Origin of the sequence: Microbacterium sp. NPDC055988 (genome assembly GCF_042269505.1) — a bacterium.
In the GTDB taxonomy this organism is placed as follows: domain Bacteria; phylum Actinomycetota; class Actinomycetes; order Actinomycetales; family Microbacteriaceae; genus Microbacterium.
Window position 1 is genome coordinate 3,227,579 of the sequence record NZ_JBHJXY010000001.1, and the last position, 55,155, is coordinate 3,282,733.

The 55,155-nt window shown below is 68.4% G+C and carries 58 protein-coding genes and 1 tRNA gene (2 of these 59 only partly in view); 32 read left to right on the forward strand and 27 right to left on the reverse strand.

The window, feature by feature from the left end:
• The 4 genes from ACFC14_RS15455 to ACFC14_RS15470 form a co-directional block, all read left to right on the forward strand.
• On the forward strand, window positions 1–37 hold the end of the coding sequence (locus ACFC14_RS15455) for an ACP S-malonyltransferase (protein ID WP_376106291.1). It extends 884 nt beyond the left edge of the window; the window shows 37 of its 921 coding nt (coding positions 885–921); the start codon falls outside the window, past its left edge; its stop codon occupies window positions 35–37.
• Window positions 34–1,035, forward strand: coding sequence for a beta-ketoacyl-ACP synthase III (locus ACFC14_RS15460; RefSeq protein ID WP_376106294.1), 1,002 nt, complete (start codon window positions 34–36; stop codon window positions 1,033–1,035). Before ACFC14_RS15455 ends, ACFC14_RS15460 begins: the two co-directional genes overlap by 4 nt.
• 68 nt (window positions 1,036–1,103) lie before the next feature.
• On the forward strand, window positions 1,104–1,352 hold the full coding sequence (locus ACFC14_RS15465) for an acyl carrier protein (RefSeq protein WP_017202249.1): 249 nt from the start codon (window positions 1,104–1,106) through the stop codon (window positions 1,350–1,352).
• Between the two features lie 93 nt (window positions 1,353–1,445).
• On the forward strand, window positions 1,446–2,684 hold the full coding sequence (locus ACFC14_RS15470; RefSeq protein WP_091036792.1) for a beta-ketoacyl synthase: 1,239 nt from the start codon (window positions 1,446–1,448) through the stop codon (window positions 2,682–2,684).
• 92 nt (window positions 2,685–2,776) lie between these two features.
• Here the strand turns inward: ACFC14_RS15470 and ACFC14_RS15475 are convergent, their stop codons facing one another.
• Window positions 2,777–3,439: a YitT family protein gene (locus ACFC14_RS15475; protein ID WP_376106300.1), complete on the reverse strand. Its 663-nt coding sequence runs from the start codon at window positions 3,437–3,439 to the stop codon at window positions 2,777–2,779.
• Window positions 3,440–3,534: 95 nt separating this feature from the next.
• Here ACFC14_RS15475 and ACFC14_RS15480 point away from each other — a divergent pair, with 95 nt between their 5' ends.
• Window positions 3,535–4,938 carry a PLP-dependent aminotransferase family protein gene (locus tag ACFC14_RS15480; protein WP_376106303.1) on the forward strand — a complete coding sequence of 468 codons (1,404 nt, stop codon included), beginning with the start codon at window positions 3,535–3,537 and terminating at the stop codon, window positions 4,936–4,938.
• A 151-nt stretch (window positions 4,939–5,089) separates the two neighbouring features.
• Here ACFC14_RS15480 and ACFC14_RS15485 read toward each other — a convergent pair whose 3' ends face one another.
• On the reverse strand, window positions 5,090–5,593 hold the full coding sequence (locus tag ACFC14_RS15485) for a DUF3145 domain-containing protein (RefSeq protein ID WP_136042062.1): 504 nt from the start codon (window positions 5,591–5,593) through the stop codon (window positions 5,090–5,092).
• 172 nt (window positions 5,594–5,765) lie between these two features.
• The gene (locus ACFC14_RS15490; RefSeq protein ID WP_376106306.1) at window positions 5,766–6,539 is read right to left on the reverse strand and encodes a hypothetical protein; all 774 of its coding nucleotides are present in this window, start codon (window positions 6,537–6,539) and stop codon (window positions 5,766–5,768) included.
• Between the two features lie 176 nt (window positions 6,540–6,715).
• On the opposite strand from ACFC14_RS15490, the gene ACFC14_RS15495 reads away from it, so the two are divergent.
• Genes ACFC14_RS15495 through ACFC14_RS15505 form a run of 3 tightly spaced genes read left to right on the forward strand, consistent with a single transcriptional unit; the run spans window position 6,716 to window position 10,310 of the window.
• Window positions 6,716–8,719 carry a DUF262 domain-containing protein gene (locus ACFC14_RS15495; RefSeq protein WP_376106309.1) on the forward strand — a complete coding sequence of 668 codons (2,004 nt, stop codon included), beginning with the start codon at window positions 6,716–6,718 and terminating at the stop codon, window positions 8,717–8,719.
• The gene (locus ACFC14_RS15500) at window positions 8,716–9,969 is read left to right on the forward strand and encodes an alpha/beta fold hydrolase (protein WP_376106312.1); all 1,254 of its coding nucleotides are present in this window, start codon (window positions 8,716–8,718) and stop codon (window positions 9,967–9,969) included. Before ACFC14_RS15495 ends, ACFC14_RS15500 begins: the two co-directional genes overlap by 4 nt.
• 56 nt (window positions 9,970–10,025) lie before the next feature.
• The gene (locus ACFC14_RS15505; RefSeq protein WP_376106314.1) at window positions 10,026–10,310 is read left to right on the forward strand and encodes a hypothetical protein; all 285 of its coding nucleotides are present in this window, start codon (window positions 10,026–10,028) and stop codon (window positions 10,308–10,310) included.
• Window positions 10,311–10,387: 77 nt separating this feature from the next.
• Here ACFC14_RS15505 and ACFC14_RS15510 read toward each other — a convergent pair whose 3' ends face one another.
• The 3 genes from ACFC14_RS15510 to glgA form a co-directional block, all read right to left on the reverse strand.
• Window positions 10,388–10,645: a type B 50S ribosomal protein L31 gene (locus ACFC14_RS15510; RefSeq protein WP_028501712.1), complete on the reverse strand. Its 258-nt coding sequence runs from the start codon at window positions 10,643–10,645 to the stop codon at window positions 10,388–10,390.
• A 90-nt stretch (window positions 10,646–10,735) separates the two neighbouring features.
• Window positions 10,736–11,521 (reverse strand): ABC transporter ATP-binding protein, encoded by a 786-nt coding sequence (locus ACFC14_RS15515; RefSeq protein ID WP_029261777.1) that lies wholly within the window; start codon window positions 11,519–11,521, stop codon window positions 10,736–10,738.
• Window positions 11,522–11,538: 17 nt separating this feature from the next.
• On the reverse strand, window positions 11,539–12,723 hold the full coding sequence (gene glgA / locus ACFC14_RS15520; RefSeq protein ID WP_376106319.1) for a glycogen synthase: 1,185 nt from the start codon (window positions 12,721–12,723) through the stop codon (window positions 11,539–11,541).
• A gap of 46 nt (window positions 12,724–12,769) precedes the next feature.
• On the opposite strand from glgA, the gene glgC reads away from it, so the two are divergent.
• From glgC to ACFC14_RS15535, 3 genes are read left to right on the forward strand one after another with little or no spacing between them, the layout of a single operon-like run.
• Window positions 12,770–14,011, forward strand: a complete 1,242-nt coding sequence (gene glgC / locus ACFC14_RS15525) for a glucose-1-phosphate adenylyltransferase (protein ID WP_029261775.1) — start codon at window positions 12,770–12,772, stop codon at window positions 14,009–14,011.
• A gap of 49 nt (window positions 14,012–14,060) precedes the next feature.
• Window positions 14,061–14,696 (forward strand): phosphoserine phosphatase SerB, encoded by a 636-nt coding sequence (gene serB, locus ACFC14_RS15530; protein ID WP_376106322.1) that lies wholly within the window; start codon window positions 14,061–14,063, stop codon window positions 14,694–14,696.
• A gap of 45 nt (window positions 14,697–14,741) precedes the next feature.
• Window positions 14,742–15,437 carry an alpha/beta fold hydrolase gene (locus tag ACFC14_RS15535; protein ID WP_376106325.1) on the forward strand — a complete coding sequence of 232 codons (696 nt, stop codon included), beginning with the start codon at window positions 14,742–14,744 and terminating at the stop codon, window positions 15,435–15,437.
• 15 nt (window positions 15,438–15,452) lie between these two features.
• Here ACFC14_RS15535 and ACFC14_RS15540 read toward each other — a convergent pair whose 3' ends face one another.
• Window positions 15,453–16,163: a beta-ketoacyl-ACP reductase gene (locus tag ACFC14_RS15540; RefSeq protein ID WP_029261772.1), complete on the reverse strand. Its 711-nt coding sequence runs from the start codon at window positions 16,161–16,163 to the stop codon at window positions 15,453–15,455.
• Window positions 16,164–16,327: 164 nt separating this feature from the next.
• Between ACFC14_RS15540 and ACFC14_RS15545 the strand changes: the two genes are divergently transcribed.
• Genes ACFC14_RS15545 through ACFC14_RS15560 form a run of 4 tightly spaced genes read left to right on the forward strand, consistent with a single transcriptional unit; the run spans window position 16,328 to window position 18,377 of the window.
• The gene (locus tag ACFC14_RS15545; protein ID WP_376106328.1) at window positions 16,328–16,978 is read left to right on the forward strand and encodes a DUF4190 domain-containing protein; all 651 of its coding nucleotides are present in this window, start codon (window positions 16,328–16,330) and stop codon (window positions 16,976–16,978) included.
• Window positions 16,979–17,029: 51 nt separating this feature from the next.
• A complete protein-coding gene (locus ACFC14_RS15550) occupies window positions 17,030–17,377 on the forward strand; it encodes a DUF3099 domain-containing protein (RefSeq protein WP_376106330.1) in 348 nt (115 codons plus the stop codon).
• Complete coding sequence (locus tag ACFC14_RS15555) at window positions 17,374–17,568, forward strand: hypothetical protein (RefSeq protein WP_029261770.1); 195 nt, start codon at window positions 17,374–17,376, stop codon at window positions 17,566–17,568. The genes ACFC14_RS15550 and ACFC14_RS15555 overlap by 4 nt, the downstream gene beginning before the upstream one ends.
• On the forward strand, window positions 17,565–18,377 hold the full coding sequence (locus ACFC14_RS15560) for an SURF1 family protein (protein WP_376106333.1): 813 nt from the start codon (window positions 17,565–17,567) through the stop codon (window positions 18,375–18,377). The genes ACFC14_RS15555 and ACFC14_RS15560 overlap by 4 nt, the downstream gene beginning before the upstream one ends.
• 15 nt (window positions 18,378–18,392) lie before the next feature.
• Here the strand turns inward: ACFC14_RS15560 and ACFC14_RS15565 are convergent, their stop codons facing one another.
• The 4 genes from ACFC14_RS15565 to abc-f are packed head-to-tail and all read right to left on the reverse strand — an operon-like array spanning window position 18,393 to window position 21,798.
• Window positions 18,393–18,827 carry a cupin domain-containing protein gene (locus ACFC14_RS15565; protein WP_376106336.1) on the reverse strand — a complete coding sequence of 145 codons (435 nt, stop codon included), beginning with the start codon at window positions 18,825–18,827 and terminating at the stop codon, window positions 18,393–18,395.
• Window positions 18,824–19,441, reverse strand: coding sequence for a pyridoxamine 5'-phosphate oxidase family protein (locus ACFC14_RS15570; RefSeq protein WP_376106340.1), 618 nt, complete (start codon window positions 19,439–19,441; stop codon window positions 18,824–18,826). The genes ACFC14_RS15565 and ACFC14_RS15570 overlap by 4 nt, the downstream gene beginning before the upstream one ends.
• A gap of 44 nt (window positions 19,442–19,485) precedes the next feature.
• Window positions 19,486–20,154 (reverse strand): HAD family hydrolase, encoded by a 669-nt coding sequence (locus ACFC14_RS15575; RefSeq protein ID WP_376106343.1) that lies wholly within the window; start codon window positions 20,152–20,154, stop codon window positions 19,486–19,488.
• A 45-nt stretch (window positions 20,155–20,199) separates the two neighbouring features.
• Window positions 20,200–21,798: a ribosomal protection-like ABC-F family protein gene (gene abc-f / locus ACFC14_RS15580; protein ID WP_376106346.1), complete on the reverse strand. Its 1,599-nt coding sequence runs from the start codon at window positions 21,796–21,798 to the stop codon at window positions 20,200–20,202.
• A 163-nt stretch (window positions 21,799–21,961) separates the two neighbouring features.
• Between abc-f and ACFC14_RS15585 the strand changes: the two genes are divergently transcribed.
• The 4 genes from ACFC14_RS15585 to ACFC14_RS15600 all read left to right on the forward strand — a co-directional run bounded on the left by ACFC14_RS15585 (window position 21,962) and on the right by ACFC14_RS15600 (window position 25,927).
• Window positions 21,962–22,579, forward strand: coding sequence for a DedA family protein (locus tag ACFC14_RS15585; RefSeq protein WP_376106349.1), 618 nt, complete (start codon window positions 21,962–21,964; stop codon window positions 22,577–22,579).
• 5 nt (window positions 22,580–22,584) lie between these two features.
• Window positions 22,585–23,850, forward strand: a complete 1,266-nt coding sequence (locus tag ACFC14_RS15590) for a sensor histidine kinase (protein WP_376106351.1) — start codon at window positions 22,585–22,587, stop codon at window positions 23,848–23,850.
• The gene (locus ACFC14_RS15595) at window positions 23,847–24,518 is read left to right on the forward strand and encodes a response regulator transcription factor (RefSeq protein ID WP_136042042.1); all 672 of its coding nucleotides are present in this window, start codon (window positions 23,847–23,849) and stop codon (window positions 24,516–24,518) included. Before ACFC14_RS15590 ends, ACFC14_RS15595 begins: the two co-directional genes overlap by 4 nt.
• Window positions 24,519–24,616: 98 nt before the next feature.
• A complete protein-coding gene (locus ACFC14_RS15600) occupies window positions 24,617–25,927 on the forward strand; it encodes an acyltransferase (protein WP_376106354.1) in 1,311 nt (436 codons plus the stop codon).
• Window positions 25,928–25,929: 2 nt separating this feature from the next.
• Here the strand turns inward: ACFC14_RS15600 and ACFC14_RS15605 are convergent, their stop codons facing one another.
• The gene (locus ACFC14_RS15605; protein ID WP_376106357.1) at window positions 25,930–26,523 is read right to left on the reverse strand and encodes an energy-coupling factor transporter transmembrane component T; all 594 of its coding nucleotides are present in this window, start codon (window positions 26,521–26,523) and stop codon (window positions 25,930–25,932) included.
• A complete protein-coding gene (locus ACFC14_RS15610; protein ID WP_376106360.1) occupies window positions 26,520–27,218 on the reverse strand; it encodes an energy-coupling factor ABC transporter ATP-binding protein in 699 nt (232 codons plus the stop codon). Before ACFC14_RS15610 ends, ACFC14_RS15605 begins: the two co-directional genes overlap by 4 nt.
• Window positions 27,219–27,287: 69 nt before the next feature.
• Between ACFC14_RS15610 and ACFC14_RS15615 the strand changes: the two genes are divergently transcribed.
• Complete coding sequence (locus tag ACFC14_RS15615; RefSeq protein ID WP_376106363.1) at window positions 27,288–27,872, forward strand: TetR family transcriptional regulator; 585 nt, start codon at window positions 27,288–27,290, stop codon at window positions 27,870–27,872.
• Here ACFC14_RS15615 and ACFC14_RS15620 read toward each other — a convergent pair.
• The 7 genes from ACFC14_RS15620 to sufB form a co-directional block, all read right to left on the reverse strand.
• Window positions 27,835–29,205: an MFS transporter gene (locus ACFC14_RS15620; RefSeq protein WP_376106366.1), complete on the reverse strand. Its 1,371-nt coding sequence runs from the start codon at window positions 29,203–29,205 to the stop codon at window positions 27,835–27,837. The two genes, ACFC14_RS15615 and ACFC14_RS15620, sit on opposite strands and share 38 nt — an antisense overlap.
• Window positions 29,202–30,356, reverse strand: coding sequence for a MalY/PatB family protein (locus ACFC14_RS15625; RefSeq protein WP_376106368.1), 1,155 nt, complete (start codon window positions 30,354–30,356; stop codon window positions 29,202–29,204). The genes ACFC14_RS15620 and ACFC14_RS15625 overlap by 4 nt, the downstream gene beginning before the upstream one ends.
• Before the next feature lie 94 nt (window positions 30,357–30,450).
• A complete protein-coding gene (locus ACFC14_RS15630) occupies window positions 30,451–30,780 on the reverse strand; it encodes a metal-sulfur cluster assembly factor (protein WP_021200756.1) in 330 nt (109 codons plus the stop codon).
• A 9-nt stretch (window positions 30,781–30,789) separates the two neighbouring features.
• On the reverse strand, window positions 30,790–31,560 hold the full coding sequence (gene sufC, locus ACFC14_RS15635; RefSeq protein ID WP_136042035.1) for a Fe-S cluster assembly ATPase SufC: 771 nt from the start codon (window positions 31,558–31,560) through the stop codon (window positions 30,790–30,792).
• Window positions 31,561–31,563: 3 nt separating this feature from the next.
• Window positions 31,564–31,890, reverse strand: coding sequence for a non-heme iron oxygenase ferredoxin subunit (locus ACFC14_RS15640; protein ID WP_376106372.1), 327 nt, complete (start codon window positions 31,888–31,890; stop codon window positions 31,564–31,566).
• Window positions 31,887–33,092, reverse strand: a complete 1,206-nt coding sequence (gene sufD, locus ACFC14_RS15645; protein ID WP_376106374.1) for a Fe-S cluster assembly protein SufD — start codon at window positions 33,090–33,092, stop codon at window positions 31,887–31,889. The genes ACFC14_RS15640 and sufD overlap by 4 nt, the downstream gene beginning before the upstream one ends.
• On the reverse strand, window positions 33,092–34,510 hold the full coding sequence (sufB, locus tag ACFC14_RS15650; protein WP_136042033.1) for a Fe-S cluster assembly protein SufB: 1,419 nt from the start codon (window positions 34,508–34,510) through the stop codon (window positions 33,092–33,094). Before sufB ends, sufD begins: the two co-directional genes overlap by 1 nt.
• Before the next feature lie 233 nt (window positions 34,511–34,743).
• Between sufB and ACFC14_RS15655 the strand changes: the two genes are divergently transcribed.
• Window positions 34,744–35,850, forward strand: coding sequence for a heme A synthase (locus ACFC14_RS15655; RefSeq protein ID WP_376106377.1), 1,107 nt, complete (start codon window positions 34,744–34,746; stop codon window positions 35,848–35,850).
• A gap of 66 nt (window positions 35,851–35,916) precedes the next feature.
• Window positions 35,917–36,381, forward strand: a complete 465-nt coding sequence (locus tag ACFC14_RS15660; RefSeq protein ID WP_376106380.1) for a hypothetical protein — start codon at window positions 35,917–35,919, stop codon at window positions 36,379–36,381.
• A 71-nt stretch (window positions 36,382–36,452) separates the two neighbouring features.
• Here ACFC14_RS15660 and ACFC14_RS15665 read toward each other — a convergent pair whose 3' ends face one another.
• On the reverse strand, window positions 36,453–37,358 hold the full coding sequence (locus ACFC14_RS15665) for a heme o synthase (RefSeq protein ID WP_376106383.1): 906 nt from the start codon (window positions 37,356–37,358) through the stop codon (window positions 36,453–36,455).
• A 251-nt stretch (window positions 37,359–37,609) separates the two neighbouring features.
• On the opposite strand from ACFC14_RS15665, the gene tkt reads away from it, so the two are divergent.
• From tkt to pgl, 6 genes are read left to right on the forward strand one after another with little or no spacing between them, the layout of a single operon-like run.
• Window positions 37,610–39,721, forward strand: a complete 2,112-nt coding sequence (tkt, locus tag ACFC14_RS15670; RefSeq protein ID WP_376106386.1) for a transketolase — start codon at window positions 37,610–37,612, stop codon at window positions 39,719–39,721.
• The gene (tal, locus tag ACFC14_RS15675; RefSeq protein ID WP_376106388.1) at window positions 39,718–40,830 is read left to right on the forward strand and encodes a transaldolase; all 1,113 of its coding nucleotides are present in this window, start codon (window positions 39,718–39,720) and stop codon (window positions 40,828–40,830) included. Before tkt ends, tal begins: the two co-directional genes overlap by 4 nt.
• Window positions 40,827–42,434 (forward strand): glucose-6-phosphate isomerase, encoded by a 1,608-nt coding sequence (locus ACFC14_RS15680; protein ID WP_376106390.1) that lies wholly within the window; start codon window positions 40,827–40,829, stop codon window positions 42,432–42,434. The genes tal and ACFC14_RS15680 overlap by 4 nt, the downstream gene beginning before the upstream one ends.
• Window positions 42,435–42,455: 21 nt before the next feature.
• Window positions 42,456–44,006, forward strand: coding sequence for a glucose-6-phosphate dehydrogenase (zwf, locus tag ACFC14_RS15685; protein WP_376106392.1), 1,551 nt, complete (start codon window positions 42,456–42,458; stop codon window positions 44,004–44,006).
• The gene (locus ACFC14_RS15690; RefSeq protein WP_376106395.1) at window positions 44,003–44,938 is read left to right on the forward strand and encodes a glucose-6-phosphate dehydrogenase assembly protein OpcA; all 936 of its coding nucleotides are present in this window, start codon (window positions 44,003–44,005) and stop codon (window positions 44,936–44,938) included. Before zwf ends, ACFC14_RS15690 begins: the two co-directional genes overlap by 4 nt.
• 5 nt (window positions 44,939–44,943) lie before the next feature.
• Window positions 44,944–45,723, forward strand: coding sequence for a 6-phosphogluconolactonase (pgl, locus tag ACFC14_RS15695; protein ID WP_376106398.1), 780 nt, complete (start codon window positions 44,944–44,946; stop codon window positions 45,721–45,723).
• Between the two features lie 31 nt (window positions 45,724–45,754).
• Here pgl and ACFC14_RS15700 read toward each other — a convergent pair whose 3' ends face one another.
• Window positions 45,755–46,846 carry a DMT family transporter gene (locus ACFC14_RS15700; RefSeq protein WP_376107225.1) on the reverse strand — a complete coding sequence of 364 codons (1,092 nt, stop codon included), beginning with the start codon at window positions 46,844–46,846 and terminating at the stop codon, window positions 45,755–45,757.
• Between the two features lie 61 nt (window positions 46,847–46,907).
• On the opposite strand from ACFC14_RS15700, the gene def reads away from it, so the two are divergent.
• On the forward strand, window positions 46,908–47,474 hold the full coding sequence (gene def / locus ACFC14_RS15705) for a peptide deformylase (protein WP_376106401.1): 567 nt from the start codon (window positions 46,908–46,910) through the stop codon (window positions 47,472–47,474).
• A 51-nt stretch (window positions 47,475–47,525) separates the two neighbouring features.
• A complete protein-coding gene (locus tag ACFC14_RS15710) occupies window positions 47,526–48,014 on the forward strand; it encodes a hypothetical protein (RefSeq protein ID WP_376106404.1) in 489 nt (162 codons plus the stop codon).
• A 21-nt stretch (window positions 48,015–48,035) separates the two neighbouring features.
• Here ACFC14_RS15710 and ACFC14_RS15715 read toward each other — a convergent pair whose 3' ends face one another.
• On the reverse strand, window positions 48,036–49,454 hold the full coding sequence (locus ACFC14_RS15715; protein ID WP_376106406.1) for a PucR family transcriptional regulator: 1,419 nt from the start codon (window positions 49,452–49,454) through the stop codon (window positions 48,036–48,038).
• Window positions 49,455–49,570: 116 nt separating this feature from the next.
• On the opposite strand from ACFC14_RS15715, the gene ACFC14_RS15720 reads away from it, so the two are divergent.
• Both ACFC14_RS15720 and ACFC14_RS15725 read left to right on the forward strand, forming a co-directional pair.
• Window positions 49,571–50,668: an alcohol dehydrogenase catalytic domain-containing protein gene (locus ACFC14_RS15720; RefSeq protein ID WP_376106409.1), complete on the forward strand. Its 1,098-nt coding sequence runs from the start codon at window positions 49,571–49,573 to the stop codon at window positions 50,666–50,668.
• 48 nt (window positions 50,669–50,716) lie between these two features.
• Window positions 50,717–52,153, forward strand: coding sequence for an APC family permease (locus ACFC14_RS15725; RefSeq protein ID WP_376106412.1), 1,437 nt, complete (start codon window positions 50,717–50,719; stop codon window positions 52,151–52,153).
• Window positions 52,154–52,269: 116 nt separating this feature from the next.
• Here the strand turns inward: ACFC14_RS15725 and ACFC14_RS15730 are convergent.
• The 4 genes from ACFC14_RS15730 to ACFC14_RS15745 form a co-directional block, all read right to left on the reverse strand.
• A tRNA-Asn gene (locus ACFC14_RS15730) sits at window positions 52,270–52,345 on the reverse strand.
• Window positions 52,346–52,441: 96 nt separating this feature from the next.
• The gene (locus ACFC14_RS15735; RefSeq protein WP_136042018.1) at window positions 52,442–53,215 is read right to left on the reverse strand and encodes an ATP-binding cassette domain-containing protein; all 774 of its coding nucleotides are present in this window, start codon (window positions 53,213–53,215) and stop codon (window positions 52,442–52,444) included.
• A 36-nt stretch (window positions 53,216–53,251) separates the two neighbouring features.
• Window positions 53,252–55,111 carry a DNA primase gene (gene dnaG / locus ACFC14_RS15740; RefSeq protein WP_376106415.1) on the reverse strand — a complete coding sequence of 620 codons (1,860 nt, stop codon included), beginning with the start codon at window positions 55,109–55,111 and terminating at the stop codon, window positions 53,252–53,254.
• Window positions 55,111–55,155, reverse strand: the 3' end of a protein-coding gene (locus ACFC14_RS15745) for a deoxyguanosinetriphosphate triphosphohydrolase (protein WP_376106418.1). It continues 1,341 nt past the right edge of the window; 45 of the gene's 1,386 nt are visible here — the last part of the coding sequence; its start codon lies beyond the right edge, outside the window — the gene reads right to left on this strand; it ends in the stop codon at window positions 55,111–55,113. Before ACFC14_RS15745 ends, dnaG begins: the two co-directional genes overlap by 1 nt.

A 55,155-nucleotide genomic window follows, 5' to 3' on the forward strand; every position in this document is an offset into this window, starting at 1 on the left:
TGCAGCCGTCGCGCTGCTGAACGGAGAAGCCGCATGAGCGTCACCCTCGCCCAGGTCACCGGCCCCGCCTACACGCGCATCTACTCGTACGGTGCGGCGCGTGGAGAGAACGCCGTTCCGAACGAAGACCTGATCGGGCCGATCGACTCCAGCGACGAGTGGATCCGCCAGCGCACCGGCATCATCACCCGTGCCCGGGCTGATAAGGCCACCGACGCCATCGACCTCGCCACCACGGCAGCGGCCGAGGCCATCGAGAAGTCGGGTGTGCCGGCCGATCAGGTCGACCTGGTGATCGTCGCGACCATCAGCAACCCGAAGCAGACCCCGTCCGTCTCGGCGATCGTCGCCGACCGCGTCGGTGCGAACCCCGCCGCTGCCTACGACATCAACGCGGCCTGCGCCGGATACGCCTATGCGATCGCCCAGGCCGACGCGCTGATCAAGGCAGGAGCAGCCCGCTACGCCCTGGTCATCGGCACTGAGAAGCTCTCCGACGTCGTCGACCCGACCGACCGCAGCATCTCCTTCCTCCTCGGCGACGGGGCGGGGGCAGCGCTGATCGGCCCGAGCGAAACGCCGGGCATCGCCCCTGCTGTCTGGGGGTCCGACGGCTCCAAGGCCGATGCGGTGGGGATGAACGGCACGCTCACCGACTTCCGCGACGGTGTGGTGCCGTGGCCCACGCTGCGCCAGGAGGGCCCGACGGTCTTCCGCTGGGCCGTCTGGGAGATGGCCAAGGTGGCACGCGAGGCACTGGACAAGGCGGGCGTCGAGCCCTCCGACATCGCAGCTTTCATCCCCCACCAGGCGAACATGCGCATCATCGACGAGTTCGCCAAGCAGCTGAAACTGCCGGAGACGACCGTGATCGCCCGCGACATCGAGACCACGGGCAACACCTCAGCGGCATCGATCCCGCTGGCGAGTCACCGTCTGATGGCCGAGCACCCCGAGCTCTCGGGCGGTCTCGCGCTGCAGATCGGCTTCGGCGCCGGACTCGTGTTCGCCGCACAGGTCGTCGTCCTTCCCTGAGAATGCGCTGACCTTCTCTAGACTGTTCCACGGTTCCGAATACAACCCGCAAGAAAGAGGAAGACCACATGGCTTTCACCAACGATGAGGTCCTCGCAGGCCTCGCAGAGCTGATCACCGACGAGACCGGCATCAACGCCTCCGAGGTCGCCCTCGAGAAGTCGTTCACCGATGACCTCGACATCGACTCCATCTCGATGATGACGATCGTCGTCAACGCCGAGGAGAAGTTCGGCGTCACCATTCCCGACGACGAGGTCAAGAACCTGAAGACCGTCGGCGACGCCGTCAACTTCATCGTCGCGGGCCAGGAGTAATCCCGGCAGGATGCCACCCCCGCATCTCGCGGGAGTGGCATCCTCCGCCCTGCCCTCTCATCCCCTTCGACGTTCGACAAGGAACCACACCCCATGACCAAGCGCATCGTCGTCACCGGCATCGGCGCCACGTCCGCCATCGGCGGTACGGCCCCGGAGAACTGGACGAACCTGCTGGCCGGCATGTCCGGCACTCGCACGCTCGAACACGACTGGGTTCAGCAGTACGAGCTGCCCGTCACCTTCGCCGCTGAGGCGATCGTGCGCCCGGAAGAGGTGCTCCCCCGTCACGAGGCCAAGCGCCTCGATCCGTCGTCGCAGTTCGCCCTCATCGCAGCTCGCGAGGCGTGGGCGGACGCCGGCTCCCCCGAGGTGGCGCCCGAGCGCCTCGGCATCGACTTCGCCACCGGCATCGGTGGCCTCTGGACCCTCCTGGATGCGTGGGACACGCTCCGTGAGAAGGGCCCGCGACGGGTCATGCCGCTGACGGTCCCGATGCTCATGCCGAACGCCGCTGCGGGCAACCTCTCGCTGCAGTTCGAGGCTCGCGCCTATGCGCAGACCGTCGTCAGCGCGTGCGCCTCCAGCACGGAATCGATCATCCACGCTTTCCACCACCTGCAGGATGGCCTCGCCGACGTCGTGATCGCCGGTGGCACCGAGTCCGCGATCCACCCGATCACGATGGCGTCGTTCGCGTCGGCTCAGGCGCTGTCGCGTCGGAACGACGATCCGGCCCACGCTTCGCGACCCGGCGCGATCGACCGTGACGGGTTCGTCATGGGCGAGGGCGCAGCCGCACTGATCCTCGAGACCGAGGAGCACGCCAAGGCGCGCGGCGCCAAGATCTACGGCTACGTGCTCGGCGGCGGAGTCACAGCGGATGCGTACCACATCACCGGGAACGACCCCGAGGGCAACGGCGCAGCACGAGCCGTCACGCAGGCGCTCGAAGAGGCCGGCGTCACCGCCGACCAGGTCACGCACATCAACGCGCACGCCACGTCGACGCCGGTCGGTGACCCGAACGAGTATGTCGCTCTCAAGAAGGTCTTCGGCGACCGGATCGACGAGATCCCCGTGTCGGCGACCAAGGCATCCACCGGTCACCTGCTCGGTGGTACGGGTGCCCTGGAGGCGATCTTCTCGCTTCTCGCCCTGCGCGACCGCGTCGCTCCGCCGACCATCAACATGACCGAGCCCGACCCGGCGGTCCCGTTCCGGCTCTCCGGCGAGGCCACGCCTCTCGGCGACGGTCCGCAGATCGCCATCAGCAATTCGTTCGGGTTCGGCGGACACAACGCCGTGCTGGTCGTCGCCAGCGCCGACTGACGCCACGGAACATGAAGAGAGGCCCTCGGTTCCGAGGGCCTCTCTTCGTGTCTGCAGGCCGCCGATCGCCGGTGGCCGGTTTCCGACGGCGGTCAGGCGCGCAGCGCCCCGAGCCGGCGCGAGCGCGCTGCGCGGATGCGTGTGATTCGGGGCAGGAACCACCCGATCAGCGGGCCGACACCGAACGCGAAGAGCACCGTCCCGACGCCCACCGGACCGCCGAGGAGGAAACCGACGAGCAGCACGCCGCCTTCGATCAGCGTGCGCACGAGCCAGACCGCCCACCCGGTGCGTCGGACCAACCCGGTCATCAGGCCGTCACGCGGACCGGGACCGAAGTCGGCGGCGATGTACAAGCCCGTCGCGAAGGCGAGGAGGAGCAGACCGAAGACGAACATCGGTGCGCCGATCCAGACCGAGGAGGGCTGCGGGATCAGGAACAGCGCGAGATCCGCACTGGGGCCGACCAGGAGCGCGTTCAGAACGGTCCCCAGCCCGACCCGCTGACGCAACGGGATCCACAGCAGCAGCACGACGATCGAGACGAGCACGGTCATGACGCCGTATCCGACGCCCGTCTGCCCGGCGATTCCCAGCGCCAGCACGTCCCACGGCGCGACCCCGATGCCGCCGCGCACCATGAAGCCGAGCGCGACGCCGTAGAGGAACAAGCCGATGAGGAGCTGCACGAGCCGCTCGATGAGGTCACGCCGGCTTGTGGCGGCCACGGGAAGGAACACAGAGCGGAGGAGCATTCTTCCACTCTGGCCCGTGGACCAGGCTCCGAGGCGAATCCACTCGCTGCAAAGTGGCCTGCACACATCAGACCACTTTGCGCCAGGATAGAGGCATGGGATCACGACTCGTGGAGCAGCTCGGAGCGGGCAACGTCGACGGCGCGACCGCCGCGGCGGTGGCTGACCGCATCAGGGCGCTGATCCTCGACGGCCGACTCACGGTCGGCGAGCGTCTGCCGAGTGAACGATCGCTCGCGCTCGAACTGCGTCGTTCACGTTCCACCATCACCCGCGCCTACGGCCTGCTCGAGACCGATGGGTATGTCTCCCGCCTGCATGGAGGAAGCACCCGCGTGACGCTCCCCCACGGTCATGCTGCCGGGAGCACGGAACCCGATGACGACGCCATCGACCTCTCGATCGCCTCAATGGATTCCACTCCCGGACTGTATGACGCGACCGTCCGCTCCCTACCCCGCCTCGCCGCCCTGCGCGGCACCAGCGGCTACTCTCTCCGGGGGCTCCCCGAACTCCGCGAGGCCGTCGCAGAGCGCTTCCGCGATCGCGGAGCCCCGACCTCCGCAGACGAGATCATCATCACCTCAGGGGCACTCAACGCGGTGAACCTGATCCTGACGGCCATCGGGCGTCGAGGCGAGCGAGCGCTGGTCGAGCAGCCGACCTTCCCGCACGCGCTGGAAGCGCTGCACCGGCACGGATATCGATTGGTGCCGACGCCCGTCGACGTCGACGGCTGGGACACCCGCCATCTGAACGAGACACTCCTCGGGTCGCGACCGCACGTCGCGTACCTCATCCCCGACTTCCACAACCCCACCGGCGCGACGCTGCCCGACGATGAGCGATCGCGGATCGTCACGACGGCACGGAACGTCGGCACCCACCTCATCGTCGACGAGACAACCGCGGAACTCGACATCGATCGCGGATGGACACCCGCGCCGATGGCCGCGAGCGGGCCGAATGTCATCACCGTCGGCTCGATGTCGAAGATCGCCTGGGGCGGGATGCGTATCGGTTGGATCCGCGCGGAGCGCTCGGTGATCGCACGACTGCTCGCCGTGCGCCCCTCCTTCGAGCTGGGTACGGCCCTGCTGGAGCAGTGCATCGCCGTGGAGCTGCTCGACGACATGCCGGCACTGACGTCTCATGTCCGCCGCAGGTTGCTCGCCGGACGCGACGCGGTGGAGCGCGGCGTCTCCGGAATTCCCGGTTTCCGGATGCCGCCGACCCCGGGCGGCCTCTCGGCATGGATCGACATCGGCGCGCCGCTCTCGACCTCACTGTCGCTCGCGGCGCGTGAGCGCGGTGTCATCCTGCCCCCGGGCCCCCGCTTCACCACCGGAGGAGTACTCGAACGTCGCCTGCGCATCCCCATCACCCTCCCGCCGGAGCGGACAGCCGAGGCCATGCAACGACTGGCACTGGCCTGGGACGATGTGCGCGGAGGCGCCCGCTCCCGCACCGACGAGTTGCAGCACACCGCGGTCATCTGACCGGCTGCCCACCTCCGCGCGACGAGGACCCCGCCTCGTTCCCGGGGCGGGGTCCTCGTCGTGCGAAGCGGGGATACGTCTTCTCAGCGTCCGGGATGACTCACCGGCATCCGATACTCACGCCTCCCCCGCTCCCGGTCTGTGGTGTCGGCTAGCCGACCTTGTGCAGCCAGACGACTCTGGCGTCATCACTCGCATGACGGAACGGCTCCAGCTCCTCGTCCCAGGCGGATCCCAGCGCGATGTCGAGCTCGCGCTGCAACTCGATCGCACTCCCCGCCGCGATCTCCATCGCGTAGCGGATCCGGTCCTCGCCGATGACGATGTTGCCGGCGGCATCCGTCTGCGCGTAGTGGATGCCGAGGTCGGGCGTGTGCAGCCAGCGCCCGCCGTCACTGCGCGGCGTGGGGTCTTCGGTCACCTCGAACCGCAAGTGCTCCCACCCGCGGATGGAGGTTGCGAGAGCTGCACCGGTGCCGACGGGGCCGTCCCAGTAGAACTCGGCGCGCCGGGCACCTTCGAGGACGGGCTGCTCGGTCCAGTCGAAATTCACCGCACGCCCGATAGCGCGACCCACCGCCCATTCGAGGTGCGGGCAGAGCGCGCGAGGCGCAGAGTGGATGAACACCACTCCGCGTGCGTAAGCCGTCGCCATGATCTCTCCGTTTCATCAGGTGCGTCTTCCCCAACGACCTGAACCACGAAGTGGCGAGAATATGCGGTTGTGGGCCCATTCTCGCGGAGTTCGACGGAAATCACAAGCATGTGATTTCACGACGAAGGCCCCGGTCACGGGGACCGGGGCCTTCGTCGTGATCAGAGGAGGATCAGGCCTCGCTCATGGCCTGCTTGACCTGCTGGCCCTTCGCCGCGTAGTAGGCCGCGCGAGCAGCGTCCTTGCGTGCCTGCTCGGCGTAGCCGAACTCGAGCGTCTCCTGGTCGACCTCGTAGTTGGGCACGTCGTCGGTGCCGTTGTACTTCTCGATGTAGGCGTCGAGCTCGGGGCCCGAGGTCCACGAGGTGATGAGGCAGTAGCGCGGCTCGGTGCCGTTATGCGTGGCGGCGTGCCACAGACGCTGCGTGTCGACGATGAGCTGCGCACCGGCCGGAAGGGCGATGCGGTACTCGATGCTCGGGTCGGTGCGGTTCTCGCGCAGGACGAAGTAGCTGTCCTTGTCATCCGTGAGGTTGAAGAAGCCGCGGACCACCCAGCCGGTGCCGTCGGGGTTCAGACGGTTGTTGTCGTCCTGGTGGAGGTTGTAGAGGCATTCGCCGTACGGGGTCGGCTGCAGCTCGATCACACGGCAGCGGCCGACGTTGGCGCCGGGCTCCTGCGCGCGACGCGTCAGGTTCGGAGCCTTCTCGATCTGCGAGTCGATCCAGACGCCGTCCTTGTCGGTGCGCGGCGGCTTGTGGTTCCAGAAGCCGTTGCACTCGATGTCACCGAAAGCACTGGCGAGCGGCGCGAAGCGCGTGTCACCCGACGACTTCCAGTCGTTGTACTCGATGTCGAGCCATTCCTTGGGGTCGAGCTCCTGGTTGTAGCTGTCGAGGACGACGAATCCCTTTTCCTCGAGGGCAGCGGACTTGATGTAACCCATGATCGAGTCATGTTCCTTTCATCGGGGGCCAGCACGTTTTAACAGGCCCTGATAAGGCAAGCCTAACAGCGAAGCCCGCGAGCCCTTCGGAGGTCGGCCGTGGATAAACGAATAGACTGATCGGGGCGCCCGGCGAGTCCTCGGCGCCCGTCGCTACGGGAGGACGAGACACCAGCATGAGCACCGCGACCAACGTCGAGGCGACGGCAGTCAACACGATCGAGTGGCTCGCGGCGGGTACCACCACCATCGTCGTTCCCGTCTATCAGCGGCAGTATCGCTGGGACATCGGCGGGTGCGAACGCCTCCTCTCCGACATCCGCGCCGTCGCGCGGGAGGACGACGCGCACCGCCACTTCATCGGCTCGATCCTCTCCGCCGAAGACGGCACATCGGCCGACTCCGACCTGATCCTCATCGACGGCCAGCAGCGCATCACCACGCTGATGCTGTTGGTCGCCGCGCTGCACCACTCGGTCCGCGACACCGATGCCGCCCTCGCCGCTGCGCTGGAACGAGTTCTCGTCCGCTCCGACGCACCCGACCGCACCAAGCTGCGTCCACACGATGCGTGGGCCGACCTGTACGAGTCCGTCGTGCTCGACCGTCGGGACGACGCCGATCGCGAGTCCCGCTTCGACGACAACTACGCCTTCTTCCGCAGCCAGATCCACGTGGATGAGGTCCCGCTCATCTGGCGCGGGCTGCAGAAGCTCGAGCACGTGTCGATCACCCTCGGAACCCAGGCGAACGCCCAGCAGATCTTCGAGAGCCTGAACTCGACCGGTGAGCCGCTGCGTGACCACGAGCTCATCCACAACTACATCCTGATGGGGCTCAGTCACGCGGAGCAGGTCGATGTCGAAGCCCGCTTCTGGGTGCCGATCGAGCACCACACCGGCGAGGCGATCGGTGCATTCTGGCGGCACTATCTCGTGCTCGTCACAGGCCGGGAGGTGGCGGCGAACGGCGAGCACGGCGTGTACAGCGCATTCCGTCAGTCGTTCCCTCGCGTGGACGTCGCCCACCTGCAGGCGGATGCGGCCGAGTGGCGCCACTACGCCGAGGTGTACGGCATCCTCCTCGATCCCTCCCGGGAGAAAGACCCCGAGATCGCGCGACAGCTGCGGCACGTCAACACCTTCGGGCGCTCGTCGTACCCCCTCGTGATGAGTGTCTACAGCGACCACGCCCGGGGAGTCATCGATCGCGCCGAGCTCATCGAGACGCTGGAGTGGATCCAGGCTCTGTACCTCCGCCGCGCGCTGGTCAACCTTCCGGCTGAGCGGCTCATCGCCCGACTCTGCCGGGCACGACGCGAGGGTCGCGATTCGCTCGCGCGCGCCTTCGCCCGGATCACCCCCTCAGACGAGCGCGTGAGCGCCGTGCTGAAGTACAGCGAACTCCCCCACCCCGCGTACGTGCTCGGTCGTCTGGAGGGCGTCGACGACGTCGACGGGTTCGACGTCGAGCACATCGTGCCCACCGTGCCCGGCGACGCCTGGTCGGGGGATGGAGAGCGCCCCTGGAGCGAATACTCCGAGGACGAGCAGAACAGCCACCGGGCGCTCGCCCCGACTCTCGGCAACCTGACCCTGCTCGAGCAGCCGCTCACCGAGCGCGTTTTCGGCGCCTCGTTCCCGGTCAAGCGCGCCGAGGCCTATGCCCGCAGCGCGGTGCCGGCGACCCGCGAGCTGTCCGAGGTCTCCGCGTGGAACACGGCCGCGATCACGCAGCGCACGGTCGCACTCACGTCCGACCTGATCCGCATCTGGGCGCGCCCCGCGCTTCCGGAGATCGACGACGACGGTCTGACCCCGATCCTGGATGCCGTGCGCCGGCGCGGCTGGCCCACCGGCTGGGAACGCGAGTTCGACTACGTCGAGTACCGCGGCGAGCGGTGGGAGGTGCCCGACGTGAAGTACCTCTTCAACCGGGTCTTCCGGCGCGCATGGACCGACACGAGGGCTGCTGCGCTCGCCTACTGCGCCGCCCACGGCGGACCGATCTACCAGGACATGGCCTGGAAGGGCCAGTGGGACGAGCTCGACGAATCCCACTTCCTCTACATGGGCTGGGACTCCAACTACATGATGACCGCCGTGCAGGGGGTGCTCGAGGAGTCGGGCATCGCCTCGGAGGTCTTCGTCAAATACTCCTACATCGGGAATGTGATGTGACCATGACCACCGTCGTCCGCACGCTGCTGGATCTCACCGTCGAAGAGCACACGCTCACCGTCCCGCTCGTCTGGGACGACCCCGCCGATTCCCGCACCATCGACATCTTCGCGCGCGTGGTCGCCCGCGAAGGCGGTGAGTCCCTCCCCTATCTGGTCTTCCTGCAGGGCGGACCGGGGCACGAGGCTCCCCGCCCGTTCCGCTCTTCGACATCGCCGGCCTGGCTGGATGAAGCTCTCGCCCACTACCGCCTGGTGCTCCTCGATCAGCGCGGCACCGGGCAATCGACCCCGGTCGGCGATCACGATCTCGCCCGCGGCGCCGAGGCCATGGCCGAGCACCTGACCCATCTGCGCGCCGACTCCATCGTGCGCGACTGCGAGGCGATCCGCGAACACCTGGGTGCTGCCACCTGGAGCGTGCTCGGGCAGTCCTTCGGCGGCTTCACGACGCTGGCCTACCTCTCGACGGACGCGTCCTCGCTGCGGGACGTCTTCATCACGGGAGGCCTCAGCGCGATCGGGCGCCACCCCGATGATGTGTATGCGCTCTGCTACGAGAAGATGCGCACGGCGTCCGAGCGGTACTACCGTCGATTCCCGGAGCACCGCGACGCCATGCGACGGCTCGTCGACCTGGCGGATGCCGGCGACATCGTCCTCCCCGACGGTGAGGTCGTGTCCCGATCACGGTTGCGGTCGATGGGCTCGGCCCTCGGCACGAACGACGGCTGGCAGACCGTCTGGTCGCTGCTCGAGCGCGACCCCTCCTCGAATGCCTTCCGGTACGACCTGATGCACGCGATGCCCTTCGACGGCCGCAATCCGCTGTACTTCGCGTTCCACGAGTCCAGCTACGCCGATGGCCACGCCACGCGATGGTCGGCGGAGCGCACGGAGCCCTCGGACTTCCGTGACGACCCGACGCTCTTCACGGGCGAGCACATCCGGCGAGAGTGGACCGAGACGGTCCCCGCGTTCCGCCCCTGGCGCGATGTCACCCTCGCGCTCGCGGAGCACGAATGGCCGAGCATCTACGACGCGGAGGCGATCGCCGCGTCCGGGGCCACGGGCGCCGCCGCCGTCTACGTCGACGACGTGTACGTGCCGTTGGAGTTCTCCCTCGAGACGGCACGCCTGCTCCCCGACATGAAGCTCTGGGTGACCAGCGAGCACGAGCACAACGGGCTGCGCTCGGGGCCCGTGCTGTCGCGCCTCATCGACCTCGCTCAGGGCCGCCGCATCCGCTGAGCATGTCCGCCCTGCGGCTGATGCCGAAGTACGGCTGAGCTGCCTATCCTGAAGTCATGAAAGACGTGATGGCATGGGCGACCGTGATCATCGTGCTGGGCATGGGCCCCGCCCTGCTCATCTTCGGGATGATGCACACGTTCTCACGGAAGCCGGTCGAGGAGAAGTACGAGCACGTCGCGAACGGGGGCCTCGTCGGCGTCTTCGACAGCGTCTGGTCGCCCACCGCCCATGAGGCGAGCCAGGAGCGTGACCGGCAGACGCAGCGGACGGCGCCGGCGCCCTCGCCCGGTGACCCGCCGAGCCGCATCGACGCCGGCCGCATCGTCATCGACGTCTGAGACCACCAGCCGAAGCGCCAGACGAACGAAGAAGGCCCCACGCTCCGAGGAGCATGGGGCCTTCTTCGTGGCAGTCGTTACTTGGACGAGCCGCCGAAGCCCTTGAAGCGCTGGTTGAACTTCTCGACGCGGCCGGCCGAGTCCATGATGCGCTGCTTGCCCGTGTAGAACGGGTGCGACGCGGACGAGATCTCGACATCGATGACGGGGTACTCCACGCCGTCCAGCTCGATGGTCTTGTCGCCGGTCACGGTCGAACGGGTGAGGAACGTCTCGCCCGAGCCGAGGTCGCGGAACACGACAGCCTTGTACTCGGGGTGAATGTCAGTCTTCATGGGATTCCTTAGTTGCTGCCCTGGATTGTGCCAGGGACGAGGGAAGTCTGCGGTGCGGAAGCACCAAGGGTCGATTCTATCAGACCTGGATCAGGATGCTGCGCGGGCGGCGTAGCGGCCGTCTTCACTGCTGAGCACGATCGGCATGCCGAACGTGTCGGTGAGCGCTTCGGCCGTGAGCGTCTCGGCGATCGGTCCGGCCGCGACGATCGCGCCGTCGCGAATCAGCATCACGTGCGTGAATCCCACCGGGATCTCCTCGACGTGGTGCGTCACCATCAGCATCGCGGGCGTCGTCGGCGAGGACGCGTACCCGCTGAGCAGCGCCAGCAGCTCTTCACGCGACCCGAGATCGAGCGAGGCGGTCGGCTCGTCGAGCAGCAGGAGTTCCGGGTCGGTCATCACGGCGCGCGCGATCTGCACGCGCTTCTGCTCGCCGTCACTCAGCGTGCCGAACGTGCGGTCCGCCAGGTGGTCGAGGCGCCAGTCCGCGAGGACGCGGAGCGCGCGGCGCTCGTCGATGTCCTCATAGTTCTCGTTCCAGCGACCGAGCACCGAGTACGCCGCGGTGAGCACGGTGTTGAGCACCGTCTCGTCACGGGGAACGCGCTTGGCCATCGCGGACGACGCGAAGCCGATGCGCGGGCGCACCTCGAACACGTCGGTACGACCCAGGGTCTCCCCCAGCACGGTGACGGTGCCGGAGGTCGGGTGCATGAGCGTGTCGGCCAGCTGCAGGAGCGTGGTCTTGCCCGCCCCGTTCGGTCCGAGGATCACCCATCGCTGATCGTCGTCGACCTCCCAGGTCACGTGATCGATGATGTTGCGTCCTTCACGGCGCACGACGACGTCGGTGAATTCCAGAGCGCTCGGCATGGTTCCAGCCTATCGGCTCAGGCGGTGAGCTCCGCGTAGAGCGCGCGCGTCGTCTCCGCGATGGCGGACCAGCTGAAATCGTCCCGTGCGCGCTCGCGTCCGGCTTCGCCGTAGGCCCGCGCCCGCTCAGGATCCATGGCCACCTCGGTGAGCACGGCAGCCAGATCCGCCACGTAGCGCTCCGGATCCACCGGCGTACCGGTGCCGTCCTGCAGCTGTTCGATCGGCACGAGCCGACCCGTGACACCGTCGGAAACGACCTCGGGGATGCCCCCGGTCGCGGTGCCGACGACCGCCGCACCGCACGCCATCGCCTCGAGGTTCACGATGCCGAGCGGTTCATAGACGGAGGGGCACACGAACGTGGTCGCGGCGGTGAGGATCGCCGACAGCTCATCGCGCGGCAGCATCCGCTCGACCCAGATCACGCCGTCCCGCGTCTCCTGCAGCAGCCGCACGCCCTCCTGCACCTCTGCCATGATCTCCGGGGTGTCCGGGGCGCCCGCGCACAGCACCAGCTGCACCTCGGGCGGCAGGAGCCGGGCAGCCTGCAGCAGGTACGGCAGACCCTTCTGCCGTGTGATCCGACCGACGAACACCACCGACGGTCGCGCGGGGTCCATCCCGATCGACTGGAGGAAGGCCGCGTCCTGCACCGGACGCCAGCGCTCGACGTCGATGCCGTTGTGGATCACGCGGACCTTCGCAGGATCGACCTGGGGGTAGCTGCGGAGGATGTCGGCGCGCATGCCGGCGCTCACCGCGATCACAGCGGCGGCATTCTCGTAGGCGAGGCGCTCGATGCCACTGGAGATCGCATACCCGCCGCCGAGCTGCTCGGCCTTCCAGGGGCGGAGGGGCTCCAGGCTGTGCGCGGTGAGCACGTGAGGGATGCCATGCAGCTGCGAGGCCAGGTGACCCGCGAAGTTCGCGTACCAGGTGTGACTGTGCACGAGATCGGCCTCGGCGATGGCGGACACGATCTCTAGGTCTGTACCCAACGTCTGAAGCGCGGGGTTCGCGCCGGTGAGTTCCGCGGGCGTGCGATAGGCGAAGGTATCGGGCTCGTCGCGGGTCGCGCCGAACGCGCGCACCCGCACGTCGACGTGCTCTCGAAGCGCGGCGACGAGTTCCGCGACATGCACTCCGGCACCGCCGTAGACCTCGGGCGGGTACTCCTTCGTGATCATTTCGACTCGCATGTCTGAACGCTAGTACAGCGGCCGTGAACGCATCTATGGTGGAGCCATGTCCGCTCCAAAGAAGGTCTTCGGGATCATCCTCGCCGGCGGCGAGGGCAAGCGCCTCATGCCGCTCACGGCGGATCGCGCGAAACCCGCAGTGCCCTTCGGCGGACAGTACCGATTGATCGACTTCGCGATCTCCAACCTCATCAACTCCGGGCTCCGGCAGATCGTCGTGCTGACGCAGTACAAGTCGCACAGCCTCGATCGGCACATCTCGCAGACCTGGCGGATGTCGGCGCTCCTCGACTCGTACGTGACCTCGGTCCCCGCGCAGCAGCGCCTCGGCAAGCGATGGTTCTCCGGCTCGGCCGACGCGATCCTGCAGAGTATGAACCTGATCAACGATGAGAAGCCCGATATCGTCGTGGTCATCGGTGCCGACCACGTGTACCGGATGGACTTCCGGCAGATGCTCGAGGCGCACATCGAATCCGGTGCGAAGGCGACGGTCGCCGGCATCCGTCAGCCCCTCGCGCTGGCTTCGCAGTTCGGGGTGATCGACGCCGACGCCGAATCCGGGCGCATCAAGCAGTTCCTGGAGAAGCCGACCGACATCGCCGGCCTCGAGGACTCCCCGCACGAGGTGCTGGCCTCGATGGGCAACTACATCTTCGACGCCGACGCGCTCATCGCCGCTGTCGAGGCCGACGGCGAGTCGCCGACATCCGGACACGACATGGGCGGTGACATCGTCCCGTACTTCGTCGACCGCGGCGAGGCCGGCTACTACGACATGAAGCAGAACGACGTCCCCGGGTCTTCGCCGCGCGATCGCTCGTACTGGCGAGATGTGGGGACCATCGACTCGTTCTTCGACGCGCACCGCGACCTGATCTCGACTCTGCCTGTCTTCAATCTCTACAACATGGAGTGGCCGATCCACTCGCAGGCGGTCAATTCCCCACCCGCGAAGTTCGTGCGCGACTCGGTCGGCCGCATCGGCAACGCGATCGACTCGATCGTCTCGCTCGGGTCGGTCCTGTCCGGGACGCATCTGGAACGCAGCGTGGTCGGCCCCTGGACCCTCGCCGGCGGAGGCTCGACCATCACCGACTCCGTCGTGTTCGATCACGTTCAGGTGGGGCAGGGCGCGCGCATCCACCGGGCGATCCTCGACAAGAACGTGGTGCTGGCGGATGGGGCGACCGTGGGCGTCGACCGCGAGCGAGACCTCGCACGGGGCTTCACCGTGACGGAGTCCGGCATCACGGTTGTCGGCAAGGGCGTCTTCATCGAGCGCTGACGCCGTCACGCGGCGCTTCGGACCGCCCACTGATCGATAGGCTCGACGGGTGACCGCCGCGCGCTTCCTCGTCGTCCTCGATGCCGATTCCACCCTGATCCGCAACGAGGTGATCGAGCTGCTCGCCGATGAGGCAGGTCGCCGAGCGGAGGTGCAGGCGGCCACCGAGGCGGCGATGCGCGGCGAGGTCGACTTCGCCGCGAGCCTCCGCTCCCGCGTCGCCGCCCTCCAGGGCGTACCGGTCGCCGCGTTCGAGCGGGTGCGTGCACGGATCGAACCGACGCCCGGAGTGCACGAGCTCACCGCGGCCGTCCACGACCGCGGCGGCGTCGTCGGAGTCGTGTCCGGGGGCTTCCACGAGATCCTCGACCACGTCGCGCCGGGGCTCGGCGTCGACCGATGGCGCGCCAATCGTCTCAAGATCGCCGACGGGGAACTCACCGGTCGCGTCGACGGCGGGATCGTCGACGGGGCGGCCAAGGCCACGTCGCTCCAGGGGTGGGCGGCGGAACTCGGCGTGTCCCCGCACGCGACGATCGCGATCGGCGACGGGGCAAACGACCTGCAGATGATGGCGGTCGCCGGACTCGGCCTCGCCTTCAACGCGAAGCCCGCGGTTCGCGAAGCCGCGAGTCTCGTCATCGGACCGCAGGACCTGTCCGAGGTCATCGCACTCCTGCCGTAGTCCGGGCCTCTGGTGGATGTCCGCCCCCGCCGCTAGCGTCGGCACATGGACATCATCCTCATTCCCGGACTCTGGCTCGACGCCTCGAGCTGGGACGACGTGATCCCCGCTCTCGAACGGGCAGGGCACCGCGTGCACGCCCTCACCATGCCAGGGCTCGGTGAGCCAGCGGCTGTCACGTCCGACATCGGCATCGCCGACTGGGTCGACGCCGCCGTCACCGCGGTCGACGAGGTCGACGGCGATCTCGTGGTCGTCGGCCACAGCGGAGGCGGCAACGTCGCATGGGGTGTCGCCGATGCGCGCCCCGACCGCATGAGCCGCGTCATCTTCGTCGACACCGTCCCCCCTCCGCCCGGAAACGGGATCAGCGAGTTCCCGATCGTCGACGGGGTCGTCCCGTTCCCCGGTTGGGATTTCTTCGAGGACGAAGACGTTCACGACCTCGACGAGGCCACACGCGTGCGCACGGCGCCGCTCACATCGAGCGTCCCCGCACGAGTGCCGACCGACGGCATCTCCCTCACCGACCCCGCGCGCTACCGGGTGCCGGTGACACTGCTCATGGGAGACCTCGACCAGGCGACATTCGAGGGCATGATCGACCAGTGGGGGCCTTTCGCCGAGGAGTACCGCGCGATCGAAGACGCCGAGGTCGTCCGGATCGGCTCCGCCCACTGGCCGCAGTTCACCGTTCCCGATCGTCTCGCCGAACTGCTGATCGGGGCGATCACCCGCTGACGGTGCAGGGTGGGGTCAGTGCCCCATCCCGAGGCCGCCGTCCACGGGGATGACCGCACCGGAGATGTACCCGGCGTCGTCGCCGGCGAGCCAGGTCACGACCCCCGCGACCTCGTCGGGCGTGGCGAACCGTCCGGCCGGGATGTTCGCCTTGTACTGCTTCTGCGTCTCTTCCGGGAGTTCCGCCGTCATGTCGGTCTCGATGAACCCCGGGGCGACGACGTTGGCTGTGATCCCCCGCGCGCCGAGCTCGCGGGTGATCGAACGTGCGAAGCCGACGAGCGCGCTCTTCGACGCGGAGTAGTTGACCTGCCCCGCGGAACCGTACAGTCCGACGACGCTCGAGATCAGGATGATGCGGCCGAAACGTGCGCGGAGCATGCCCTTCGATGCCCGCTTGACGACCCGGAAAGTGCCGCCGAGGTTCGTTGCGACGACGCTGTCGAAATCGTCTTCACTCATGCGCAGGAGCAGCGTGTCCTTGGTGATGCCGGCGTTCGCGACGACGATCTCGACCGGGCCGAGCTGCTGCTCCACCTCGGTGAACGCCGCGTCGAGAGCTGCGGCATCCGTCACGTCGGCACGGACGGTGAGCGTCCCCTCCGGGCCTTCGCCGCTGCGGGCCGTGACGGCGACGCGGTATCCATCGCGCACGAAGCGCTCCGCGATGGCGCGGCCGATGCCGCGATTGCCGCCGGTGACGAGGACGACGCGCTCAGCACTCATGGGGGACACTCCTGATCTGGCCGGTCGGCCCGCAATCCCGGGCCGTCATCGATCCTATCGACCATGCCGCCGCCGACTGCTCCCGGGCGCCCGGGTCGGCCGCGTCGTGGCGTTTGACAGACGGGAACGCTGCTGGAACCCTGATCGAGACGAAAGGCTTCATCGTGAGCGACAACCGCATCCCCTCTCCCGGTGGCGAGCCGCCGTTGACACCGCCGCCCGCGCCCGCCGCGCCGGCGGCCACTCCGGCACTTCCCGCCGACCCGGTGCGGCCCGCCCCCCAGCCGACGCAGAGCCACCCGGGAGCCGCGCCGACATACGCGCCTCCGGGATATCCGGCCTCCGGCGCCCCCGCGCCCGCGGCGCCCCAGCCGGCATACGCTCCGCCACCCACACAGTCCGGCTATGCCGCTCCCTCCGCACAGCCCGGCTACGGCGCGGCGCCCGCACAGCCCGGCTATGCCCCGCCGCCTGTGCAGCCCGGTTACGGCGCCTACCCGAGCGCGGCGTATCCCGCCGCCGCGTCCCGTCCCACCAGCCCGCTGGCGGTCGCTTCACTCATCTGCGGGATCGCCGGGGTCGTCCTGATCTGGGCCATCATCCCGGTCCTGGCATCGATCGCCGCCGTCATCACGGGCCACATGGCTCTCGGCCAGATCAAGCGCCAGCCGGGCATCGGAGGACGAGGACTCGCCATCGCCGGGCTCATCCTGGGCTACGCGGTGGTCGCGGTCGGCGCGTTCACGATCGTCAGCACCATCATCAGCTTCCTGTTCGTCGGGGTCTTCAGCCTGCCGTTCCTGTTCTCGAGCTGAGTCGCCGAACGGCACGCCGGGAGGGCTGCACCGGCGTAGGCTTGAGGCATCGTGAAGAACGCGCGTCAAGTCCCGGCCGTCACCTCACTGCCGCAGTCTCCGCGGGATGAGGCTGATCATCGTGTGCGCCGTTACGCGTTGACGATGACCATCCGCATCGTGTGCTTCGGCCTCATGGTGCTCGTGCAGCCCTACGGCTGGTACACCTGGGTCTTCGGGATCGCGGCCGCCGTGCTGCCGTACATCGCCGTCGTCTTCGCGAATGCCGGAAGCGACAGCACCGAGACCACGGCCGAGTCCCCCATGCGAGAGTTGGAGGCTCCGGAGCCCGCCCCGATCGAGTCCGAGCCATCCGCTTCTCAGGTGTTCACGATCCACGAAGGCCCGAAAGAGCGATGACAGACCTCGAGTGCTCGCGCGCCGGCTGCCGGAGCGCGGCGACCAGACAAGTGGTGTGGCGAAATCCCCGCATCCATGCCGCCGACCGCGAGAAGGTCTGGCTGGCCTGTGACGAGCACGTGGACTTCCTCCGCGACTACCTGGCTGCACGCGACTTCCCGGTGACCGTCCGCGACGGTGTTCCCGCATGAGTAGGCGTCTGACCCGGTGGGCGGTGTACGTGCTCATCGCGATCGGCTTCGCGATCGCGTGCGTGTTCCTGTCGAACTGGCAGTTCGAGCGTAACGAGACCCGGGCCGCGCAGATCGAACTCGTCGAGCAGAACTACGACGCGGATCCCGTTCCCCTGGCCGAGGTCATCGGCGAGGACGGTGCACTCGATCCCTCCGACGAATGGCGCCCGGTGACGCTGCAGGGCGAGTACCTCGCCGACCAGCAGCTCCTCGTGCGCAATCGTCCGCACGGCGGGACGAGCGCCTTCGAGGTTCTCGTGCCGTTCCGCGACGCCGACGGACGCGTGTTCATCGTGGATCGCGGCTGGGTGGCGCCGGGCGAGGGCGCTGAGCCCGACTCGGTGCCGTCGCCGCCGCAGGGCGAGGCCGAGGTGACGGTGCGCCTGCGGCCCGGAGAGCAGCTGCCCGCATCCGGTCGCGGCGCGCCGGAAGGACAGGTGCCGACCATCCACCTGCCCTCGATCGCTGCGTTGACCGACGGTGATGTGATCACCAGCGCCTACGGCCGTGTCGTGTCCGAGGAGCCGGCCGGATCCGGCGCACTGGGCGGCTTCGACTCGCCCACCGACGACCCGGGCCCCCATCTCTCCTACGCGATCCAGTGGATCCTGTTCGCGCTGATGGGCTTCATCTTCATCGGCTACATCATCCGTACCGAGATCGTGAAGCACCGCGAAGATGTCGAAGGTGCGCCGGCCCCTGCGAAGGCTCCGCGGCGCAAGGATCACGACGCCGACATCGAGGACGAGCTGCTCGACGTCCGCTGACCGACTCGCGCGGTGTCAGTCCGTCCAGGGCATCGGCCGCTCGGGCAATCGGGAACTGTCATCCGGCAGGCGGGGCAGCTCCTCGCCGCCCGCGCGGATGCACAGCCACCGCAGCTCGCCGATGCTGTCCGGCCGTGCACGCCAGGTACGAGCGACGCCCTGCCCCACGCGGATCACGGTGCCCGGTCCGACCTCGACGACGTCGTCATCCAGTCCCATCTGGCCACGACCGCCGAGGAACACGTAGACCTCTTCGATCTTCCGGTGCACGTGCCAGTAGCCGGCTTCTTCGCCGGGCTCGAGCGCATTCGCGGTCATGCCGATGTACTGCATGGTCAGCTCATGATCGACGACTCGGCGGCCATCCCGCGACCGCGCCGCATCGAACCCGCCGTGGTGCGTGCGCCACTCATCGAGCGCCCCGATCTCGACCACCTGATAACCGCTCATGCGCGTTCCCTCACGTTCTCTCGCCGGTCGGCCCCTCGCCCTGTCACCGCGCGGGTCCACCCCGTCTCCGTGCGCTCGTAGACGATCCGCGTGTGATCGCGTTCTGGCGACCCCTGCCAGAATTCGACTCGTGTGGCGATGATCCGCCAGAGGACCCACTCCCCTGGTCCGGCTCCCTCACGAGCGGCGGCGGAGCGCGCGGCGAGGTCTGCTGCGCTCTCCTCCGCCGACGCCTCCTGGACCTGCCCGCGAACACGCACCGCTCGCACGAGCGGCTGCCACCAGAAATTCAACGCCGCCGCAGGATGCGCGGCGATCTGCGCAGCCTTCCGAGACGACCGTGGCCCGGCGAAGGCCCATCCGCGCTCATCGACGTCTTTGAGGATGAGTGTGCGCGCATCAGGCACGCCGTCGTCATCGACCGTCGCCAGGGTGGCGGCGTGAGCCTCGGCAACACCCGCGCCGGCCGCCGCCCCGATCCAGTCGAGGAAGAGCGACACCGGATCGTCGGGAACATCGGCGAGTGCCAGCTGCGGAGTCGCGCCGGTGAGCGAGGGCTGAGCCCGGAGCCACCGGCTGAGCTCTGACGAAAGGAGATCCCGCTCTGTCGACATGCTCCCGACTATGCCATGGGACCAGCGTCCGCGCGCCGGACCGTTCAGGCGATTTCCCTCAGTCCGGGATGATCGGCGATCGGGATCAGCAGGTCGAGCAGCTCGCCGAGCGCCACGATCCGACGGGTGTCGCCGGACCAGTTCTGGTGCCCGCCGTCGAAGTGGACGAATTCCGTGCCGAGATCGTCGGCGATCTCCCGGTCGTGATTGGTGTCGCCGATGATGAGCACTTCGCTCGGCGGGAGGTCGGATGCCGTCAGCCACCGCGCGATGACGTCGTGCTTCGACGCTCGATACGGGTCGTCGATCGACAGCACGTCTTCGAAGGCATCGACCAGACCGTACGGGGCCATCTGCTGCGCCAACGCATCGGGAAGGGTCGCCGACGCGAGGACCTGGCGGATGCCGCGTTCGTGGAGCGCCGCGAGTGTGGCACGCGCTTCGGCGTGGAGCGGCGCCTCGCCGACGCGCGACGCCAGCAGGTCGAGGTAGGTCGTCGCGGCCGCTACGAACCTGTCGTCGCCGAGTCCGACGGAGCCGTAGAAGTCGCGGATCGGGAACCGGAACACCGATCGGTACGTGTGCTCATCGGTCAGCGGATCGAGACCGTGCTCCTCGAGCACGGCGTTCATCACCTGACGGCAGATCTCCGCGTCGTCGAGCAGCGTGCCGTTCCAGTCCCAGCACACGGCGCGGATGTGACCCATACTCATGCCGTCACGCTACAACGGGTCACAGATACGCGCCCGCGCCTCCTGCTAGGCGAGCTCGATGAGGTCCTGGTACTCCTGGCTCCAGATGTCTTCGACGCCGTCGGGCAGGATCAGCACACGCTCGGGGTTGAGCGACTGCACCGCGCCGGGATCGTGGGAGACGAGGACGACAGCACCCTCGTAGTGAGCGAGGGCACCGAGGATCTCCTCGCGCGAGGCGGGGTCGAGGTTGTTGGTGGGCTCGTCGAGCAGCAGCAGGTTCGCCGAGGACACCACGAGCGTCGCGAGCGACAGACGCGTCTTCTCGCCACCGGACAGGACTCCCGCCGGCTTCAGCACGTCGTCGCCGGTGAACAGGAACGAACCGAGCACCTTGCGCGCCTCGGTCTCGGTGATGTGGGGCGCGGCCGAGACCATGTTCTCCAGCACCGAGCGGTTCACGTCGAGGTTCTCGTGCTCCTGCGCGTAATAGCCGACCTTGAGGCCGTGGCCCGGCTCGAGCTGCCCGGTGTCGGGCTTGTCGACGCCCGCGAGCATGCGCAGCAGTGTGGTCTTGCCCGCGCCGTTGAGGCCGAGCACGACGACCTTGGAACCGCGGTCGATGGCGAGGTCGACATCGGTGAAGATCTCGAGCGAACCGTACGACTTCGACAGGCCACTCGCCATCATCGGAGTCTTGCCGCAGGGCGCAGGCTTCGGGAAGCGCAGCTTCGCGACCCGGTCTTCCTGACGGACCTCGTCGAGACCGGCGAGGAGCTTCTCGGCGCGTGCGATCATCTGGTGCGCCGCAGCGGCCTTGGACGCCTTCGCGCCGAAGCGAGCCGCCTGCAGCTGCAGAGTCGTCGCCTTCTTCTCGGCGTTGGCGCGCTCTTTCTTGCGGCGCTCCTCGTCGGCCACCCGCTGGCGCAGGTAGTTCTTCCAGTTCATGTTGTAGGTATCGATGATCTGGCGGTTCGCGTCGAGATAGAACACCCGGTTCACGGTCTCGCCGACCAGCTCCACATCGTGGCTGATCACGATCAGTCCGCCCTTGTAGCCCTTGAGGAACTCACGCAGCCACACGACGCTGTCCGCGTCGAGGTGGTTGGTGGGCTCGTCGAGGATCATCGTCTCGGCGTCGGAGAAGAGGATGCGGGCGAGCTCGATGCGGCGACGCTGACCACCGGAGAGCGTCGACAGCGGCTGGTCGAGGATGCGGTCCGGGAGCGAGAGGTTATTCGCGATGGACGCTGCCTCGGCCTCTGCCGCATATCCACCCTGCGCCTCGAACTGCTCGGTGAGGCGGGCGTAGCGCTTCATCGCCTTGTCGGCGACGGCGGGGTCGTCCGAGCCCATCGCGAGCGCCGCCTCGGTCATCCCGAGGTTCAGCTGCCCGAGTCCGCGAGCATCGAGGATGCGCGTGCGCGCGAGGTCCTCAGGGTTGCCGGAACGCGGGTCCTGCGGCAGGTAGCCGAGCTCACCGGAGCGCGTCACGCTGCCGCCGGAGGGCAGGACATCACCGGCGAGCACCTTGGTGAGCGTGGTCTTCCCGGCCCCGTTGCGGCCGACGAGTCCGATCTTGTCTCCGTCGGCGACGCGGAACGAGACGTTCTCCATCAGCAGGCGCGCGCCAACGCGGATCTCGAGGTCGTGCACGGCAAGCACAGCGGACGTCCGTTCTTTCAGGGAGGGTGTTCGGCCGATCGGCCAGCCTCCCAGTATAAGCGCCGTGGCCGGGAGCGGCGGTCAGCAAGATCAGCCCGGAGAGTGAGGCGCACGATACCGCAGAGGGATGACCGTCCGGGCACGTGCTGCATAACGTGCAGGAGTGGACATCCTCAACGAGCTCATCATGCAGGCCATCGCCTCACCCTGGCTGTACCTGGTCCTGTTCGCGGTCACCGTGATCGACGGGTTCTTCCCCCCGGTGCCGAGCGAGACGGTGCTCGTGGCGGCCGCGGCGGTCGCCGCATCGACGGGCGACGGGAACCTCCTGCTCCTCGGCGCGGTCGCCGCGATCGGCGCGACGATCGGCGACAACATCGCGTTCCTGATCGGCCGCAGCCTCGGCACCACCCGCTTCGCCTGGATGAGGCGCCCCCGCGTGGCTGCGACGTTCGCCTACGCGCAGCAGGCGCTCGATCGGCGCAGCGCCACCCTCATCCTCGGCGCCCGCTACATCCCGGTCGGACGCGTCGCCGTCAACATGTCCGCCGGGGCTCTCGGGTTCCCGTGGCGGCGCTTCCTGCCTCTGAGCCTGATCGCTGGCGCGAGCTGGAGCATCTTCAGCCTGGCGATCGGTCTGCTCGCCGGCGCCTGGATCAAGGACCAGCCACTGCTCAGCGCCGGTCTCGGCATCGTCATCGCACTGGTGATCGGCTTCGTGATCGACCGCATCGCCGCGGCCCGGCGCCGCCGCGCACCCGAGCCGCAACTGGCAGGATGACAGGCATGGCACGCCGACGACAGCGCACACCGTTGCGCCAACGGATCAGCCGCCGCACCTTCGCTCTCTGGGCGCTGGGTGGGGCGGTCGTGGCGTTGTACTCGATCCTCGTGCCGCTCCAGACCATCCTGTCCGGCACTCCATTGCCGCTGTCGTTCATCCTCGGCGCGGTGCTGTGCTTCTCGCCCTTACTCGCGATCAGCCGCCCGGTATGGGCCATCGGGCTGTTCACCGCGGGGGCGCTCATTCTGCCGCTCATGGTCGTGCCGGAACTCGCGATCCAGTCGCCGTGGCCCTGGTCCGTCCCCGCACTCCTCACCTTCGCCCTCTTCGTCGGGGTGGTCACGTTCCTCCACGGCGCCCGACTCGGAGCCTTCGCACTGATCCTCGGAGCGATCGCCTCCTTGCTGGCGCCCATGCTCCGTCCCGACATGGTGGCCATGCCCGCGTCCTCCGCCAGCGCCACGGCCGACCTCATCGTCACGACCGCGGTGGCATCCGCCACCTTCCTCATCGCCGCGCTCGTCGCCGGGCGCGTCCGCGTCGCCGCCGAGCTGACGCGCGAGAAGGAGCACAGCGCTCTCGAGGAAGCCCGTCGCGCGCTCGTCGAGGAACGCACGCGGATCGCGAGGGAGCTGCACGACGTGGTCGCGCACAGCATGTCCGTGATCCAGGTGCAGGCGTCGACCGCGAAGTACCGCATCCCGGAGCTCGGCGACGCGGCGACGGCCGAGTTCGATGACATCGCCGCGACCGCCCGCAGCTCGCTGACCGAGATGCGGCGCATGCTCGGGGTGCTGCGCACCGAGGATCAGACCGCAGAACTCGCTCCCCAGCAGGGCATCGACGACATCCCGGCGCTGGTCGACACCATCCGCCGAGCCGGCGTCGAGGTCGGCCTCATGCTCGAGGGCGGGGAAGCCGCTGCCGCCGCGACGGCCTCGGTGCAGATCGCCGCATTCCGCATCGTCCAGGAGGCGCTGAGCAACGCGGTGCGACATGCTCCCGGTGCGCGCATCGCCGTGCGGCTGCATGCGGAGGCTCGCAGCATCCGCATCCAGGTGCACAACGGAGCGCCGCCCCGTGCCTCCGATGGCCCCGGCGGCGGCTACGGGTTGCGTGGCATGCGCGAGCGCGCCGAGATCCTGGGCGGCAGCCTCTCGGCCGGCCCCGCATCAGATGGCGGCTGGGATGTGGAGGCCGTGCTCCCCCTGAGCGCCGACGACTCCGGTGCAGAAACGGCCAGTTCGCTCGACAAGGAGAATCCGTGACGATCAGCGTCCTCATCGCCGATGACCAGGCCATGGTCCGTGCGGGTTTCGCCGCTCTGCTCGATGCGCATGACGGGATTCGGGTGGCAGGTCAAGCGGCGAACGGCGCCGAAGCCGTCACTCTGGCGGCGCGTCTGGATCCGGACGTGATCCTGATGGACGTGCGCATGCCGGAGCTCGACGGGATCGAAGCCACTCGGCGGATTCTCGGTCCGTCGTATCCGGCCGCCCATGTCCCTCGGATCCTGATGCTCACCACGTTCGACATCGACGACTACGTGTACGACGCCCTCGAAGCGGGCGCCAGTGGATTCCTGCTGAAGGACGCGCTGCCCGAAGAGCTCGTGCACGCAGTGCGCGTCGTGGCGGACGGGGATGCGCTCCTCGCGCCGAGCGTCACCCGACGCATGATCGAGCAGTTCGCCGGCCGCAGGCCCCGCGCACCTCGCTCGGCCACCGCGCTCGCCGAACTCACCGACCGCGAGCGCGAGGTGCTGGTACTGATCGGGAAGGGGCGCTCGAACACCGAGATCGCCGCCGACCTGTTCATCGCGGAGCAGACCGTCAAGACCCACGTCGGCAAGGTGCTCGCCAAGCTGAATCTGCGCGACCGCGTGCACGCCGTGATCCTCGCCTACGACACCGGACTCGTCGAGCCGTCTTCCTGACTCACACCCTCGTAGGGGGTCGTAACGGCACCCGAGGGTGATGCATCCGCGGACACCGCGTCCATAGTCTCCTGGGACACCGCTCCCGAGGAGGACTCATGACCACCGTCCAGGCACCCACTGCCGGCAGCATCGCGCCTCCGCGGCGCGCGTCCCGCGACACCGGGATCGACTTCGTCCGTGCGCTCTGCGTGCTGGGCGTCGTCCTGCTCCACTCGATCATGGTGGGCGTCACCGTCGACGCGTCCGGCCCCGTCTTCGCGAACGCCAGCGACGGTACAGCGTGGATCGCGCCGCTCAGCTGGCTCCTGCAGGTGATGCCGCTGTTCTTCGTGATCGGAGGGTTCTCGGGGCTCCTCGCCTACCGACGGATGCGGGAGCGCGGCGGGACCGCCGTCGGCTTCGTGGCCGGGCGACTGCATCGCCTCCTGCGACCCGCCGTCTTCACGATCGCCATCGTCGGCACCGGGCTCGCGCTGCTCACGGTCTTCGGCGTGCCGGCCGATCTGATCGCGACCGCGGGGTTCCGGTACGGACAGCCGCTCTGGTTCCTCGGCGTCTTCCTCCTGTGCCAGGCGCTGCTCCCCGCGCTCGCCGCCGCCCACGAGCGCGCCCCTTACCGCACAATCGGCGCTCTCGTCGCCGCGTCGATCGCCGTGGACGTGCTGCGCGCCGCGACCGGGCTCGAGGGACTCGGCTTCCTGAACCTCGCCTTCGTGTGGATGGCCCTGCAGCAGCTCGGGTTCTTCCTCGCCGACGGACGCATCGGGCGTCTCAGCCGCCGCCTCCGCGTGGCAGCGGGCGTCGCCGCTCTGCTCCTGCTCGTCATGACGTTCCTGACCGGGGTCTACTCCCCCGATCTCATCGCGAACATCAACCCGCCGACCGCGGCCCTCCTCCTCGTCGGCATCGCGCACACCAGCCTGCTCTCCCTGCACCGCGAACGCATCGAGCGGTTCAGCCGTCGGCCGCGTGTGGCCAGGTTCACGGCGTTCGTGACGGTGCGCACCATGACGATCTACCTATGGCACATGCCCGTCCTGCTGGTGATGGCCGGGGCCACCGCCGTATATGCCCTCCTCGCGGGCATCACACTGCCGGCGCTCGACAGCGCGGACTGGTGGGCAGGCCGCCCGCTCTGGCTCGCGACGGCGCTCGCGCTGTCCGCGGTCGTCGCCGTGGCCTTCACCCGGTTCGAGTCGCAGCCGGCACCGCAGGCCACAGATTCCCTGCCTCGGCTCGCCGTCGGAGCACTGAGCGGCCTGATCGGCGTCCTGATGCTCCTGGTGCTGGGCACGTCCGTCGCGACGGCCCTGATCGCGGTCGCGCTGATCCTCGCGGCGCTCCGACTCTCGTCGCGGACCACGCCGCTGGCGCCGGTCGGAGTGCGCACACTCGTTCCGGCGTGAGGTCAGCCCAGGCCCCGTGCCGCCAGCGCGTCGCCGACATCGTCGGCGTGCCGCAGGGAGAGCACGAGCAGCGGCACGACCCCACGCACGCCCAACCGAACGCCTCGGGCTCGTGCCGCGTCCCGCACGCGGTCAACGAATCCGGCGATCACGGGGATCGTCGTGATCGTGAGCGAGATCGTCAGCGCCACCGCGGCGGGATCGAGGCCGAATCGACGGAGCGGCCGCACGATCCGCTGCAGCACCGCCACCAGATCCGCCATCCGGGTCGTGAGCGTCAACAGGCTCGCCAGCAGGAGTACCGCCACGACGCGCCCGGTGCTGATCCACGCGGCGAGAGGCGAGACGAAGATCACGAGCGCCAAAGCGAGCACGAGGATGATCCAGCGCAGACGCCAGACCTCGAGCAACGGCACACCGATGGGCATCGCCCCGAGCCCGTACAGCGCGAGAACACCCAGGAGAGAGAGGGCGATGCTCACCCCGTCATGGGGGTACAGCGACAGGAGGAGTGCGCCGACCGCCAGCGCCGCGAGCTTGAGCCCGGCCGGCGCGCGATGGAGGATGCCGGTTCCCGGACGGTAGAGCGCGATCATCCGCACGCTCGACGATATGCGGCGATCACGGCGGACGGCTCTCCGGCGGCCGCGACTCGCCCCTCCTCGAACAGAACCGCGGTCTCGCACCGCGCAGCCAGCTCGAGGTCATGCGTCACCAGCAGGACCTGAGCCTGCTGCGCGAGAAGCAGGTCGCCGATGCGCCGAGAATTGCGCAGGTCGAGGAGTGTGGTCGGCTCGTCGGCGACGATCAGCTGAGGTTCGGTGATCAGCACGGAGGCCAGGGCGAGCATCTGCTTCTGACCACCCGAGAGGCTGGATGCGGGCACGTCGGCGTGGTCTGCCAGCCCGTGGGCGGCGAGGGTGTCTCTGACGCGCTGGGCGACCTCGGCCTTCGTCCGACCACGCAGGGACAGCGCGAGGTCTTCGGCTGGAGTCGGCATGAGGATCTGTGCATCGGGGTTCGTGAACACGAATCCGACCCGGCGACGCAGGGTCGCACGATCGCGCACCGTGTCGAGGCCGTGAACCCGCACCTCGCCGGCGCTCGGGGTGACGAGTCCGTTCAGCATCCGGGCGAACGTCGACTTCCCCGACCCGTTCGCACCGATCACCGCGATCGTCGGAGCCGTCAGGGCCACGGAGACATCGCGGAGCACAGGGCGTCCGTCGAGCAGCACCGAGACCGCATCTACGGCGATCGTCCCGATACCTGCCTCGCGGGTGATTGCCATACGGGATCCCTCCGAGCGAGACGCGACCTGAACACCGTTCACCTGAACGTCGTTCACTATAATCGGAGGATGAGTCCGGAGACGAATCAGGCACGGCACGACCGCGACAGCGTCGCCCGGAGCGCGCTCGCTCTCCTCGACGAGGTCGGGCTCGCCGATCTCTCGATGCGGCGTATCGCGGCCCGGCTGGAGGTGCAGCCCAGTGCCCTCTACTGGCACTTCTCCAGCAAGCAGGAGCTCCTCGCCGAACTCGCCGACCGGATCACGTCCTCGATCCGCCCGGGCACCGCCGACGTCCTCACCACGGCACGGAGCATCCGCGATGCCCTCTTCGCCTACCGCGACGGCGCCGAGCTGGTGCTCAGCACGTATGCCCTGCAACTCGGTTCGTCGCACGCGCAGTCGGTCCTGGCCGAGGCGCTTCAGGCCAGCGGAGCCACCGAGGCGGCGGACAGGGCCGCCGCCATCCTGCACTTCGTCCTCGGCCACGCCACGCTCGTGCAGCAGCGCATGCATGCCGACAGCCACGGCGCCCTCCCGCGTGCGGACGAGATCGACGTCACGGCCGGACTCGACCGCGTCTTCGATCTCGGGGTGACGGCGCTCTCGGGGGCGCTCACCGCACCGGCGACTCCGCCGCGTGCCCGAGCCTGAGGCCCGGAACCGACGCGAGCACGACGAGCCCGATGCAGAACGCGAAGACCGCCCCGAACGCGCTGGCCTGGCCGCCGAGAGAGGCCACGCCGAGTCCGGCTAGAGCGATGGCGACGGCAGACCCGGTGGCGTCCGAGATCGACAGCGCGGAGGAATTGAATCCCTGATTCGTCTCGTCCGAGTACGCGAGCGTGAGGACGGTCAGTCGCGGATAGAGCAGTCCCATCCCGCCGCCGGCGAAGGCCCAGCCGAGCACCACGACGGCCGCTGAGACGTCGAAGAGCGCGGCGACGAGAACGCAGAGCAACGCGACCAGCAGTGAGCCGAGACTGATCACTGTGATGCGGTGGTTCCCCAGCCGCTCACCGTACCGTCCCTGCACCGCCGAGGCCCCAGCCCATGCCAGCGCGGCGAGCATGAGAGCGACCCCCGCCCACGTTGCGCTGAAGTCGAACTTCTTCATCAGCAGGTACGGGATGTACGCCTCGGCCGCGAAGAACGCGCCCGCCGCGATACCGCGCATGAGCACCACGCTCGGCAAGCCCTGGCCCGCCCGCAGGGTGCGTCGCGGCAGCAACGGGAGTACCGCGAAGCCGATCGCCAGCACGGCGCCGAGCGCCACGGGCCACCCGATCGAGGGCACCAGCTTCGCCGAGAAGCCGACCACGACGGCGAGCACCGCCACCACCACCGCCAGCACCAGCCGGACGACGAGCGCGCGTCGGTCCTGCGGCTCTCCTCCTCCGAGATCGACTCCGCGCAGTCGGACCGCGATCAGCACGAAGGCGGCCGCCGTGAGCACGGCGACACCGAGGAACGCCCACCGCCAGTCCAGGTACTCGGCTACGGCGCCGGCGAGGAACGGCCCCACCATCGACGGCACGACCCAGGCTGCGGCGAAGGCGGCGAAGATGCGCCCGTGCAGGTGTGGCGGATACAGCCTCGCGACGACGACGTAGAGCGCGACCGTCTGTCCGCCGGCGCCCAATCCCTGGACGAGTCGACCGATCAGGAACTGGTCCATCGTCACCGCGAAGCCTGAGATCAGCAGACCGAGTATGAAGAGCGTGACGGCGACATACAGGGCCCCGCGCGGTCCGCGGGTATCCGACCACGCGCCCGTGGCGACCATGCCGATCACACTCGTCGCCAGCGTGCCGGCGAACGCCACGGCGTAGAGGGCCTCGCCGTGCAGAGCCTCGCTGACGATCGGCATGACCGTCGTCACCGCGAGAGCCTCGATGGCAGCGAGGAAGATCAGCGCGACCGCGCCGAGCGTCACCCAGATGCGTTGGCGGTCCCAGATCGTCGCGGCGTCTGCCGGAGTCGTCATCGACCCACGAGCGCCGCGATGCGCTCGATCGCCTCGGTGATGATCTCCGGGCCGGTGCCGAAGTTCAGCCGCACGTGACCCGCGCCCTCGGTGCCGAAGGCAGGCCCGAAGTGCAAGGCGACTTTCGCATCGCGCAGGATGCGTCGTGCGGGGTTGTCGCCCCAGCCGAGTGCGGAGAGGTCGATCCACGCGAGGTAGCCGGCGTCCGGGATGCGATAGCGGGCACCCGGGAGGTGCGCGGCGAGCAGGTCCTCGAGCAGCACACGGTTCTCATCGAGCGAGCGCAGCAGCCCGTCGAGCCAGGGGTCGCTCTCTTCCGAGAACGCCGCCACGGCAGCGAGCAGACCGAACTGCCCGGTGCGCCACTCCACCTCGACGGGCAGTCCACGCACGACCTCGGTCGTCGCGTCGTCGGCGGTGACCATCAGGGCGCACTTCAGACCCGCGAGGTTGAAGGCCTTGCTGGCGCTGACGACCGCATATCCGACGCGCTGAGCCGCATCGCTCACCGCGAGGAACGGAGTGAATCCGGTCCCCGGCTGTGCGAGCGGGGCGTGGATCTCGTCCGAGACGACGGCCGCGCCGAACTCATCCGCCAGTTCGGCCAGAGCGGCGAGGGTGTCGCGGTCATGCACCGTGCCGGTCGGATTGTGCGGGTTGCAGAGCAGGATCGCCGTCGCTCCGTCTTCGAAGGCGGCACGGATGCCGTCGAGGTCGAGCTCCCAGCGTGTTCCCGTGTCACGCAACGGAACTCGCTCCACTTCTGCGCCGGCTTCGGCTACCAGGTCGTAGAACGGCGGGTACACCGGAGGGGTCACGACCACTCGCTCCCCCGGCTGGGTCACGCGGCGGAGGATCTCCACGATCCCCATGCTCACGTCTGCGGTGCTCCGCATTCTCGCGGGGTCGGGCTCCCAGCCGTAGCGGCGGTTCGCGAAAGCAGCGAACGACTCGGCGAGCGGCGTCCGCGATGCGACATACCCGGTGTCACCGATCTCCACGGCGCGCCGCAGCGCGGCGGAGATCGACGGCGCCAGCGGGAAGTCGGTCTCCGCGACGAACAGCGGAAGCACGTCGGCCGGGTACTCGCGCCACTTCTCGCTGCTGCGCTCGCGAAGCTCCGCCAGAGGCAGGGCCTTCACCTGAAGCATTCGATCTCCCGAGGTCCCGACACGCGCCGTCGACGTGTCATCCGTTCCGACGCGCGCATCGTCCTGCCGCCTCGCAGCAGCGGTGCCGTGCGCGTCAGATGGCGAAGCCGAGCGCCCGCATCATGTCGCGCCCGTCGTCCGTGATCCGCTCCGGACCCCATGGCGGCATCCACACCCAGTTGATCCGGAAGCGGTCGACCACGCTGTCCAGAGCCTGAGCGGTCTGGTCCTCGAGCACGTCGGTGAGCGGGCAGCCCGCGCTGGTCAGCGTCATGTGGATGACGAGAGCATCGTTCTCGTCATCCCAGGCGAGGTCGTAGATGAGGCCGAGGTCGACGACGTTGATCCCGAGCTCGGGGTCCATGACGTCTTTGAGAGCCTCGGTGACCGCGTCGTACTTCTCGTCCGTGAGGGTCGCTGTCATGCGATCAGCCTACGCCTCGATAGGGGCTGCAGGGTCGAGGAAACGGTCGTATCCCTCGTTCTCCAGCCGGTCTGCGAGCTCGGGGCCGCCCTCTTCGACGATCTTGCCCGCGACCACCACGTGGACGAAATCGGGGCGGATGTAGCGGAGGATGCGGGTGTAGTGCGTGATCAGGAGAACGCCGAGTCCGGTGGACTCCTTCGCGCGGTTGACGCCCTCGGAGACGATCTTGAGAGCGTCGACGTCGAGTCCCGAGTCGGTCTCGTCGAGGATCGCGAACTTCGGCTTCAGCACCTCGAGCTGCAGGATCTCGTGGCGCTTCTTCTCGCCGCCGGAGAAGCCCTCGTTGACGTTGCGCTGCGCGAACTTCGGGTCCATGCGCAGGTTCGACATGGCCGCCTTGACGTCCTTGGTCCAACCGCGGATCGCCGGAGCTTCGCCGTCGAGTGCGGTCTTCGCCGTGCGGAGGAAGTTCGTCACCGTCACGCCGGGGATCTCGACCGGGTACTGCATGGCGAGGAAGAGCCCTGCCCGGGCGCGCTCGTCGACCGTCATCTCCAGGACGTCCTGGCCGTCGAACGTGATGGAACCGGAGGTCACCGTGTACTTCGGGTGACCGGCGATCGTGTATGCCAGCGTCGACTTGCCCGAGCCGTTGGGGCCCATGATGGCGTGGGTCTCACCGGTGTTCATGGTGAGGTTGATTCCGTTGAGGATCGGGGTGGTCCCCGCATCGGTCTCGACCGTCACATGCAGGTCGCGGATCTCGAGAACAGACATTCTTCAAACTTCCTTAATCACAGTCGGATCGATGAGCACGTCGTCGCCGTCGATCTGGACGACGTAGACCGGGACCGGCTCATATGCGGGGAGATTCTGGGGCTTGCCGGTGAGCAACGAGAAGGCGGAGCCATGTGCCCAGCACTCCACCGTGTCGCCTTCGACGAAGCCTTCGGACAACGAGATGTCGCCGTGGGTGCAGGTGTCGCCGATGGCGTGGATGACTCCCTCGCCGTCCTTGATCACCGTGATCGGCACGCCGCCCGGGTCGACACGCAACGGCATGTCCTGATCGAGGTCGGCGACTCCGCAGACGCGTTCGGCGGTCATGCACTCACCTCGGCCAGCTCCGCCTCGATCGCCGCCAGGAGCTCGGTCTCGAGGGCGGGGATGCCGAGGCGCTGCACGATGTCGGTGAGGAAGCCGAGCACGACGAGCCGCCGCGCCTCCTCCTCTGTGATACCGCGCGCCTGCAGGTAGAACAGCTGCTCGTCGTCGAAACGACCCGTCGCACTGGCGTGCCCGGCTCCGAGGATGTCGCCCGTCTCGATCTCGAGGTTCGGAATCGAGTCGGCGCGGGCGCCCTCGGTGAGGACCAGGTTGCGGTTCGCCTCGTAGGAGTCGGTGCCCGTGGCGTCGGCCCCGATCAGCACGTCGCCGATCCAGACGCTGTGCGCACCCTGACCCTGCAGCGCCCCCTTGTAGAGGACGTCACCCTTGGTGTGCGGTCCCTTGTGGTGCAGGTAGACCTGGCTCTCGAGGTGCTGACCGGCGTCGGCGTAGGAGAGGCCGTAGAGGTAGCCCTCGGAGCCGGAGCCGGCGAGCTCGACGTTCGGGTTGACGCGCACGACGCCACCGCCGAAGCTGACGACGAAGTGCTTGAGGGTCGCATCCGCACCGACCCGCGCCTGGTGCGCGGCCGTGTGCACCGCGTCATCCGCCCACTGCTGCAGGCTGATGACCGTGAGCTTCGCACCGTCGCGGACGATGATCTCGACGTTCTGCGCGTACTGGGCGGACCCGGTGTGCTGCAGGACGACCGTCGCCGAGCTGTGCTCGAGCGCTTCGATCACGATGTGCGCGTCGGCACGGCGATCGGCGCCGAGACCGGCGATGGAGACGAAGATCGGCTCGGCGACCTCATCTTCGCGCGGGATGCGCACGTGGAGGGCCTCAGCGGATCCCTGCCAGGCCACGGCCGCGGTGACGTCTTCCGCGAGGAAGACCTCGCCGCGGGGGGCGGCGCCGATCGCGAGCGGAGCGGCGATGTACTGCTCCCCCGCGTCGACCGTGTAGCTCACACCGTCGTTCTGCGGGGCTACCTGGAACAGGGAGGTGAGCTGCGCGACCGGCGTGTGCTTCCAGTTGACCTCGCGCCCGGTGGGGGCCCCGAAGTCAGACGGATCGAACGAGTGCGGACGCTCGGAGCGGGTCTGCACCGGGACGAATCCGGCCGCGGCGACCTGGGCCGCAGGGTCGATGTGCGCGTTCGTGTGCTGCGCCTCGGCAGGCGCTGTCGTAGCGGCGGTCACTAGCCGACCGATCCTTCCATGCCCATCTCGATGAGCTTGTTCAGTTCCATGGCGTATTCCATCGGCAGCTCACGCGCGATCGGCTCGATGAAGCCGCGCACGATCATCGCCATCGCCTCGTCCTCGGGCATGCCACGGGACTGCAGGTAGAACAGCTGCTCCTCGCTCACCTTCGAGACCGTGGCCTCGTGGCCGAGCTGCACGTCGTCGACGCGGATGTCGATCGCCGGGTACGTGTCGGAGCGGGACTTGGTGTCGACGAGCAGAGCGTCGCAGCGCACCGTGTTCGCGGAGTGGTGGGCCGCAGCGTCCACTCGGACCTCACCCCGGTACCCGGCACGTCCTCCGCCGCGGGCGATCGACTTCGAGACGATCGACGACTGCGTGTACGGAGCCATGTGGATCATCTTCGCGCCGGCGTCCTGGTGCTGACCGGGACCGGCGAAGGCGACCGAGAGGGTCTCTCCCTTGGCGTGCTCGCCCATCAGGTAGATCGACGGGTACTTCATCGTCACCTTGGAGCCGATGTTGCCGTCGACCCACTCCATGGTCGCGCCCTCGTATGCCACGGCGCGCTTGGTGACCAGGTTGTAGACGTTGTTGGACCAGTTCTGGATCGTCGTGTAGCGAACGCGGGCGTTCTTCTTCACGATGATCTCGACGACCGCCGAGTGCAGCGAGTCCGACTTGTAGATCGGGGCTGTGCAGCCCTCGATGTAGTGGACGTAGCTGTCCTCATCGGCGATGATCAGGGTCCGCTCGAACTGACCCATGTTCTCGGTGTTGATGCGGAAGTATGCCTGCAGGGGGATCTCGACGTGAACGCCCTTGGGGACATAGACGAACGAGCCACCCGACCAGACGGCCGTGTTCAGCGCCGCGAACTTGTTGTCGCCGGCGGGGATGACGGTGCCGAAGTACTCCTCGAAGAATTCGGGGTGCTCGCGCAGGGCCGTGTCCGTGTCCATGAAGATGACGCCCTGCTGCTCCAGGTCCTCACGGATCTGGTGGTAGACGACCTCGGACTCGTACTGAGCCGCGACGCCGGCCACGAGCCGCTGACGCTCGGCCTCGGGGATACCGAGGCGCTCGTAGGTCTCGCGGATCTCGGCGGGGAGGTCTTCCCACGTCTGCGCCTGCTTCTCGGTGGAGCGGACGAAGTACTTGATGTTGTCGAAGTCGATCTCGCTGAGGTCTGCACCCCAGGTCGGCATCGGCTTGCGACCGAAGAGCTGGTATCCCTTGAGACGGGTCTTCAGCATCCATTCGGGTTCGTTCTTGAGGGCGGAGATCCCCCGCACGACCTCTTCCGAGATCCCGCGTTTGGCGATGGCGCCGGCAGCGTCCTCATCGTGCCAGCCGAATTCGTACACCCCCAGACCGTCAAGCTCCGGGCGGTCGATCAGTACATCCGACATCCAACACTCTCCTCACAGGTCCCAAACGGTGTCATCCGCCCCGACACACCTGATCCCCGTCGAGTCTGCGGGAGCGGGTGCCGTTGGTGGGCCCTCATCACCGGCGCTTCCATCGCGCCTAAACTGTTGACGATGCTGCAGCGCTGTCAGCGCTCATCGCAACAATCCGATTCTACAGGTTCCGCCTGACAGACGGGCCATGCCCGCCGGTTCCAGCGCGGTCCGGAGGACTAATGCCCGAGACGACGATCCCCGCCTCCACTCCGACGCGGACGGCTCCACCCCGTTCTGCTCCGTGGGGACGGGTGTTGACGGTGTTCGCCTGGCTCTCCTTCGTCAGCGAGACCATCATCATCGGCACGGGCGGCGCCGTACGCCTCACCGGTTCCGGGCTCGGATGCTCGGACTGGCCGCTGTGCACGCCCGACTCCCTGGTCCCGATCCTCGAAGTGCAGGGCATCCACGGAATCATCGAGTTCGGCAACCGGCTGATGACGGGCGTGGTGGGAATCATCGCGCTGGCCGTCGTGCTGCTGGTCCTGCACCTCTTCAGCGGGAAGCGCGGCCTGGTCACCGCGCTCTGGTTCGCCGCCGGGGGCATCGTCGCGGCCGTCGCCGCGTTCGCCATCGCCGCCCCCCTGCACTTCCCCGCCTCCCCCATCGCGCTCGGTGTGCTCCTGATCGCCGTCATCGCGGCGGCTGTCCGCTCCGTCCGCACGACTCCCTCCAGACGCGACCTCGTCCTGCTCGCGTGGCTCGTGCTCATCGGCGTGGTGGCACAGGCGCTCGTCGGCGGCATCACCGTGCTGACCGGCCTCAACCCCTTCATCGTCGGCTTCCACTACACCTCGTCCCTGCTGCTCGTCTGCATCACGGCGGCGTTCCTGGTGCGCCTGAAGCAGGATGGCGGACCCCGTGAGCGCGTGGTTCCCGCGTGGTTCGCGGCCGTCACCCACGTGACCGGCCTCGCACTCGCCGTGACGATCGTCTTCGGTGTGCTGACGACCGGATCGGGTCCCCACTCCGGCGACGCGGATGTGCTGCGGCACGGCTTCGACGCGACCGTGCTCGCCCACGTGCATTCGTGGCCCGGCTACGTCCTCGCCGCGCTGGTGCTGTTCCTCACGGTCGCCGCCTGGGCGCTGCGCCTGGAACCGCGGCGTTGGCTGCTCGTGCTCGTGCTCGCGATCCTGGTGCAGGTCGGCGTCGGGGTCTGGCAGGCGCGCGAAGGACTGCCTCCGCTGCTGGTCGGCATCCACATGGTGCTCGCGTCCCTCTCGGCGGCGACATACACCGTGGTCGTGCTGCACCTGAAGCGCGCCGTCCCCGTCGAGGACTGACCCCGCACAGGCGATCCACAGCTCGCACATCGCCGACTCATCAGCGCGTCCGCAATCGTGGACGACATGAACAAGTCACTCTCACGCAGCATCGGATTCTGGCTCCTCCTGGTCGTGTCCCTCGCAACGACGGCAGTCGGCGGATGGCTCATCTCCGGTCAGATCGGGACGATGACGACCACCCTGCTCGACGGAACGGCCACGGGCGTCGAGGTGTACGTCGGCCAGTCGCTCGTCGTCGTGGGCGCAGGCGTCCTCGCGGCCGGAATCGTCGGCATCCTGCTCACCCTCGGGCTCGTCGCCGCTCGCTCGCTCGTGCCCGCCCCGGCCCCGGCCGTCGTCGAGGCCATCGACTGGACCGCCGCGCCGGAGCAGACTCCGACCGAGACCCCGGCGTCCGAGACCACCGCATCTCCCGACGCAGCGCCAGCATCCGCAGCCGCAGCGGTCGACGTGGTCCCCGCCCCCGACGCGCACGACGCCGCTCCCGCCTCCGACGCGAAGCCGGACGACTCGACGATCACTCGCTGATCTTCTGAGCGGAAAGACGACGGAGCGGCGCCGAGGAATCGGCGCCGCTCCGTCTTTTCAGAAGCGTCTTGTCAGAAAGGCAGCAGCGGGTCGATCGCGACCGCGACGAAGATCAGCGTCAGGTAGGTGATCGAGGCGTGGAACACACGCATGGGCCGCGGCTCGGTGCCGTGGACGGCACGGTTGTAGAGCCGGTGCGACTCGTAGATGAACCATCCTCCGAAGACCGTCGCGGAGACGGTGTAGACCAGGCCCATGTTCGCGATAGGAACGAGGAGGAGCGAGCAGGCCACCGTCGCCCACGCATAGAGGATGACCTGGAGACCGACCTGCGACGCGTTGCGGGTGACACCCAGCATCGGCACGTCGACGTCTTCGTAGTCGTCCTTGTACTTCATCGACAGCGGCCAATAGTGCGGCGGCGTCCAGAGGAAGATCAGGAGGAAGAGGATGAACGCCGGCCAGTCGAGGGAGCCGGTGACGGCGGCCCAGCCGATGAGAACGGGGAAGCACCCGGCGATGCCGCCCCAGATGATGTTCTGCTCGGTGCGCCGCTTGAGGATCATCGTGTAGATCACGACGTAGAAGAAGATCGCCGTCGCCGACAGCGCGGCGGTCAGCCAGTTGGTCGTGGCCAGCAGCCAGACCGTCGAGACGATCGCGAGCGTCCAGGAGAAGATCAGCGCACCGCGCGGGCTGACCTCGCCCGTGACCAGCGGCCGATTCTCGGTGCGATGCATGTGCGCGTCGATGTCTCGATCGAGATACATGTTGAACGCGGCGGCGGAACCGGCGCTCAGCGAGCCGCCGATGACGGTCGCCAGCACCAGCCACAGGTTCGGCAGGCCGCCCTGCGCCAGGAACATCACCGGAACGGTCGAGACGAGCAGGAGCTCGAGGACACGCGGCTTGGTGAGCGTGACGTAGGCCTTCACCGTGCGACCGATGGACGACTTCCTCACGGTCTGATCAGACATCGTCGAGATCTCGATCGCCTCCTCCGCACGTGTGACCGGACAACCTCTCCAGTCTATGACACCGGATGACGTCCTCCGCGCCGCCTTCTCGCGTAGCACGACAGTCGTCTTCGCTATGCTGAGAGCACTCGCGCGCCCGGCGCTGCGCACACCCCTCCACCTGTCTCCGCGACGGTGCAGGATGCGCCAGGGAAGTTGCGGATGCGCCAGGGAATAAGGGCGCCCTCGAAACTGTCGGAAAGGGCATGAACGTGTCGGAATTGCAGTGGGATGAGATCGATCGGCGCGCGGTGGACACCGCCCGGATCCTGGCGGCCGATGCCGTCGAGAAGGTCGGCAACGGTCACCCCGGCACGGCCATGAGCCTCGCTCCGGCCGCTTACCTCCTCTACCAGCGCGTGCTGCGCCACGACCCGACCGACGTCGACTGGCTGGGCCGCGACCGCTTCATCCTCTCCGCAGGACACTCCTCGCTCACGCAGTACGTCGAGCTCTACCTCGGCGGCTTCGGACTCGAGCTCGACGACCTCAAGGCGCTGCGCACGTGGGGCTCCCTCACCCCGGGGCACCCGGAGTACGGCCACACCAAGGGTGTCGAGATCACCACCGGACCTCTCGGCCAGGGCCTCGCCTCCGCCGTCGGTTTCGCCTACGCAGCCCGCTACGAGCGCGGCCTGTTCGACCCCGAGGCGGCACCGGGCACCAGCCCGTTCGACCACTTCGTCTACGTGGTCGCCGGCGACGGCGACCTGCAGGAGGGCGTGACCAGCGAGGCGTCCTCGCTCGCCGGCCACCAGCAGCTCGGCAACCTGATCGCGATCTACGACTCCAACCAGATCTCCATCGAGGACGACACGAACGTCGCCTTCACGGAAGATGTCGCGAAGCGCTACGAGGCTTACGGCTGGCAGGTGCAGACCGTCGACTGGAAGAAGACCGGCGAGTACGTCGAAGACGTCGTCGAGCTGTTCGCCGCGATCGAGGCGGCCAAGGGCGAGACCTCGAAGCCGTCGCTGATCATCCTCAAGACGATCATCGGATGGCCGTCGCCGGGCAAGCAGAACTCCGGCAAGATCCACGGCTCCGCCCTCGGCGCCGACGAGCTCGCCGCCACGAAGAAGGTTCTCGGCTTCGACCCCGAGCAGAGCTTCGTGGTCGCCGACGACGTGCTCGCCCACACCCGCGGTCTCGCGGATCGTGCCGCCGAGACCCGCGCCGCCTGGCAGGAGTCCTTCGACGCCTGGGCCGCCGCGAACCCCGAGAAGAAGGAGCTCCTCGACCGACTCGAGGCGCAGGAGCTTCCCGCCGACATCACGACCGCGCTCCCGGTGTTCGAATCCGGCAAGGAGGTGTCGACCCGCGCCGCATCCGGCCAGGTCATCAACGCCCTTGCCGCCCAGCTTCCGGAGCTGTGGGGCGGTTCGGCCGACCTCGCCGAGTCGAACCTCACCACGATCAAGGGCGCGCCGTCGTTCATCCCGGCCGAGTGGTCGACCCACGAGTGGTCGGGCAACCCGTACGGACGGGTGCTGCACTTCGGCATCCGCGAGCACGCCATGGGCGCGATCGTCAACGGCATCGTCCTGCACGGCAAGACGCGCGCGTTCGGCGGAACCTTCCTCATCTTCAGCGACTACATGCGTCCCTCGGTCCGTCTCGCGGCGCTCATGAACATCCCGAGCATCTTCGTCTGGACCCACGACTCCGTGGCCCTCGGTGAGGACGGCCCGACGCACCAGCCGATCGAGCAGCTCGCGACGCTCCGTGCGATCCCGAACTTCACGGTCGTCCGCCCCGCCGATGCCAACGAGACCTCGGCCACCTGGCTCGAGATCCTCCGCCGCCACGAGGGACCGGCCGGCATCGCCCTGACCCGCCAGAACATCCCGGTGTTCGAGCGCGGCGAGGGCGCGGCCTCCGGCGACACGTTCGCTTCGGCGGACAACGCGGCGAAGGGCGCCTATGTCCTCGCCGAAGCGCCGAACGGCACGCCCGACGTCATCATCATCGCGACGGGTTCGGAAGTGCAGCTCGCCGTGAACGCCCGCGAGGCGCTGGCTGCCGAGGGCGTCAACGTCCGCGTGGTCTCCGCTCCGTCGCTGGAGTGGTTCGACGAGCAGGACGAGGCGTACCGCGAGAGCGTGCTGCCCGCATCCGTCACGGCTCGCGTCTCCGTCGAGGCGGGCTCCGTGCTCTCCTGGCGTGGGATCGTGGGCGACCGCGGCCGCTCGGTCGGCATCGACCACTTCGGCGCCTCCGCCGATTACAAGACCCTGTTCGAGAAGTTCGGCATCACGACCGAGGCCGTCATCGCGGCCGCACGCGAGACCATCGCCGCAAACAGCACCAAGGAGAACGCATGAGCACCCCCACCGCACAGCTCGCCGCCGCAGGTGTCAGCATCTGGCTCGACGACCTCTCCCGCACCCGCATCGACTCCGGCAACCTCGCCGAGCTGATCTCGTCGCGCAACGTCGTCGGCGTCACGACGAACCCGACCATCTTCGCGAACGCGATCACAGACAAGAGCAACACGTCGTACGACGCGCAGGTCACCGAGCTCGCCGCCTCCGGCGCGAGCGCCGAGGAGGCCGTCTTCGCTGCCACGACCCAGGACGTGGGCGCGGCACTCGACGTGTTCCGACCCGTCTGGGAGGCCTCGGGGCACGTCGACGGACGCGTCTCGATCGAGGTCTCCCCCGACCTCGCCCACGACACCGCGGGCACCGTCGCGCAGGCCAAGGAGCTGTGGGCGAAGATCGACCGCCCCAACCTCCTCGTCAAGATCCCGGCCACCAAGGCGGGGCTTCCGGCCATCACCGAGGCGATCGCGACCGGCATCAGCGTCAACGTCACGCTGATCTTCAGCCTCGAGCGCTACGCCGAGGTCATCGACGCCTACCTGACCGGTCTGGAGCGCGCGCACAGCGCCGACTTCGACCTGTCGAGCATCCACTCCGTCGCCTCGTTCTTCGTGTCGCGCGTCGACACCGAGACCGACAAGCGACTCTCGGCGATCGGCACTCCGGAGGCCGAGGCGCTCAAGAGCAAGGCCGGGCTCGCCAACGCGCGCCTCGCCTACGAGCTCTTCGAGCAGAAGTTCGCGGAGAAGCGGGCGCAGGACCTGATCGCGCTCGGAGCGAACCTGCAGCGTCCGCTGTGGGCCTCCACCGGCGTCAAGGACCCTGCGCTTCCCGACACCCTGTATGTGACCGAGCTCGTCGCCGAGGGCGTGGTGAACACCATGCCCGAGAAGACCCTCGAGGCCACCTTCGATCACGGCGTGATTACCGGTGACACGATCACGGGCGGGTACGCGGAGGCGCACCAGGTGTTCGACGACCTCGCCGCTGTCGGCATCGACCTCACCGACGTCACCCAGGTGCTGGAGGACGAGGGCGTCTCGAAGTTCATCGACTCGTGGCACGACCTGCTGGGTCAGGTGGCCGAGGCTCTGGAGTCCCAGCGATGACCTTCTCGATCCACACGTCCGGTGCGGCGCGGGCCGCCATCGATGAGACCGTGCCCAGCCTGGTCCACGACCTCGTGGCGTCGCGCATCACCGGCGGCGACGCCTCCCTCTGGGGTGCGGCCGCCGAGCCCGAGGCCGCCGTCCGTCTCGGCTGGGTCGAGGCCGTCTCGGTCTCCCGCCCACTCGTCGCGGAGATCGTCGCACTGCGCGCCGAGCTGAACGCCAAGGGTGTCACCCGCGTGGTCCTCGCCGGCATGGGCGGCTCCTCGCTCGCACCCGAGGTCATCGCGCAGACGGCCGGTGTGCCGCTGACGATCCTCGACTCCACAGCCCCTGGCCAGGTGCTCGCGGCTCTCGACGAAGGACTGGCCGAGACCGCGCTCGTCGTGTCGTCGAAGTCGGGCTCCACCGTCGAGACCGACTCGCAGCGCCGCACCTTCGAGGCCGCGTTCCGTGACCTCGGGATCGATCCGGTGGAACGCATCGTGGTCGTCACCGACCCCGGCTCTCCTCTCGATGTCTCGGCACGTGAGGCGGGATACCGCGTCTTCAACGCCGACCCGAACGTCGGCGGCCGCTACTCGGCGCTCACCGCGTTCGGCCTGGTGCCCTCGGGTCTCGCGGGCGTCGACATCGACGAGCTGTTGAACGAGGCCGAGGCCTCGTCCCTGGAGGTCGCCGTCGACTCCGCCGAGAACCCCGCGCTCCGCCTCGGCGCAGCGATCGCCGCGACGAACCCGCGACGCGACAAGCTGGGTCTGATCACCGACGGCACCCACATCAAGGGTCTGCCGGACTGGATCGAGCAGCTCATCGCCGAATCCACCGGCAAGGACGGCACCGGCATCCTCCCCGTGGTCCTGCTCCCGGTCTCGCCCGAGCTCGAGCCGGTCCCCGCCGACCTGCAGATCGTCCGCCTGGTCGACGACGCCAACGAGTTCCACCTGCACGAGCGCCACGAGGGCGAGATCCTCGTCAGCGGCACCCTGGGTGCGCAGCTCATCGTCTGGGAATACGCGACCGCGATCGCCGGCCACCTGCTCGGCATCAATCCGTTCGACCAGCCCGACGTCGAATCCGCGAAGATCGCCGCGCGCGGTCTCCTCGACGCCCGCCCGGAGCCCACCGCTCCGGCATTCGTCGAGAACGGTGTCGAGGTTCGCGTGTCCGACGCGTCGCTCGCCGCCTCCGGCACCGTCGAAGGAGTGCTCGACGCTCTCTGGGCGCAGCTCCCCGCTGACGGCTACGTGTCCATCCAGGCGTACGTCAACCGCCTCGAGGTTCCTCAGCTCCAGGGACTGCGCGAACTCGTCGCAGCGGATTCGGGTCGCCCCACCACCTTCGGATGGGGCCCGCGGTTCCTGCACTCGACCGGCCAGTACCACAAGGGCGGACCGGCGCAGGGTGTGTTCCTCCAGATCCTGGAGCGCACCGACGTCGATCTCGAGATCCCGGATCGCCCGTTCACCTTCGGGCAGCTCATCCAGGCGCAGGCCGCCGGCGATGCCGCCGTTCTCGCAGAGCACGGCCGCCCGGTCGTCACGCTGACGATCACGGAGTCCTCGGACGACGTGCTCGCCCTCTTCGAAGCCGCACAGAAGTAACAGCAGGAGAATCCCCCACCCATGTCTGTTCCCATCTCGCGCGGGCACAACCCGCTGCGTGACCCCGATGACCGCCGACTCAACCGGATCGCGGGGCCCAGCGCCCTCGTGATCTTCGGCGTCACCGGAGACCTGTCACGCAAGAAGCTGATGCCCGCGGTCTACGACCTCGCCAACCGTGGCCTGCTCCCCCCGGGGTTCGCTCTCGTCGGTTTCGCCCGCCGCGATTGGGAGGACCAGGACTTCGCCCAGGTCGTCTACGACGCGGTCAAGGAGCACGCCCGTACCCCGTTCCGCGAGGAGACCTGGACGCAGCTGCTCCAGGGCATCCGGTTCGTCTCGGGAGAGTTCGACAACCCCGACTCGTTCCGCAAGCTCCGCGAGACCATCGAGAAGCTCGACGTGGAACGCGGCACGATGGGCAACCATGCGTTCTACCTGTCGATCCCGCCGAAGGACTTCCCGCTCGTCGCGAAGCAGCTGAAGGACTCCGGGCTCGTCGGCGAGAACAGCGACGATGACGAGCGCTGGCGCCGTGTCGTGATCGAGAAGCCGTTCGGGCACGACCTCGAGTCCGCCCGCGCGCTCAACGCGGCGCTCGAGGTCGCCTTCCCCGCGGACTCGATCTTCCGCATCGACCACTACCTCGGCAAGGAGACGGTCCAGAACATCCTGGCTCTGCGCTTCGCGAACGAACTGTACGAGCCGATCTGGAACCGCAACTACGTCGACCACGTGCAGATCACCATGGCCGAGGACATCGGCGTGGGTGGCCGTGCCGGATACTACGACGGCATCGGCGCAGCGCGCGACGTGATCCAGAACCACCTGCTGCAGCTGCTCGCACTCACCGCCATGGAGGAGCCCATCAGCCTCTCCGCGGAGCACCTGCGCTCCGAGAAGGAGAAGGTGCTCGCCGCGGTGCACGTGCCGGACGATCTCTCCCTCGCCACGGCTCGCGGCCAGTACGCCGGCGGATGGCAGGGCGGCGACGAGGTCACCGGTTTCCTGGACGAGGAGGGCATGAACCCCGACTCCACCACCGAGACGTATGCGGCCATCAAGCTCGAGATCGACACCCGCCGCTGGGCCGACGTGCCGTTCTACCTGCGAACCGGCAAGCGCCTCGGACGCCGCGTGACCGAGATCGCCGTGGTGTTCAAGCGCGCCCCGCAGCACCTGTTCGGGCGCGGCAACGCCTCGGAGCTCGGCCAGAACGCACTCGTCATCCGCGTGCAGCCGGATGAGGGTGTGACGATCCGCTTCGGATCCAAGGTGCCCGGGAGCGGGACCAACGTACGCGACGTCACGATGGACTTCGGCTACGGTCACGCCTTCACCGAGGCGAGCCCCGAGGCCTACGAGCGTCTGATCCTCGACGTCCTCCTGGGCGACCCGCCGCTGTTCCCGCGGCACGAGGAGGTCGAGCTCTCCTGGAAGATCCTCGACCCCGTGGAGAAGTACTGGGCGGCCGTCGGCGGCCCGGTGGAGCAGTACGCTCCGGGCTCGTGGGGTCCGGCATCCGCCGACGACCTGCTGGCCCGCGACGGACGAGTCTGGAGACGCCCGTGATCATCGACCTTCCCGACACGACCGTCAGCCAGGTCGCCAAGCAGCTCGTCAAGGTGCGCGAAGAGGGCGGCGCCGTCGCCCTCGGCCGCGTGCTCACCCTGGTCATCGCCGCACGCAACGGTGTCGCCGAAGCGGCCATCGATGCGGCGAACGACGCATCGCGTGAACACCCGATGCGCGTCATCGTGATCACCACGGGCGACGGCGAGTCCCGTCTCGACGCCCAGATCCGCGTGGGCGGCGACGCCGGCGCGAGCGAGGTCGTCGTGCTGCGCGCCTACGGAGACGCCGCCAGCAACGAGGAGAGCCTGATCACCGGCCTACTCCTTCCCGACGCACCTGTGGTCGCCTGGTGGCCGGAGGAGGCTCCCCCCTCGCCGGCGACGTCGCCGCTCGGCCGCATCGCCCAGCGCCGCATCACCGACGCCGCGACCTCCCCCGATGTGCGCGACCGGCTGGCTCTGCTCGGCCGTACCCACGCGCCCGGCGACACCGACCTCGCCTGGACGCGCCTGACGCACTGGCGCGAGCAGCTCGCCGCCGTGCTCGATCAGCCGCCGTACGAGCCCATCACGGCCGTCGAAGTTCGTGGCGGCTCCGCCTCGCCCTCGACGGCGCTGCTCGCCGCCTGGCTGCAGATGGCCCTCGACGTGCGCGTCCGCTGGTCGTACGAAGACCCGGAGCACTGGCAGGAGGGCATCAAGTCGGTCCGTCTGACCCGCGCCTCCGGCGACATCCTCCTCGAGCGGCCGTCGCCCGGCATCGCCATTCTCACGCAGCCGGATCAGCCGAACCATGATCTCCACCTGCCGCGCCGCACGCTCCGCGAATGCCTCGCGGAGGAGCTGCGCAGGCTCGACCCCGATGTCCTGTACGGTCGAGTCATCACCGAGGGCTGGGAGAAACTGGGTCCGCCCGAGACTGGAGAGTGACGTCGATGCCGGTATCGTCCGCAGAGAAGCGGGTCGTGGTGGAATCCACACCTGCCGCCCTCGCCGCCCGAGTAGCAGATCGTTTCCTCACGCGCGTTCGCGCGCGCACACGGAACGGTCGTCTCGCCCATATCGCCCTCACCGGCGGCTCGATGGGCGGTGCCGTGCTACGCGCCGCTGCCGACGATCCGCGGTCGGCCGCGATCGACTGGTCGCTGGTGCACTTCTGGTGGGGTGATGAACGGTACGTTCCACGCGACGACGCGGACAGGAACTCGCTGCAGTCGCGCCAGGCGCTCCTCGATCACATCCCTGTGCCCGCAGAGAACGTGCACGAGGTGGCGGGACCCGAGACCGGGCTCACCCTCGACGAGTCGGCATCGGCATACGCCGCCGAACTCGCTCGGTTCGGCACCGACGAGCACCCGTGGCCGTCTTTCGCCGTCTGCTTCCTGGGCGTCGGCCCGGACGGACACATCGCCTCGCTCTTCCCGGACCGCGACGAGGTCACCGTCACGGATGCGGCTGTGCTCGCCGTGCGCGATTCTCCGAAGCCCCCGCCCGAGCGCGTCACGCTCACGCGCCCGGTGCTCAACTCGTCGAAGCGGGTGTGGCTCGTGCTCACCGGCGCCGACAAGGCCTCGGCCCTCGGGCTCGCCCTCGCCGGCGCAAGCTACACGAGCGTTCCCGCGGCCGGCGCCAAGGGGCGCAAGCGCACCGTGTTCTTCGTGGATGAGGCCGCCGCCTCCGAGGTCTCACCCGACCTCATCGATCAGGCGTACTGACCGTCGCGGCGTTCTGAACCCGCGTGCGCCGCTATGGCTGCTGTGTGGGATCGGAGCGCCGCGGCGGCGCGTCGCCGTCGTCCGGGTTCTCCGGACGTTCAGGCGCATCGACGGCCGTCGCCTGCGAGGAGCTTTCTGCCGACGGGCCCTGGTCCTGCGCGGTCGGGGTACTCCCGCGCTCGATTCCCAGCTCCTGGCTGTCACTGAGCACCTGCGGGTGGTAACGGGCGAGGCCTACCACTCCCCACACGGCGATCGCGCCCGCGATCGCGAAGATCACCATGACCCACGGCGGTGCGGCTGCGGCCTCGCCGAGCACGACCATGCCGATCAGAACCGCGACGAGCGGATCGACGACTGTGAGGCCGGCGATCACCAGGTCGGGCGGGCCCGAACTGTACGCGGTCTGCACGAAGTACCCGCCGACCGCGGCTGCCGCGAGGAGCGCAACGACGCAGATCGCGGTGATCCACTCGAACTGACCAGCCTCGATGCGCTTGATGATGACCTTGGCGAGGGTGGCGACGAAGCCGTAGAGCACGCCGGCGCCGACCACGTAGAACAGCGCGCGCATGCGGTGACGGAGTATCAGCCAGCAGGCTCCGAGGATGATGATGACCACCAGCAGGAGGGCGAGGATCACGAAGAGCTCGCGATCGGTCACCTCCTGCTCAGTCGCGTAGATCGCGGCGAAGAAGACGAAGAGGAAGATGCCGCCGACGCAACAGGCGATGGCCGTGAGCGATTGCCTCGTCGGCGCATGACCGGAGACGCGCGCATTCAGCAGGGTGGTGATGACGAGGGCGATGGCTCCGAGGGGCTGGACGACGATCAGCGGCGCGCGGACGAGTGCCGCGAGCTGACAGATGACCGCGAGCCCGAGCATGAGTGTGCCGACCAGCCAGGACGGCCGGGTCAGCAATCGCTTGATCTGGTTGAGGCTGAGACCCGACGCCCCATTGGCCCCGCTGAGACGCTCGACCTTCTCGACGCCCCGATGCTGGTACTGCGCGCCGAGCGACATGAACACCGCGCCGGCCAGGGCGAGCGGGATCCCGAGCAGGATGCCGGGGTCCTGGAAGGCTCCGACGAGCTGATCGCCGACCTGTTCGGCCTCGTTCATCCATACCCCAGCAGTCACGGTACGAGCCTACCGGGCGAGCGCCGCCGACTAGGGTTGTGACGTGGCTGTACTTCCGATTCGCATCATGGGCGACCCCGTCCTGCACTCCCCCGCATCCCCCGTCGACGAGATCACCGACGACATCCGCACGCTCGTCGCCGACATGTTCGAGACGATGGACACCGCCCCGGGAGTCGGGCTGGCCGCCCCGCAGGTGGGCGTCCCCCTGCGCATCTACACCTACGCCTATGTGGACGACGACGATCAGCCATGGCGCGGGGTGCTCATCAACCCCGAACTGTGGATGGTGCCGCTCGAACCGGGCGACCCCGACCTCGACCTCGAATCCGAGGGCTGCCTCTCCTTCCCGGGCGAACGATTCCCGCTGCGTCGCTCGGAGCGCGTCCACGTGACTGCGACCGACCTCGACGGTCGGCCGGTCACGATCGACGTGGACGGATGGCGTGCACGGATCATGCAGCACGAGTTCGATCACCTCGACGGCATCCTCTACGTGGACCGTCTGTCCGACCCCGACTGGAAGACCGTGCAGAAGATCGCGCGCAAGCGCGGATGGGGCCGTCCAGGTGCGAGCTGGATGCCCGGTGTGGACGATCTCGAGGGCTGAGCCGCTCCACGAGTGGAGATCGTGTCCCCGAAGGCACGAAGGAAGAACACGATGAAGCTGTACGAACGACCCTCTCTGCTGTTCGCCGCGTGCGCCCTGACGCTCGCGGTCGCCCTCAGCGGGTGCGGAACCGCCGATCCCTCCCCGGAACGCAGCGCGACCGGCGACGGTGCCGGTGTCGCGAAGAACGAGACGCCCGCTGTGACTGTCGGCGACTGTCGCCTCGAAGCCGCCAGCGGCCTTCCCGAAGACGCGGACGTCGTCCCCTGCGCGGAGCCGCACGACGAAGAGGTCTTCCACGAGATCGAGCTGCCCGAGGGCGCCTTCTCGCAGGAGGCAGTCGAAGCCACCTCCGCCGAGTGCGTCGGCGATGCGTTCGCGTCGTTCGTCGGCGTGGCCAGGGAGGAATCCGCGCTCGGCGTGTATCAGATTCCCCCGACGGAGGAGACGTGGGAGGGGCCCGACGGGCGCGTGCTCTACTGCGTGCTGTTCGACCCGGACGGGCAGATCGAGGGAACGTTGGAGGGCGCAGCGCGCTGAGGATGTCGTCGCCGGTGCCCCTCAGCCGTCCGATGCGCGCAGCGCGAGCCACGCAGCGACACGATCGTCCGGGTCCGCCAGCGAGAGTCCGATCAGATCCTCGATCCGTCGGATGCGTGCTGTCAGCGTCTGCCGGTGGATCCGCAGTCGGCTGGCACTCTCCCCCCACGCACTGTTCGTGGCGAGGAAGACCCGCAGCGTCTCGATGAGTTCTGTCCCCTGGTCTTCCGCACGGAGCGGATCGAGCAATCGCCCGACCCTGCCCACCTGCTCCCGATCGAGCTGCCCGAGCACGAAGGACACGGTCGGGATCGCGGTGTAGCGGGCGATCCGGTCGCCGCCCGTGCGTGCCGCCTCACACGCCTGACGTGCCTCGTCGACGCTCCGCGCGAGTGCGTCTGTTCCGGCCGGGCGCCCCAGGCCGAGGTACAGCGTCGATGCGAACGCCTCGACGCGGTGCGCGATCTCCTCGGCGTGCTCTTCCCTCAGCAGGCCCTGGAAGAGCCCTCGCTGGGAGGTGAAGACATGCTCGGCGCCCAGTTCGTCCAGCCAGACAGCGAGCAGATGTTCGACGTCGACGCCGCTCGTGCGCGATGCCAGTGCGAACCCCACCAGACTCCGTTCGTGCACTCCCCAGCGACGGAGCAGACGCGTGGCGCCGTCGCCGCCCTCGAGCACCGTCTCGAGCATCATCGATCGGCCGAGACGCTCGAGATGGCTGCTGTCGCGCGTCCTCATCAGCAGATCGAGCAGCGCTGCGGCTTGCGAACTGAGTTCCCGGCCCCGACCGGAGCTGTCGTTGCGCGGAGCGGTGACGAGCTGTGCGGTGATGTCCTGTCCGGGGCCCACGGGATGAACCTGCAGTGCTCGATGACGCACCCGGACAGGCCGACCGATCGCGACCGCTATCGCGTCGTCGATGTGGAGGCTCCCCGCACCGGCGGTCGTGATCACCTCTCCGTGCCGGTCCAGCAGCACGGCCCATCCGTCGATCCGGTGTGCGAGTTCGGCGATGACACCCGTGATGCCGCTGCGTCGCGCCGCGAGGGTGAGCACCCGCATCGCCGAGGTGATCGCCCGCGCCTCCGCGGCCTGGTCGACGGCGAGAAGTGCCGTGAGCCGCGGCATGAGCAGCTCCTGCGGCGTCCGCGCCCCCACGATCGCGGTGATCCGCGCCGTGGAGAGCACCTGGCGGAGAGACGGTGTGTCTGCGCTCGTGACGAGCACGATGCCGCGCAGAAGCGTTATGCGTTCCGGATCGTCGACGAGCGCGAGGACCGCCTGCTCGTCCGTCGTGACGAGCGTCGTGAAGAGCCGGTCGGTCGGGACGCCGAACGCGTCGATCGCGACGACCGAGTTCACGTGGCGTGCGCTCGGGACCTCCCCGTGCAGGAGTTCGCCATCCAGGTACCGCGCCACGGAGACGACATCACGAACCATGTCTCGATCATACGAAATGTCGAGAGCAGGCGAGACGCTTCACACATTTGTCGGATGCCCTGAGGGTGTGCGCTCTCCTAGCATCGTGCGCATCCCCTCTCCACCCGAAGGATGTCATGAAAGCTGTTGTCTTCCGCGATCCGCAGTCACCGATCGAATTCGTCGACGTCGACCTCGCGCCGCCGCGCGCCGGTGAGGTCCGTGTGCGAATCGCCGCCGCCGGCGTCTGCCACTCGGACCTGCACGTCAAGCGCGGCGAATGGGATGCGGCTGCTCCCCTGGTCATGGGGCACGAGGGATCCGGTGTCGTCACCGAACTCGGCGAAGGCGTGACCACGCTCGCCGTCGGCGATCACGTCGTTCTGAGCTGGGTGCCGCCGTGCGGCGAGTGCCGCTACTGCCGAGCCGGCCACGAAGCCCGGTGCCAGAAGGTCGCGACGGTGGTCGCACCACTCGGGGTCCTGTTCGATGGAACTTCGCGTCTCAGCCTCGACGGCGAGACGCTGCACCACTATCTCGGCGTCTCCTCCTTCGCCGAAGAGGTCGTCGTACCCGCGTCGGGTGCCGTGAAGGTCCGCGACGACGCACCGCTCGACGTCGTCGCCGTCGTCGGGTGCGCCGTGGCCACGGGAGTCGGCGCCGTGCTCAACACCGCCGCGGTCGAGCCCGGTTCCACCGTCGCGGTGATCGGGTGCGGCGGCGTGGGCCTCAACGTCGTCCAGGGGGCGCGACTCGCCGGCGCGGAACGCATCGTCGCGATCGACGTGCGACCCGAGAAGACCCAGCTGGCCCTGCAGTTCGGCGCGACCGATCGTATCGACGCCTCGCAGGGTGACGCCGTCGCGCAGCTCCGTGAACTGATCTCCGACGGGGTCGACTACGCGTTCGACGCCATCGGACGCACCAGCACGACGGAGCAGTCGATCCAGATGCTCGGGCTCGGCGGCGCCGCCGTGATCGTGGGGCTGCCCCCGACGGGCGCCCGCGCCTCGTTCGAGCCCCTCATCCTCGCCGAGGCCGATCAGCGCATCCTCGGATCGAACTACGGATCCGTGCGGCCCTCGATCGACGTTCCCGCTCTGGTCGACCGGTACATGGACGGTCAGCTCAAGATCGACCCCCTGATCTCCGGACGGCGCCCGTTGTCCGAGGCCGCGGCAGCACTCGACGACCTCGAGACCGGGTCGGCGCTCCGTACCCTCCTCATCCCCTGACCGCGAACCGCGGACCCTCACCCCTGAAACCCGAATCCAGGAGAACCCATGTCTGACACCGTCGTCGCCCCGCCTGGCGGGCCCCAGGATGCCGGTCTTCGCACCGGCGTCATGAGCGGCCCCGAACTCGCGGCCCAGGCCATCGCCAACATCGCCCCCAGCGCCGTCATCGCCTTCACCGCGGCGGCGATCTTCCTCGGTGCAGGAAACGGCACCATCTACGCGTTCGCTCTGGCGACCATCGTCATCCTGTGCGTCGGCTACTGCGTGGTCGTGTTCGCTCGCAAGCACGCCTCGGCCGGATCGCTGTACACCTATGTCTCGAAGGGGCTCGGACCGTTCGGCGCCTTCCTCGCCGGTGTCACTCTGCTGATCGGCTGCTTCGGCATCGCTGCGGCCTCCCTCAGCGGTTCCGTCAGCTACATGGCGCAGTTCCTCCGCATGCTCGGCCTTCCGGCCCAGGGACTCGGATGGGACATCGGCCTCGCCGTGATCCTCGGCGGGCTGGCGACGCTGTTCACCATCCGCGGCATCCGTCTGTCGGCTCGGGTCTCGCTCGTGCTCGAGCTCGTCTCGGTCGGCATCATTCTCGTGCTGCTGGTCGCGGCGCTCATCTGGGCAGGACCGGCCGCGTGGGATCCCGCGCAGGTGCTCGCCACCGGCTCGTCGTTCCAGGGAGTGGCATCGGGCATGGTGCTCGGCATCCTCGGTTTCGTGGGGTTCTCCTCGGCCGACGCGCTCGGTCGCGAGGCCAAGGAGCCGTACAAGGCGATCCCCCGCGCGATCATGTGGAGCGCGCTCGGCGTCGGCATCCTGTACGTGTTCGCCGCGTACACGCAGATCACGGTCCTCGGCGACGACCTCGCCACCTCGGCCAGCCCTCTGGAGAGCATGTCGGCTCTCATCGGCATGCCGAGCTGGTTCGCCGCCGCCCTCACGATCGGCGTCTCGGCCTCGTTCTTCGCGGTCGTCGTCGCTCCGCTCAACGTCATCGGGCGCATCGTGTACGTGATGGGCAAGGAGGGCGTGGTCGCCGAGCGATTCGGACGCACCCATGAGCAGCACCTGACCCCGCACCGCGTGCTGATCATCGCCGGCGCGGCCGCGATCGCCGTGGACATCGTGCTGCTGCTCTCCGGCGCGGCCACCGGCGACATCCTCGTCTGGGTCAACACCTGGGGAACATACGGCTACATGGTCGCCTATGCCCTCGTCGCGATCGCCTGCGTCGTCTACACGCAGCGGGCGAAGATGCGCAACGGACTCGTCAAGGTGTGCGCGACAATCGCGGTGGTCACCATGGCGTACGTGTTCTTCGCCAACGTCTGGCCCGTCCCGGCGTTCCCGTACAACGTGATCCCGTACATCTTCCTCGCGACCGTCGCCCTCGCGCTGACCCGGTACCTCTACCTGGCGCGACGTCGGCCCGACGTGATCGCCCGGATCGGCAACACCGAGACGAGTGCGATGGAGGGCGTGGGCTGACCCCCCTCTCCGCTGACGAGAAGAGCCCCTTCGATCGAAGGGGCTCTTCTCGTCGCATCGGCCGCTCGACCCCGCTGGGAACGAGAAAACCCCCTCCGTGGAGGGGGTTTTCTCGTTGGCTCCCCGGCTTGGACTCGAACCAAGAACCTGCCGGTTAACAGCCGGCTGCTCTGCCAATTGAGCTACCGAGGAATGTGCCCGCTCAGCGGGCAACTCGACAAGCTTAGCAAACTCCGGACCGACTTCATGACACTGGGGCACCCTTCGCGGATGCCGGGCGTGTCGTGCTCAGCGGCGAGAATCCGACTCCGCATTCGGCACCCACAGCAGGTCGCGCCCGACGCCGCGGGCGACCACGTGACCGGCGCGCAGCATGAGCGTCTCGGCGTTGAGCTCACGGATGAAGTCCGCATCGTTGGTGACGAGCAGCGCTGCCATCCCCTGCTCCTTCCGGCGTCGGGTGATGGCGTCGAAGACCACCGGCCGCACTTCGAGATCGAGGTTCGCGAGGATCTCGTCGGCGATCAGCACCTTCGGCTCCAGGACGAACGATCGTGCGATCGCGACTCGCTGACGCATCCCGGCGCTGAGCTCGTACGGGAATTTGGCCGCGGTACCGAGGGGAAGGTGCAGCTCGTCCAGGAGCGTCGCCACACGGATCGAGAGCGCCTTGGTGTTGACCTTGCGCTCGCGGACGAGGATCGGCTCGGCGATGACCTCGTTCACGGTCAACCGCGGCGGCAGGTCGGCCCCCGCCCCCTGCGGCACGAAGCCGGTGCGATAGGTGAGGATGCGGTGTTTGCGTCCCGGCCGGCGCACATCGACGCCGCACACCTGCGCGCTTCCGCCGACGACCTTCACCGAGGGGTCGGTGGAACCTGCGAGAGCCGCGACCAGCGTCGACTTCCCGGATCCCGTCGGACCGGCGACGCAGATCAGTCCCCCGGGAGCAAGAGCGAAGGTGACACCGTCGACGGCGCGGTTCGGCATCCCGTGGCCGATGCGGTCGATCACCAGATCCGAGCAATCGATCGCGTTCGTGGATTCTGGCCTGCGGGACATGTGTCCATCCTGCCTTCTTCGCGGTGCCGGTCGGCGTTACGACTCGGCGAACCTCTGACGCTCGGCATCGATGTCGCGCAGGCGCATCCGCAACGCACGGCCACCGTCGGAATCGGCCGGCACCCGCTGCACGGCGCCGAGGAGCTCCTGCTTGTCACGCTCGAGCTGACGCAGGACGAGTCGTCGGGCGAGGTCGGCGACAGTAGCGACGGCGCGTTCCTCGTCGCGAGCAGGGAAAGGCGTCATCAGCAGCTCACCCGCCAGCGAACGGTACGGCTCGCGGACGCTGTTGACAGCCTCCGTCACCCAGCCGGCCCTGGTGCGGTCGGGCGCGGACGCCACGGCTTCGCGCACGGCGTCGAGGCCCGGGGTGCGGAACGGCATGCCCAACGCCCGAGTAAGCAGGGCCTGGTCGACCTGATGCCCGTATTGCAGAGCGCCCATCAGCGCATCACGCTCGACCGCGACATCGGGGCTGCGTGGAAGGCTCGCGAGGGTGACCGGCGCCACGACCGACGCACCGCTGGTGGGATCGACCTGCGGAGCCTCGCGACGCGGGTGCTGCGGTGTGGAGCCGCCGCGCGCCGCCCGCTCGACCTCGCTGCGCACCTCCGTCGGATCCATCCCGAGACGCCTTGCCAGGACACGCTCGTACCCCGGACGAAGAAGCTGATCGCGGATCTCGGCGACGATCGGCGCCGCAGCCCTCAGCGCGCCCACTCGCCCCTCGACGGTTGCGAGGTCGAAACCGCCCAGCTTGCGGTCGATCGCGAACTCGAACATCGGCTGCTTGGTGTCCATCAGACCCCGCACGGCCGCATCGCCGCGCTGGAGGCGCAGATCGCACGGGTCGAGCCCGTCGGGCGCAACCGCCACGAACGTCTGCGCGTTGAACCGATCGTCTTCTGTGAAAGCACGCAGCGCGGCCTTCTGGCCCGCCTCGTCGCCGTCGAAGGTGAAGACGACCTCACCGGAGGCGTTGTCATCGCCCATCACACGCCGCAGCACCTTGATGTGGTCGGTGCCGAAGGCCGTGCCACACGTCGCGATGGCCGTGGTGAGTCCGGCGAGGTGACAGGCCATCACATCCGTGTACCCCTCGACCACGACGACTCGGCGGGGGTCGCCTCGTGCGATGTCGCGCTTGGCGAGGTCGAGCCCGTACAGCACCTGAGCCTTCTTGTAGATCGGGGTCTCAGGGGTGTTCAGGTACTTCGGGCCGTTGTCGTCGTCGAAGAGCTTGCGCGCGCCGAAGCCGATCGTCTGCCCCGACACGTCGCGGATGGGCCACACGAGACGTCCGCGGAACCGGTCGTAGACTCCGCGCTGTCCGGTCGAGACCAGTCCGGCGTTGCTCAGCTCCTCGCGTGTGAAGCCCTGCGCGGTGAGCGCCTTGAGCATGCCGTCCCAGCCGCGCGGCGCGAAGCCGACGCCGAAATGCGCGGCGGCGCCGGCGTCGAAGCCGCGCTCCCCGAGGAAGCGGCGTCCGGCCTCGGCATCCGGTGTGAGCAGTTGGGCACGGAAGAATTCCGCCGCCGCGGTGTTCGCCGCGTAGAGACGACTGCGACCGCTGGTCTCCGGTGCCGCTCCCCCGTCTTCGTAGTGCAGCGTGTACCCGATGCGGCCTGCGAGGCGCTCGACCGCCTCGGTGAAGCTGACGTGGTCCATCTCGCGCAGGAACGAGTAGACGTCGCCCGACTCGCCGCAGCCGAAGCAGTGGTAGTAGCCCACCTGCTGGCGCACATGGAAGCTCGGGCTCTTCTCATCGTGGAACGGGCACAGCCCCTTCAGTGAGCCCACGCCCGCCGACTTCAGCGCGACGCGCTCACCGACGATGTCGGCGATGTTCGTGCGCGCCTTGACCTCGTCGACGTCGGCCTGCCGGATGCGTGGCATCAGTGCGCCCCTTCGGCGACGGGCCGCCTCTCGGCGTGCGCCCG

Coding starts and splice junctions, on each gene's coding strand:
- ACFC14_RS15460 (WP_376106294.1), top strand. CDS start 34: ATGAGCGTCACCCTCGCCCAGGTCACCGGCCCCGCCTACACGCGCATC.
- ACFC14_RS15465 (WP_017202249.1), top strand. CDS start 1,104: ATGGCTTTCACCAACGATGAGGTCCTCGCAGGCCTCGCAGAGCTGATC.
- ACFC14_RS15470 (WP_091036792.1), top strand. CDS start 1,446: ATGACCAAGCGCATCGTCGTCACCGGCATCGGCGCCACGTCCGCCATC.
- ACFC14_RS15475 (WP_376106300.1), bottom strand. CDS start 3,439: ATGCTCCTCCGCTCTGTGTTCCTTCCCGTGGCCGCCACAAGCCGGCGT.
- ACFC14_RS15480 (WP_376106303.1), top strand. CDS start 3,535: ATGGGATCACGACTCGTGGAGCAGCTCGGAGCGGGCAACGTCGACGGC.
- ACFC14_RS15485 (WP_136042062.1), bottom strand. CDS start 5,593: ATGGCGACGGCTTACGCACGCGGAGTGGTGTTCATCCACTCTGCGCCT.
- ACFC14_RS15490 (WP_376106306.1), bottom strand. CDS start 6,539: ATGGGTTACATCAAGTCCGCTGCCCTCGAGGAAAAGGGATTCGTCGTC.
- ACFC14_RS15495 (WP_376106309.1), top strand. CDS start 6,716: ATGAGCACCGCGACCAACGTCGAGGCGACGGCAGTCAACACGATCGAG.
- ACFC14_RS15505 (WP_376106314.1), top strand. CDS start 10,026: ATGAAAGACGTGATGGCATGGGCGACCGTGATCATCGTGCTGGGCATG.
- ACFC14_RS15510 (WP_028501712.1), bottom strand. CDS start 10,645: ATGAAGACTGACATTCACCCCGAGTACAAGGCTGTCGTGTTCCGCGAC.
- ACFC14_RS15515 (WP_029261777.1), bottom strand. CDS start 11,521: ATGCCGAGCGCTCTGGAATTCACCGACGTCGTCGTGCGCCGTGAAGGA.
- glgA (WP_376106319.1), bottom strand. CDS start 12,723: ATGCGAGTCGAAATGATCACGAAGGAGTACCCGCCCGAGGTCTACGGC.
- glgC (WP_029261775.1), top strand. CDS start 12,770: ATGTCCGCTCCAAAGAAGGTCTTCGGGATCATCCTCGCCGGCGGCGAG.
- ACFC14_RS15535 (WP_376106325.1), top strand. CDS start 14,742: ATGGACATCATCCTCATTCCCGGACTCTGGCTCGACGCCTCGAGCTGG.
- ACFC14_RS15540 (WP_029261772.1), bottom strand. CDS start 16,163: ATGAGTGCTGAGCGCGTCGTCCTCGTCACCGGCGGCAATCGCGGCATC.
- ACFC14_RS15555 (WP_029261770.1), top strand. CDS start 17,374: ATGACAGACCTCGAGTGCTCGCGCGCCGGCTGCCGGAGCGCGGCGACC.
- ACFC14_RS15560 (WP_376106333.1), top strand. CDS start 17,565: ATGAGTAGGCGTCTGACCCGGTGGGCGGTGTACGTGCTCATCGCGATC.
- ACFC14_RS15565 (WP_376106336.1), bottom strand. CDS start 18,827: ATGAGCGGTTATCAGGTGGTCGAGATCGGGGCGCTCGATGAGTGGCGC.
- ACFC14_RS15570 (WP_376106340.1), bottom strand. CDS start 19,441: ATGTCGACAGAGCGGGATCTCCTTTCGTCAGAGCTCAGCCGGTGGCTC.
- ACFC14_RS15575 (WP_376106343.1), bottom strand. CDS start 20,154: ATGAGTATGGGTCACATCCGCGCCGTGTGCTGGGACTGGAACGGCACG.
- ACFC14_RS15590 (WP_376106351.1), top strand. CDS start 22,585: ATGGCACGCCGACGACAGCGCACACCGTTGCGCCAACGGATCAGCCGC.
- ACFC14_RS15600 (WP_376106354.1), top strand. CDS start 24,617: ATGACCACCGTCCAGGCACCCACTGCCGGCAGCATCGCGCCTCCGCGG.
- ACFC14_RS15605 (WP_376106357.1), bottom strand. CDS start 26,523: ATGATCGCGCTCTACCGTCCGGGAACCGGCATCCTCCATCGCGCGCCG.
- ACFC14_RS15610 (WP_376106360.1), bottom strand. CDS start 27,218: ATGGCAATCACCCGCGAGGCAGGTATCGGGACGATCGCCGTAGATGCG.
- ACFC14_RS15615 (WP_376106363.1), top strand. CDS start 27,288: ATGAGTCCGGAGACGAATCAGGCACGGCACGACCGCGACAGCGTCGCC.
- ACFC14_RS15620 (WP_376106366.1), bottom strand. CDS start 29,205: ATGACGACTCCGGCAGACGCCGCGACGATCTGGGACCGCCAACGCATC.
- ACFC14_RS15625 (WP_376106368.1), bottom strand. CDS start 30,356: ATGCTTCAGGTGAAGGCCCTGCCTCTGGCGGAGCTTCGCGAGCGCAGC.
- ACFC14_RS15630 (WP_021200756.1), bottom strand. CDS start 30,780: ATGACAGCGACCCTCACGGACGAGAAGTACGACGCGGTCACCGAGGCT.
- sufC (WP_136042035.1), bottom strand. CDS start 31,560: ATGTCTGTTCTCGAGATCCGCGACCTGCATGTGACGGTCGAGACCGAT.
- ACFC14_RS15640 (WP_376106372.1), bottom strand. CDS start 31,890: ATGACCGCCGAACGCGTCTGCGGAGTCGCCGACCTCGATCAGGACATG.
- sufB (WP_136042033.1), bottom strand. CDS start 34,510: ATGTCGGATGTACTGATCGACCGCCCGGAGCTTGACGGTCTGGGGGTG.
- ACFC14_RS15655 (WP_376106377.1), top strand. CDS start 34,744: ATGCCCGAGACGACGATCCCCGCCTCCACTCCGACGCGGACGGCTCCA.
- ACFC14_RS15660 (WP_376106380.1), top strand. CDS start 35,917: ATGAACAAGTCACTCTCACGCAGCATCGGATTCTGGCTCCTCCTGGTC.
- ACFC14_RS15665 (WP_376106383.1), bottom strand. CDS start 37,358: ATGTCTGATCAGACCGTGAGGAAGTCGTCCATCGGTCGCACGGTGAAG.
- tal (WP_376106388.1), top strand. CDS start 39,718: ATGAGCACCCCCACCGCACAGCTCGCCGCCGCAGGTGTCAGCATCTGG.
- ACFC14_RS15680 (WP_376106390.1), top strand. CDS start 40,827: ATGACCTTCTCGATCCACACGTCCGGTGCGGCGCGGGCCGCCATCGAT.
- zwf (WP_376106392.1), top strand. CDS start 42,456: ATGTCTGTTCCCATCTCGCGCGGGCACAACCCGCTGCGTGACCCCGAT.
- pgl (WP_376106398.1), top strand. CDS start 44,944: ATGCCGGTATCGTCCGCAGAGAAGCGGGTCGTGGTGGAATCCACACCT.
- ACFC14_RS15700 (WP_376107225.1), bottom strand. CDS start 46,846: ATGAACGAGGCCGAACAGGTCGGCGATCAGCTCGTCGGAGCCTTCCAG.
- ACFC14_RS15710 (WP_376106404.1), top strand. CDS start 47,526: ATGAAGCTGTACGAACGACCCTCTCTGCTGTTCGCCGCGTGCGCCCTG.
- ACFC14_RS15715 (WP_376106406.1), bottom strand. CDS start 49,454: ATGGTTCGTGATGTCGTCTCCGTGGCGCGGTACCTGGATGGCGAACTC.
- ACFC14_RS15720 (WP_376106409.1), top strand. CDS start 49,571: ATGAAAGCTGTTGTCTTCCGCGATCCGCAGTCACCGATCGAATTCGTC.
- ACFC14_RS15725 (WP_376106412.1), top strand. CDS start 50,717: ATGTCTGACACCGTCGTCGCCCCGCCTGGCGGGCCCCAGGATGCCGGT.
- ACFC14_RS15735 (WP_136042018.1), bottom strand. CDS start 53,215: ATGTCCCGCAGGCCAGAATCCACGAACGCGATCGATTGCTCGGATCTG.
- dnaG (WP_376106415.1), bottom strand. CDS start 55,111: ATGCCACGCATCCGGCAGGCCGACGTCGACGAGGTCAAGGCGCGCACG.